The sequence below is a fragment of the Micromonospora sp. NPDC047738 genome, assembly GCF_040642675.1.
Lineage (GTDB): Bacteria > Actinomycetota > Actinomycetes > Mycobacteriales > Micromonosporaceae > Micromonospora.
This window is the reverse complement of record NZ_JBEYSO010000036.1, coordinates 1-54,469: the sequence shown is the minus strand read 5'-3', so window position 1 is coordinate 54,469 and position 54,469 is coordinate 1. Positions and strand designations below refer to the sequence as shown.

The window sequence follows — 54,469 nt, the reverse complement described above, 5'->3', positions numbered from 1 at the left end:
ACGACGGGGCTGGGGGCGAGGGTGACCGGCGCAGGGATCAAGCGTGACCGCCCGGAGCCGGTCACCCTCGCCCCCAGCCCACAACCGCAACCACCTCACAACCAGCCCACCAGAGCAACCAGAGTCGCGGTCAGAACCGCCAGGTCCAGGCGTCGGCGACCCGGGTGCCCGGGCCGAAGAGCTGCTCCAGGGTCTTGCGCAGGGTCTCCGCGTGCGGCGCGTCGTCGGTCAGTGCCACGCAGGAGGCGCCCCAGAACTGGATGTCCCGGGCCGCCTGCCGGCGTTGCTCGTCGCCGACCGCGGCGGGCACCCCCCGCTTCGCGATGTCGGCGAGCAGGGCTGAGGTGGGGCGCTTGTAGGTGCCCATGGCCGCCGAGCCGTCCCGGCCGTACGAGCCGATGAAGAAGCCTTCGGGCATGCCGAACGCCGCGTCGGCGGCGGTGGCCCAGCGCATCGGCCACGGGTCTGCCGGGGTGGCGGCGGGCACCGGGACCAGCACCCCGCCGGGCCGTACGCACTGCCGCCAGTGGCCGGCCGTGACGAACTCGGGCAGCGCCGGCCGGTCGGCGGTGGGCAGCGGTGTGGGGAAGACGGTGAGCAGGGCCGCGCCGACGGCCAGCGGCACCAGCCGCCGGGCCCGGCCGGATGCCGCCAGCGCCCGGTCCATCGCGAGGGTCAGCACGGTCCCGACCAGCGGCAGCACCGCCAGGGCGAACCGCATCGGCAGCGCGCCGTCCACCACGGGCACCCCGGCCAGCAGGGCGTACGGGGCGGGCAGCCCGGTCCGTTCGCCGGCGACGATGACCTCGGGACCGAGCGACAGCGCCCCCATGACCAGCGCGCCGGCGACGCAGGCGACCACCAGCGGGCGCCGGCCCAGCCAGAGCGCGCAGGCGGCGGTGACCAGCAGCAGCGGCCAGCCGAGGAAGGTGTTGTACTCGGCCGGCCCGGTGGTCAGGCGGGACGCGGTCGCGCTGCCCAGCACGGACTGTGGGGAGAGGGTGGACCAGCTGGCCAGGTCGGCCGAGAAGTAGTCCGGGCTGAACATGCCGTCGGCGACGCCCTGCGGCCCGGCGAACTGGTACCACAACGGGTACGCCAGCACGAGGAGCGCCAGACCGGTGGCGACCATCATTCCCCCGCCGAACGTCGGCAGCGCCCGGCGCAGCAGGGCCCGGTCGGTCAGCCCGTATGCCAGCGCCATCACCAGCAGGGTGACCGCGGTGAGGAAGAGCACTTCCTCGCCGATGAAGAGCTGGGCGGTGACCGCCGCGGCCAGCCCGACCGCCGAGCTGGCCAGCCGCCAGCGGTCCGGTCCGGTCGGGCGGCCGGCCGGGTCGGCGGCCCGGAGCAGCCGGATGACCAGCCAGACGATCACCGGAACCAGCCACTGGGCGGTCATGTGCAGGTGCCCGTTGCTCTGCGAGACCATGCCTGGCCCGAAGCCGCACAGTGCGGCGCCGAGTCCGGCGGCGAGCCGGCGGGCCCGCAGCGTCCGGGTGAAGAGCAGGTACCAGGCGACCGCCGTGCCGGCCAGGTTGCCGGCGGCCAGCAGGGCGAAGGTGACCGGTGCCCCGAACGCCCAGGTGACCGGGGCGAGGAGCACCCCGAGCGCGATGACCGTGGTGTTGGCCATCAGGTTGACCCCGTCGGGGGCGTTGAGCCGGTCGGTGAGCAGGCTGAAGTCGCCGAGCAGGGCGCGTGAGTCGACGGCGAGGAACCACTCGTAGAGGGTCTGGTCCGCCGCGTTGAGGGCGAGCACCCGCTGCCCCGGGGCCGGCCACAGCCCGTGGGTGAGCCAGCCGGCGAGCAGGGTGAAGAGCAGCCCGGCGAGCAGGTCCGCGCGGTGCCGGTCCGCGGTGGCCAGCAGGCGGGCCGTCCGGGTCGGGCGGGGGGCTGCCGGGTCGAGGCGGAGCGCCTGGTCGCGGTCGGGTCCGGGCGCGGTGCGGGCGGCGCTGGTCACGGCCTCGACCATAGCGGTGGCGGCCCGCGGGGTACGCCAGGTGGCGCCGTAGCGGCTACGGTGAGATCTGCACCGCCGCGTGTCGGCGCGCCGGTGCCACCTGCCCGGGTGGTGGAACGGCAGACACGGCCGCCTTAAAAGCGGCTGCCGCAAGGCGTGCGGGTTCGAGCCCCGCCCCGGGCACCAGACTCTCAGCTTTCCCACAGCTTCACTCCCGGCGCGGGGGTGCGTGCCACGTTTACCCTGGAGAGGCACGTTCACGTGCATCGACCCCCTGAGGGAGGCCTGAGAAGTGAAGACCTCGAACCCGGTGCTCGCCCGGCTCGGCCAGGCGGCCGAGCGTGAGCGGGCGGCCGGGTACGCCCAGCCCGGGCCGTACGGTCAGCCCGGATACCCGCAGCAGTACCAGCCGCAGCCGCAGCAGTACCCGACCCCCGGGTACGGCTACCCGGCGGCCGCGCCCACCGTGACCCCCATGACCCTGGACGACGTCGTCGTCAAGACGGTCATGCTGCTCGGCATCCTCGGCGTCTCCGCCGCGGCGGCCTGGGCGCTCGTCCCGGACGCCCTGGTCGGCGTCGCCTGGATCGGTGCCGCGGTCGTCGGTCTGGTGCTCGGTATGATCATCTCGTTCTCGCGGATGGCCAACCCGGCGCTGGTGGTGGCCTACTCGATCGTCGAGGGCGTCTTTGTCGGCATGGTCAGCAAGGCGTTCGAGTCGCTCTACAACGGCATCGTGCTCCAGGCCGTGGTGGCGACCTTCGGCGTGTTCTTCCTGATGGCGACGCTCTACAAGGCGCGGGTCATCCGGGCCACCCCGAAGTTCACCCGGATCATGATCGCGGTCATCGGTGGCCTCTTCGCGGTCATGCTGATCAACCTGGTGCTCGCGCTCTTCGGCGTGCACACCGGCCTGCGCGACAGCGGCCCGCTGGGCATCGGCTTCAGCCTGGTCTGCATCGTGGTCGCCTCGTTGAGCTTCGTCCTCAACTTCGCCCAGATCGAAGACGGCGTGCGGATGGGGCTCCCGCAGCGCTACGCCTGGACCGCCGCGTTCGGCATCGTGGTCGGCCTCGTCTGGCTCTACCTGGAGGTGCTGCGCCTGCTCAGCTACTTCCAGGGCGACGACTGACGGTCCCGCCGCCCGACCTGCGACGCCCGCCTGCCGCGACCGCGGCGGCGGGCGTCCTCGTTTTTCCCGCCGCCGCCGGATCACCGGGGGCAGAGTGGGAGCGGGGTACGTCGGCGAGGAGGTCGCGGTGCGGAGTGCCAATCCGGTGCTGACCCGACTGGACGACGTCGGCCGGACCGAGCGCCAGGTGCTCGGTGTCGGGGCCGCCGAGACGATGACCGTGGCCGACGTGGTCAGCCGGACGGTCGGTCTGCTGGTGCTCACCGGCGTCACGGCGGTCGCCGCCTGGGTGGTCGTACCGCCGGCGATCTGGATCTCGGCGGCGCTCGTCGGCAGTTCCCTGGCCAGCCTGGCGCTGGTGCTGGTCATCTCCCTCAGGCAGATCACCAGCCCGCCGGTCATCGCCGCGTACGCGGTGCTCCAGGGGCTGTTGCTCGGGGTGGCGAGCCGGGCCTTCGAGATGGTGTATCCGGGGATCGTGGCCCAAGCGGTGATCGGCACCTTCGGCGTCTTCCTCGGGATGGCCCTGCTCTATCGGGCCCGGGTGATCCGGGCCACCCCACGGCTGGCCCGGCTGGTCGTCGGCACGCTCCTCGGGATCGTGGCGCTCGGGCTGGTCAACCTGGTCGCGTACCTGGTCAGCGGGCGGCAGGCCCTGGCGGCGTACAACCTCACCGGCCAGGTCGGCTGGCTGCCGTGGGTCTTCTCGGTGGTGGCGATCATCGCCGGGGCGTTCAGCTTCATCCTCGACTTCGATCTGGTCGAGCGGTCGGTCCGGGCCGGCCTGCCCCGCCGGTACGCCTGGTTCTGCGCGTTCGGGCTGCTGGTCGGGTTGATCTTCCTGTACTGGCAGATCCTCCGCCTGCTCAGCTACGCCCGGCGCTGACCGTTCGACAACTCCAGCTCGGCTGGCGGCCATAATTCGGCCTTCGCGCCGGAAGGCGGCGCTGCGGCCCGAATGAAGGCCGGTCTGCCGCCGCGCCGCGACCTGGAGCCGTCGTAGACTCGGCCGCGATGAGCGCAGCGGAACTGGACCGGGCGGTGGAGCTGCTGGTCCGACAGGTCGGGCACTGGCAGCAGCCGCGCTGGTCGGCGGTGGCCGCGGGCGGCAACGTGTCGCGGGCCGACCTGGTGCACAAGCTGGTGCAGGAGATCGCCAACCTGGCGGCGGACGCGGAGGGCGAGCCGCGCCGGGAGGTGCCCCGGCTCGGTAACGATCTGGTCCTGCCCGACCAGCTCCGGGTGGTCGCCGCCGACCTGGTGGCGGCCGGTCCACCGGAGTCGGTGCTGGCCGAGGCCGTCGCCGCGGTGGCCGGCACTCGTTCCGCGCTGTAGCCGCGGCAGTGCGGGCTCGGGGCGGGCCAGGAGCCGAAGTGCTCCCGGATCAGCCGGGCGCCCCGTCGCCGCTGCCGTCAGCCGGCCCGCGTCAGCCAGCGCCGGACCTTCCGCCGCCGGGCCCGGTCCCGCGCCCGCAGCAGATCCGGCAGCTCGCGGTCGGCCGCCGCGGCCTGCCGGGCGTGCAGGACGCCGTACGTGAAGGTGTTCTCGCCGGCGGCGTACGCCCGCAGCGCCTGGCGGCGCAGCACCTCGCGGGTGACCGTCGAGTCCTGGTGCGCGCCGAGCAGGTCCTGCAGGTCCTTGAGCCGTGCCACCAGCCGGGCGGCGGGCTTCCCGGCGGCCGGCTCGCGCACCTCGACCGCGTAGCGGGCCGCCTTGGCCGCCTTGCGCGCCTCGTGCAGGGCGATGTCGTCGGTCCCGCCGGCCCGGTGCCCGGCGGCCAGGGCCCGGTCCAGGCGCTCGTCCGCCCGGCGCACCGCGCGGCGGACCCGGCGGGCCACCCAGCGGGCGTCCACCGCCCGGGCGGGCGGCCCCTCCAGCAGCGCGTCCACCCGGCGCAGCAGCTCGGCGTACCGGTCGGAGTCGAGTGCCGTGCGTAGCTCGTCGAGCGCCGTGGCCAGGTCGGCGGCGAACCGCTCGGCGAGCCGCGCCGCGACCGGGCCGAGCACCAGCTCGTCCGGCTCCGCGTGGACGGCGTCGGCGAGCCGGGCGGCCATCACCTGGGTGTCCCGGACCGGCCCGAGCTGCCCGCCCAGCCAGCGCAGCTCGCCGCGCACCAACTCGCTCTCCCGCCGGTCCCACAGCCCGCGGAACGTACGCAGGGTGGAGCGGAGTCGGCGGACGGCGACCCGCATGTCATGCACCGCGTCCTCGTCGCCGCTCCGCGCGCCCGGGTGGTTGCCGATCAGGGCGTCGCGCTGGGCTGCGGCGTAGTCGAGCACCGGCGCGGCGCCGGGATCGGCGGGCGCCGGCCGGGCGGCCGCGAGCCGGTTGGCGAGCGCCCGGTGCGACTTGGACACGGGCACCGGCCGGGCCCCGGCCTCGCGCAGCCGCCCCTCCACCGCGTCGAGCAGGGCCTCGTCGCCGTCGACCAGCTCGACCTCGATCTCGTGCCACGCCTGCCGCTCGCCGCCGACCAGATCGTGGGCCTCGACGCGGTCCTCGGCCACCTCGGCCAAGGTCCGGCCGGCCGGGTCGAGGAGGCGGCGTTCCCGGCGGCGGGTGACGATCCGGGCGGCCGGGGCGACCGGCCGGCCCCGGGACGCGGCCCGGAAGAGCGCGACCAACTCGGGCGGCGGGTCGCATTCATCCGGCCCAGCGGGGAACTGGTACTCGGTCCGGGGGCCGCCGGCGGCCCCGACCTTGAGGTGCCAGCCCGCGTCGTGCCCGCCGGTACGCCGTCGCAGCGCGAAGCCGCTCCGGGCCAGCCGCAGGTCGGTGGTGTCCAGGTAGACGGCGTCCAGGTCGAGGGCGGTGGCGTCGGACATCGCCGTGACGCCACCGCACCCCGTCAGGTCCGGCAGCCGGAATGCCTCGTCCCCGGAGTACTTGCGCTCGCGTTCCACGACGATGGCCATGGCGCCTCCGCTACCCGGGTCCGTCTCCGTCGAATCAGTTCAGCCGTTCGAGCACCATGGCCATGCCCTGGCCGCCGCCGACACACATGGTCTCCAGACCGACGGTCCGGTCGTGCCACTCCAGGGCGTTGAGCAGGGTGCCGGTGATCCGGGCCCCGGTCATGCCGAACGGGTGCCCGACGGCGATCGCGCCGCCCATCACGTTCAGCTTCTCCTCCGGGATGCCGAGCTGCCGGTACGACGGGATTACCTGCGCGGCGAACGCCTCGTTGATCTCGACGAGGTCGACGTCGTCGATGGTCATGCCGGCCCGCTTGAGCGCCTGCTTCGACGCCTCGACCGGGCCGAGTCCCATGATCTCCGGGGAGAGCGCGGTGACGCCGGTGGAGACGATCCGGGCCAGCGGGGTGAGGCCGAGGTCCCGCGCCCGCTGGGCGCTCATCACGATCACGGCGGCGGCGCCGTCGTTGAGCGGGCAGCAGTTGCCGGCGGTGATCCGGCCGTCCGGACGGAAGACCGGCTTCAGACCGGCGACACCGGCCAGGGTCACGCCCGGCCGTGGGCCGTCGTCGGCGCTGACCACGGTGCCGTCCGGGGTGGTCACCGGGGTGATCTCACGGGCCCAGAAGCCGTCCGCGATCGCCTTCTCGGCCAGGTTCTGGCTGCGGACACCGAAGGCGTCCATGTCCTCGCGGGTGATGTCGTAGACCTGGGCGAGGTTCTCCGCGGTCTGCCCCATCGCCAGGTAGATGTCGGGGAGTTGGTCGGCCTCGCGCGGGTCGGTCCACGCCTCGGCGCCGCCCTGGGCGCGGACCGCGGACCGCTCGCGCGCCGCCGCGAAGCGGGGGTTCTCCCAACCGCCGCCGACCAGCGCCCGCGCCTCCGGCGGCAGGGTGTCCGAGTTGCCCCGGGCGTACCGGGAGACGGTCTCGACGCCGGCGGAGATGAAGACGTCGCCCTCGCCGGCCCGGATCGCGTGCATGGCCATCCGGGTGGTCTGCAGCGAGGAGGCGCAGTATCGGGTCAGCGTGGCGCCGGGCAGGCCGTCCAGGCCGAGCAGGGTGGCGACCACCCGGGCCATGTTGAAGCCCTGCTCGCCCCCGGGCAGGCCGCAGCCCAGGTAGAGGTCGTCGATCGTGGTGGGGTCGAGCGCGGGTACCTTGTCGAGGGCGGCCTGGACGATGGTGGCGGCCAGATCGTCCGGGCGGACGTCCCGCAGGGAACCCTTGAACGCGCGACCGATGGGGGACCGGGCGGTGGCGACGATGACGGCGTCGCGGGGCGACTCAATCGGCATGAACCAACGTTAACCCGCGAGTAACTTGCGGCGGAAGCTGGCCGCCGGGCGGGAAATGTCACGCCCGGCGGGCCCGGTCAGTGGTGCCGGGAGGCGACCGCCGCGGCCGCCTCGACCGTGGGGAGCAGGGCGTGCGCCCAGACCCGGTAGCCGTCGGCGGAGGGGTGGAAGGCGTCGTGGCAGAGCGTCCCCGCGTCCGCCCGGAACACCGGGCCGGTCTCGGTGCCCAGGTCGACGACGCTGCCCCCGGCGTCCAGCACGGCCGACAGTTGGGCGCGGGCGAGCCGCCGCCCGGACCAGGCGAGCACCTGCCGGAGCGGGGACGCGACCGCGCGGACCGCGCCGAGGTCGGGGCAGGTGCCCACCACCACCTCGACGTGCGCCTCGCGCAGCCGGCGCACCGCCGAGCTCAGGTACGCGGCCGCGTCCGCCGGGCGGACCATCGCGGTCGCGTCGTTGGCCCCGATCAGGATCACCGCCACGTCGGGGCGTTCACCGAGCAGCGCCCGGGCCACCTGGGTGGCCAGGTCGGTGGAGCGTGACCCGGAGACGCCCACGCTGGACAGGTGCACCCGCCGGCCGGTCGGCCCCTCGGCCAGCAGGTGGGCGAGCTGGCCGCCGATGGTCTCCTCGAAGCGGTCCACCCCGACGCCGAGCGCCGACGAGTCGCCGAGCAGCACCAGCCGCAGCGGCGGCGCGTCCGCCCGGCCGACCGTGGCGCGCAGCGCGAGGCTCAGCTCGGGCTGCGCGTAGTGGCGGCTGCGGGCGGCGATGGCCTGGCCGGCGAGGATCGCCGCCCCACCCACCGTGCCAGCGACCAGGGAGACGGCCGCGGCCCGACCCAGCCGGACCACGAACTCGTTACGCCCCGTCATGACGACACCTCCCCAGGGCCGACGGCGCACAGGCCGGTCGGCTCGCGAGCCGTGCTCATGCCACGCTCGCGTTGTGCCTGATGATGCCCCCACTGGGCCCGCTCACGCCAGCCCTCCGCTTCGCTTCGGGCTGCCATGAGGCACCAGCGCACTACAGTGATGATTCGCTCGCTGACGCTCGCTCATGCCAGTCCCTCCAGGGTCGATGACTCGGCGTGGTCACCGGAGTGCGGCACCGCGCCGACGCCGAAGAAGGCACGCCGCCGAAGCTGCGCCCAGCGCCCCCCGGGCCCGTGGTCGCGGCCCCGGACCTGGGTGCCGCTGACCTCGGTGCCCGCGTGCCGGGCCGCCTCGTGGGCGGCCTCCGGGAGCGACCGTACGCCTTCCCGGCCGGGCAGCGGAGGCCGGCGGTCCTGACCGGCGCCGAGCGCGGAGAGCAGGGTGGGCAGCATCGCCGCCGCGGCGACCGCGTACCCCTCAGCGGACGGATGGAACCGGTCCCAGGCGAACATCCGGGCCGGCTCGGCGGCGAACCGGGGACCGAGCAGGTCGCCGAGGGAGACCGTTCGGCCGCCGGCCTCGACCACCGCCACCGTCTGCGCGGCGGCGAGCTGGCGGCTCCAGCGGCGGGCCAGCCAGCGCAGCGGCGGCTGGATCGGCTGGATCGCCCCCAGGTCGGGGCAGGTGCCGACGACCACCTCGCAGCCGGCCGCGCGCAGCGTGCGGACCGCGTCGACCAGGTAACGCACCGCCACCGACGGCGGAGTGCGATTGGTGACGTCGTTGCCGCCGATCAGGATGACCGCGATGTCCGGCTCGACCTCCAGGGCCGACTCGACCTGCGGCTTCAGCCCGGCCGACAGGGCGCCCACCACGGCGAACCGGTGCAGCCGGACCGGCCGGTGCAGCCGGCGGGACAGCCCGGTGGCCAGCAGCGCACCCGGGGTCTCCCGGCGGCGGTGCACGCCGTAGCCGGCGGCCGAGGAGTCGCCCAGGATCACCATGGTGACGGGCGGGCCGGGAAGCTTCGCGCCGTAGACCCCGTCGCAGCGGGGCGGGGGTGCCTCGGCCATCGGGATGGTGCGCCGGGCCTGCCGGGCCTGGCCGAGCAGCACCCCGCCCGTCGCGACGGTGGCCGCCACGGTGGCGCCCGTGCCGATCGCCGCCAGGCGGGCGATCTGCCGGGCTCGCCGCCAGCCGGCTGGTACGGCGGAACCAGCTTCCCCCATGAAACGACACTATCGCGCCGTTTCGACACCCGCTCTTCGCGATCGTGCGGCTGACAAAGCGCGGTTCCGGGTACCTGTTTCCGGGCGGGTGGCGGCGCTCTTGCGCCGGGGCCGCACTCTGGTCGGGCGAGCGGAAAGGGGCGACACACATGGGCAGGACGTTGAAGCGGAGCGCGGCCTTCGCCGCGTTGGCCCGGGCGCTGGCGAGCGGGGCGCGGGGCGGTCCCGCGCTCGGTGCCCGGCTGGCGGCGCTGCCCCGGATGATCCGGGCCACCGCCAAGGGGGAGTACGACGGCGGCCTGCGGCTGGCCCTGATGGCCGCGGCCACGGCGTACGTGGTCTCGCCGATCGACCTGCTGCCGGAGATCCCGCTGGCGGTGCTCGGCCTGGCCGACGACGCGGTGATGGTCACCTGGCTGGCCGGCAGCGTGCTCGCCGAGACCGAGCGGTTCCTGGAGTGGGAGGCGCGGCGAAGCTCCGTCATCCCGGGACGTGTGGTGCCCTGACGGCACGTACCCTGGGCGACGAATGAACGTCTGCTAGGACGCCGACGCCGGCGCCGCAACGAAGGGCACAACGAGGTGCAGTACTACGACAACGTCGTCGACCTGATCGGCAACACCCCGCTGGTCCGCCTGCGCAACGTCACCGAGGGCATCCAGGCGACCGTGCTCGCGAAGGTGGAGTACGTCAACCCGGGCGGCTCGGTCAAGGACCGGATCGCGCTGCGGATGGTGGAGGATGCCGAGCAGGCGGGGCTGCTCAAGCCCGGGGGCACCATCGTCGAGCCGACCAGCGGCAACACCGGCGTCGGGCTGGCCCTGGTGGCCCAGCTCAAGGGTTACAAGTGCGTGTTCGTCTGCCCGGACAAGGTCAGCCAGGACAAGCAGGACGTGCTGCGCGCGTACGGTGCCGAGGTGGTGGTATGCCCGACCGCGGTGGCGCCGGAGGACCCGCGCTCCTACTACAACGTCTCCGATCGGCTGGCCCGGGAGATCCCCGGCGCGTGGAAGCCCAACCAGTACAGCAACCCGGCCAACCCCCGCTCGCACTACGAGACCACCGGCCCGGAGATCTGGCAGCAGACCGAGGGACGGATCACCCACTTCGTCGCGGGCGTCGGCACCGGCGGCACCATCTCCGGCATCGGCCGCTACCTCAAGGAGGCATCCGAGGGGCGGGTCAAGGTCGTCGGCGCGGACCCGGAGGGTTCGGTCTACTCCGGCGGCACCGGCCGGCCGTACCTGGTCGAGGGCGTCGGTGAGGACTTCTGGCCGGAGACGTACGACCGGACCATCGCCGACGAGATCGTCGAGGTCTCCGACAAGGAATCCTTCGAGATGACCCGGCGGCTGGCTCGCGAGGAGGGCCTGCTGGTCGGCGGCTCCTGCGGCATGGCTGTGGTGGGTGCCCTGGAGGTGGCCCGCAAGGCCGGCCCGGGCGACGTGGTCGTGGTGCTGCTGCCGGACGGCGGCCGGGGCTACCTGTCGAAGATCTTCAACGACAACTGGATGGCCCGGTACGGCTTCCTGGACAACTCCGGCGCCGAGCCGACGGTTGCCGACGCGCTCGCCAGCAAGCCGGGCGGGCTGCCCGAACTGGTGCACGTCCACCCGACCGAGACGGTCCGCGACGCCATCGACTACATGCGCGAGTACGGCGTCTCCCAGCTCCCGGTGCTCAAGGCCGAGCCGCCGGTGGTCACCGGCGAGGTGGCCGGCTCGATCGCCGAGAAGGACCTGCTCGACGCGCTCTTCACCGGCCAGGCCCACCTGCACGACACGATCGAGCGGCACATGGCCGCGCCGCTGCCGATGATCGGCGGCGGGCAGCCGGTGAGCGAGGCGGTCGGGCTGCTGGAGAAGGCCGACGCCGCCCTGGTGCTGGTCGACGGCAAGCCCAAGGGCGTGCTGACCCGGCAGGACCTGCTCGCCCACCTCGGCGCGCGCTGAGTCCATCGACGAGGGCCGTTCCCGCCGGGGAGCGGCCCTCGTCGCGTCAGCGGCTCAGCTCCGTCGGCACCGCCACCACGTCGACGAGGGCGCCCCGGCGCAGCACGGTGACCGGCAGCCGGGCGCCGATGGCCGGGCCGAGCATCAGCCGCTGCAGGCCCTGTCCGTCCTGCACGGGCCGGCCGCCGGCGGCGAGGATCACGTCGCCCAGGTAGATCCCGGCCATCCCGGCCGGGCTGCCCGGCACCACCTCCACCACGCGCAGCCCGCGTCGCTGCCCGGTCCGTGCGACGACCTCCGGCGGCAGCGGAACCGGCACGCCGGCGACCCCCAGCCAGGCTCGGCGTACCCGGCCGTCGGCGGTCAGGTCGGTGATGATCTGCCGGGTGGTGGCGTTGATCGGCACGGCGAGGCCGAGGCCGTACCCGGCGACTGCCGTGTTCACCCCGACCACCCGGCCGCTGGAGTCGGCCAGCGCCCCGCCGGAGTTTCCCGGGTTCAGCGCCGCGTCGGTCTGGATGACGTCCTCGATCAGCCGGGTGACCCGCCCGTCCCGGGCCGGCAGCGACCGGCCCAGCCCGGAGACCACCCCGGCGGTGACCGAGCCGGCCAGCCCCAGCGGGTTGCCGACTGCGACCACGAGCTGGCCGATCCGCAGGCGATCCGCGTCGCCCAGCTCCACCGGCGGCACGGTCGTCTCCTCCGCCCGCAGCACGGCCAGGTCGGACAGCGGGTCGGCGCCGACCACCCGGAACCCGGTTTCGACGCCGTCGCCGAAGGCGGCCGAGCCGTTCCGGGCGCCCTGCACCACGTGCGCGCTGGTGAGCAGCAGTCCGTCCGGGCCGATCACCACGGCGGAGCCGGCGCCCGCGCCGCGCGCGGTCCGCACCGACAGGGCGGCCACGCTGGGCAGCACCCGCGCGGCCACGCCGGTCACCACCCGGGAGTACGCGTCGAGCGCGGCGTCCTCCGCCCGCTCGGTGTGCTCGGTGTCCATGCCGGTGCCAACGCGCCCGCGCCGACGCCCATGCCCCGATCCGCTCAGAGCGAACGGCGTGCCGCTGATCGGGAAGAGGTCTTCCTGGGCCGTTTGCGGTGACGGGACCCTCAGATTTCGCGTGCGTAGCGGAGCTGGGAAACGGTTGCGGGGCCGATCCGATCGTCGCGGCGGGCGCCGGTGGCGGTCCAGCCGCCGCGCTCGTAGAACCGACGGGCGGTCGTGTTCCGCTCCAGCACCCAGAGCACGGCCCGGACCCAGCCGCGCGCCCGCATCGCGCCGAGGGCGTCGACCATCAGCGCCCGCCCGGTGCCGCGGCCCCGCTCGTCGGGCTCGAGGTGGATCGCGTTGAGCAGTCCGGTGGCGGGATCGCCCTCGTCGTCGGGGCCCAGGTAGCTGAAGCCGACGCGTCGGCCGTCGCGCTCGGCGACCGTCATCCGGTGGTCGTCCCGCTCCCACTGCCAGCGCTCGACCCAGTACCGGCCCATCGCCTCCGGCGTCGGCTCGGCCAGCGCCGCCGCCGGTAGAAACGACCCGTATGCCGCCACCCGGGAGCGCTGGTGCAGGGCGCCGACCGCCATCAGGTCGGCCTCGGTGGCGGGGCGCAGGGCGACAGTCACCCGGCCGAGGCTACCCGCCGGGGCGGCACCGGCACGGTCATCAGGTCCTCGGCGATCACCAGCTCCCCGGTGAAGTACGCGCGGGCCTCGTCGGCGAACCGGCGGGGATCGGCGTACCGCTGGGAGAAGTGGGTGAGCACGAGGGTGCGTACCCCGGACTCGGCCGCCACCCGTGCGGCCTGCGCCGCGGTCAGGTGGCCGGCCTCGGCGGCGAGGGCGGCCTCCGATTCCAGGAACGTCGCCTCGATGACCAGCAGGTCGGCGTGCTCGGCCAGGGCCCACACCCCGTCGCAGAGCCCGGTGTCCATCACGAAGGCGAACCGCTGGCCGGGGCGGGTCACGCTCACCTCGTCCCGGGTGACGCGGCGTCCGGCCAGGTCCAGGTGGCCGACGCGGATCAGCTCGCCGACCGCCGGGCCGGCGACGCCGTACGCGGCCAGCTTCTCCGGCAGCATCCGGCAGCCGTCCGGCTCGATGAGCCGGTAGCCGTACGTCTCGATCGGGTGCTGCAGCCGGCGGGCCTCCAGCGTGCCGATGCCCAGGCTGATCCGCTGCCCGTCGACCTCGATCGGCTCCACGGTCAGCTCGGCCGCCTCGTAGAAGCTCGACGCGTGGTGCAGCCGGTGGAAGTACTCGATGCCACCGGCCGGGAAGGTCACGGCCACCGGGTGCGGCACCCGGTCCAGGGAGAGCCGCTGGATCACGCCGGGCAGGCCCAGGCAGTGGTCGCCGTGGAAGTGGGTGACGCAGATCCGGGTGAGGTCGGTGGCCGAGATCCCGGTGTGCAGCAGCTGCCGTTGGCTGCCCTCGCCCGGGTCGAAGAGGAGCACCTCGTCGTCCCAGCGCAGCAGGTAGCCGTTGTGGTTGCGCTGTCGGGTGGGGGCCTGGCTGGCCGTACCGAGCACCACCAGCTCGCGCATGGACACCGCAACCCCCTGGAGCATGAAGCGACCCCCGGGGCTTCCGCGCTCGCGCGCGGGCCGGCTGGACTGGGCCGGCACCCCGGGGGTCGGGTGGCTGTCGTGGATTCGCCGCACCGCTGCCACACGGTCTCGACGATGGTGCCTGTGCCCGCCTCGCGGCGGACGGGATTACTGTCGAGGACAGCGGCTAGCGGACAGCCACCTCACGAGTCCGATTGCTATACAAAGCTGGACCACCTCCTTTCCCGTGTACCGCCACGCTATCCACTTCCCGGCGGCCCCGGCAACGGATTTCGATCACAGACCCGCCCGAAGCCCGAACCACGCCCAGCGGCTGTCGACGGGCGATCGCGTTCGGGGCGCTACGAACTTGATGACGTAGGTGGATCAGGGCGTGCGGCGATGATCCCGGCGATGCCGTCGAGGATGCACCGCAGGCCGAACTGGAATCCGTCGTTGTCGCTCGGACCGAATGCTCCGTTTTCGGCCGCTTCGACCAGTGCCGGGTAAGCGGTGGCGTGGCTCCGCAGCAGCTGGGTCAGCCCGGTGGCCAGCTGGGCCCCGCCTTCGGCGGCGATGCCGGTCTCGGCCTGCACCTGGTTGCGGACGTGTCCGATGACCACCAGGGCGGCGTCGACCCGTTCCGGGCCGCTCAGGCCGGTGCCGGCCAGGGCGGCCACCGCCCGCTCCAACCAGCTCAGCTCCCGAGGGCCGATGGCACGCACCTGCGTGGTCGCCGCGGCGAGCCAGGGATGGCGCCGGAACACGGTGTGGAGCCGATGCGCCCAGCCTTGCAGCCCGGCTTGCCAGCCGGCTGAGGTGTCGACGGGCGGGGCCTGACCCATCGCTGTGTCGATCATGAGGGCGACCAGTTCCGCGCGACCGGGTACGTGCCGGTACAGCGACATCGCGGTGAAGCCGAACCGGTCCGCCACCCGCTTCATGGTGACAGCCGCCAGCCCTTCGGTGTCGGCGATCTCGATCGCCGCGTCGGTGATCTCCGCCGGGTTGAGCGCTGGCCGAGGCCCCCGGCTGCGTCGCCCGCCGTCCCCCCAGAGCAGCTCCATCGCACTCGCCTCGACGTTCACCCGGCCTCCTCGTGCCCGTCCTCCGGGCTTGACGCCCGCTTCCGGCACTGTGTATAACATAAACAGAACTGCTTAGGCGATAAACAGTTAAGGATGGGGACGTGGCAGCATTGATGGGCAGGACGGCGTTGGTCACTGGCGGGTCGCGGGGCATCGGCCGGGGCATCTGTGCGCGGCTCGGCGCCGAGGGCGCGCTGGTCGCCGTGCACTACGCCAGCAACGACGCCGCCGCCAAGGAGACCGTCGCAGCGATCGAGGCGGCCGGCGGGCGGGCGTTCCTGATCAAGGCCGAGCTGGGCGTTGACGGCGACGCCGACACCGTGATCGCGGCACTCGAGGCGGGGCTGCGGGAGAGGACCGGGCAGGCCCGGTTGGACATCCTGGTCAACAACGCCGGTGTCAACGACTCCGGCGGCGGCATCGACAGCGAGACCCCGCAGGCGTTCGACCGGCTGTTCGCGGTCAACGTGCGCGCGCCGTTCTTCCTCATCCAGAAGGCGCTGCCGCTGATGGGCGACGGCGGGCGGATCATCAACATCGGATCCGGCGTCACGCGGATTGCCCTCCCCGGCGAGCTGGCCTACGCGATGACCAAGGCCGCGATCGAAACCCTGACCCGCAACGTGGCGAACCAGCTCGGTTCGCGCGGCATCACCGTCAACACCGTGGCCCCGGGGCCGACGCGTACCGACAAGACGGCGTTCTTCCTCGACCGTCCCGAGGCCCAGGCCGCGGTCGCGGCGTCTCAGGCCATCGAGCGCGTGGGCACGCCCGCCGACATCGCCAATGTGGTCGCGTTCCTCGCCAGCGAGGACAGCGCCTGGCTTACCGCCAACCTCATCGACGCCACAGGCGGCAGCTACCTCGGGCCCAAGAGACTCGGCTGAGGCCCGATTTTGGTGGTGGTCGAGGCGCCGGTCCGAGGTTCGACCACCACCACGTCGGCCCCTCGTGCGGCAACCCGCGCGGACTGGCCGGATCGGTGCGTCACAGCAGGGGTCGGCCGGCGTGACGGCGGGTGAGTCGTTCACGTCATCAAGTTCGTAGCCATCCGAGCCGTCCTCGTCCCGGGAGCCCGGAGCCCGCAGTCAGTCCAGGCCGATCGGGCCCTCGCGGGGGCCTTCCTCCGAGGCCGGCTGGACGGCCAGCGACGGGAAGTCGGCCAGGTCGCCCTCCGGCTCGGCGTCCCACTCGGGGAAGACCAGTGGGCTCTGCAGGTAGAGGCAGAGCAGCTGAGTCAGGTGACGCAGCCCGTCGAGGTGGGTGCGCTCGTGCCCGTGCGTGGCGTCCACGCCGAAGCCGAGCAGCGCCACGCGGGCGTGCGCGCCGGCCTCGACCGCGGCCGCCACGTCCGACCGGTAGTAGTCGAAGACGTCCCGGACCAGGTCGACGCCGTGCTCCCAGGCGATCGACGCCAGGTTGCGGGTGAGGTGGTAGTCGAACGGACCCACCCCGTCGCCCATGGCCAGGGTGGCCGCGTCCTCCCGGGACTGCTGCCCCGGGGCGACCACCGCCGCGTCCACCGAGACGATCTCCGCCACGTCCGGGTCGAGGCCGTGGCTGGCCCCGTGCCCGATCTCCTCGGTGACCGTGACCAGCAGGTGCGCGGTCACCGCCGGGGTGACGCCCGCGTCGACCATCGCCTTGAACGCGGTCAGCACCGCGGCCACACCGGCCTTGTCGTCCAGGTGCCGGGACTTGACGTACCCGCTCGGGGTGATCGTCGGGTGGGCCAGCAGCGCGACGAAGTCGCCCGCGTCGACGCCGAGGGCCCGCAGGCCGGCGGCGTCGGCGACCGGCTCGTCGACCCGCACCTCGACCAGTTCCCAGCCGACGCCCTGCAGGTCGACCGCCTCGTTGTAGCGGTGCCCGCTGGCCTTCAGCGGCAGCACCTGGCCGGTGATCACCCGGTCCAGGTCGTCGGTGAAGATCCGGACCTGGGCGCCCTCGGCGAACCGGGCACTGTGCGTGCCGATCGGCTTCAGCTCCAGCCGGCCGTTCTCCTTGAGCCCCTTCACCATGCCGCCGATGGTGTCGGTGTGCACCACGATCGCCCGGTCGGCGCCGGTGGCCCGGGGGCCGGGGAGGCTGGCGCTGAGCGCCCCGCGCCGCGTCAGCGTGGAACTGATGCCGAGCGCGGACAGCCGTTCCCCGACGTACTGCTGGATGTGGTCGGTACGCCCCGACGGGCTGGGGATCTCCAGCAACTCGACCAGCACCTGGCGCAGGTAGTCGAGGTCCAGCTCCAGGGGCTTCGGGTTCACGCGGCGCCTCCGGTCCCGGCCGGGGACCAGAGCCGCTGCGGCGCCCGGGTGCCGGGGAAGAGCAGGTCGACGAAGCGCTCGGCGGTCGGCTGCGGCTCGTGGTTGGCCAGGCCCGGCCGCTCGTTCGCCTCGATGAACACGTGCTCCGGCCGGTCCGGCGCGGGCACCAGCAGGTCCAGCCCGGTCACCGGGATGTCCAGCGCCCGGCTGGCCGCCACGCACGCCTCGGCGATCTCCGGGTGCAGCTCCGCGGTGACGTCGTGGATGGTGCCGCCGGTGTGCAGGTTGGCGGTCCGGCGTACGGCGAGCACCTGCCCCTCGGGAAGCACGTCGTGCATCCGGTGACCCGCCTCGGCCACCACCTCACGGGTCATGTCGTCGATCGGGATCCGCGACTCGCCCCCGGTGGCGGCGGCCCGCCGCCGGCTCTGCCGCTCGATCAGCTCGGTGACGTCGTGCAGCCCGTCGCCGGTGATCTGGGCGGGCCGGCGTACGGCGGCGGCCACCACCTCGTGGTCGATGACGATCACCCGCAGGTCGTCACCCTCGCGCAGCTCCTCGATCAGCACGTCCGGGCAGAACCGCCGGGCCAGCGTGACCGCCGCGGCCAGCGCCTCGGGCGTACGCACCCCGACGGTGATGCCGTTGCCCTGCTCGCCCCGGGCCGGCTTGACCACCACCGGGCCGACGTCCGCCAGGAAGGCCAGGTCGTCGGCGTCGCCGGTGGCGGTCCGGCCACGTGGCACGGAGAGCCCCGCCTGGGTGAGGATCCGGCGGGTCACCCGCTTGTCGTCGCAGCGGCTCATCGCCACCGCCGAGGTCAGCTCGGACAGCGACTCCCGGGTGTGTACGGTCCGGCCGCCGCTGGTCAGCCTCAGCTCACCCCAGTGCGGGTCGGTGACCTCCACCCGGATGCCGCGCCGCATCGCCTCGTCGGCGACGATCTTCGCGTACGGGTTGAGCCCGTCGTACCCCTCCGGGGTGGCGGGCAGGAAGAGCCGCTCGTTGATCGGGTTCTTCCGCTTCACGCAGAGCGTCCCCGTGCGGTGGAAGCCCAGCCGCTCGTAGAGCCGGATCGCCCCGGAGTTCTCGGCCAGCACCGAGAGGTCCACGAATGCCCGGCCCCGCTCGTCGAGCCGGTCGGCCAGCGCGGTGAGCAGGGCCTGCCCGGTGCCGGGCGGCGCGGTGTTGAAGTCCACGGTCAGGCACCAGAGGCTGGCCCCCCGCTCCGGGTCGGCGAAGACCGCGACGTGGTCCACCCCGGTGATGGTGCCGACCACCTCGCCGGTGGCCGCCTCGGCGACGAGGTGCAGGAACCGGTCGCTGGCGGCGTTGTCGACCAGCACCTCGACCGGGGCGGTGACCATGCCGTTGCGGGCGTAGATGCGGTTCACCGCGTCGGCGTCGTCGGCGTCGCGCAGTGGCCGGATGGTCAGGCCGGAGACCTCACCGGCCGCGGTGGCGGCCGGCCGGCGCTCGCCCAGCGGCAGCCGGTAGGTCAGCGACGGGTCGATGAACAGCTCGTCCGGCAGCCGGGAGACCAGCACGTGCGGATCCCGCAGGTAGATGCAGATGTCCCGGGCGCCGACGGCCTCGGAGCGCAGCACGTCGGCAACGGCAACCTGCTCGCCGAACGTCTGCCCGAAGACCAGCCGGCCCCAGCCGCAGTCCAGCACCACCCCGTCCGAGTTGGCGTCGCGACGTGGCTCGGGTGCGCCGGGGGCGACCGGGTCGCCGCCCGGGCCGACGCGTTCCCGGCGGCGACCCAGCATCCGTTCCCGGTCGGTACGGGCCGTGCCGGTGGCGAGGGTGTCGGTCACGGTCAGTCGATTCCGTGGCTCTGGAGCCACATTTCCAGGAGTCCGAGTTGCCACAGCTTGTTTCCGTTCAACGGGGTCAGTTCGGCGTTCGGGTCGGCGAGCAGTGCGTCGACGTACTCCGCGCGGAACAGGTCGCGGCGGCGGGCCTCCGGGGCGGTGAGGGCATCGCGTACCCGGTCGAGGAGCTTGCCCTCGAGATGGGTGAGGCCCGGCACCGGGAAGTAGCCCTTCGGCCGGTCGATGACCGCGTGGGGGAGGAGCCGCCGGCCGATCTCCTTGAGTACGCCCTTGCCGCCCTGGGCCAGCTTCAGCTCCGGTGGGCAGCTCGCGGCGAGCGCCACGAACTCGTGGTCGAGGAACGGCACCCGGGCCTCCAACCCGTGCGCCATGGTCATGTTGTCCACCCGCTTCACCGGGTCGTCGGTCAGCATGACCTGGGTGTCGATCCGCAGGCCGGCGTCCACCGCGGTCTGCGCGCCGGGCCGGGTCAGGTGCGCGGCGACGAACTCGCGCGCCGGGTCGCCGCCGAGCAGCCACGCCGGGTTGAGCACCCGGGCCAGGCCGGCCGCGTCGCGGTCGAAGAACGCCTTCGCGTACGTATCGAGTGCCCGCTCGCGGTCGACCCCGGCGAGCGGCGGGTACCAGTGGTAGCCACCCAGAATCTCGTCCGCGCCCTGGCCGGACTGGACCACCTTGACATGCCGGGCCACCTCCTGGCTGAGCAGCCAGAACGCCACGCAGTCGTGGCTGACCATGGGCTCGCTCATCGCCGCGACGGCGGCCTCCAGCGGCGGCAGCAGGTCGCCGGTGGGCACCCGGATCTGGTGGTGGTCGGTGGCGAAGGTCTTGGCGACCAGGTCGGAGTAGACGAACTCGTCGCCCTCCCGGCCGCCGACCGCGTCGAAGCCGATCGAGAAGGTGGCCAGGCCGGACTGCCCCTCCCCGGCCAGGAGCGCGACGACCAGGCTGGAGTCCAGGCCGCCGGAGAGCAGCACGCCCACCGGCACGTCGGCCACCATCCGCCGGCGGACGGCGGTGGTGAGCGACTCCAGCAGCGCGTCCTGCCAGTCCCGTGCGGACCAGCCGGCCCGCTCGGCGGCCCGGGTGAAGGACGGATCCCAGTAGACCCGCTCGTGGCGGGAGCCGTCCGGCTCGTACACCCGGACGGTGGCCGGGGGAAGCTTGGTGACGCCGCGCAGGATGGTCCGCGGCGGTGGCACGATGCTGTGAAAGCTCAGGTAGTGGGCCAGCGCCACCGGGTCGATCGAGGTGTCGACGCCGCCGCCGGCCAGCAACGCCGGCAGGGTGCTGGCGAAGCGGACCAGGCCCGGCGCCTCGGTCAGGTAGAGCGGCTTGATGCCGAGGCGGTCCCGGGCCAGGATCAGCCGTCCGGTGTCCCGCTCGCTGATCGCCACCGCGAACATGCCGATCAGGTGGTCGACGAAGTCGAGCCCCCACTCGGCGTACGCCTTGACCACGACCTCGCTGTCGCCGGAGGAGAAGAAGCGGTGCCCCTTGGCCTGCAGCTCCGCGCGCAGCTCTCGGTAGTTGTAGATGCAGCCGTTGAAGACGCCGGTGAGACCGGCGGCGGAGTCGACCAGGGGCTGGCCGCTCGCGGCGGAGAGGTCGATGATCTTCAGGCGCCGGTGTCCCAGGGCGATGGGGCCCTGTGACCACACCCCGCTGTCGTCCGGTCCTCGGTCACTCATGGTGGCCGCCATCCGCTCCACCGCCGTCACATCGGCGCGTGAACCGTCATGGCGGAACTCCCCAGCCAGTCCGCACATGCCGGCCCATGCTGCCAGAGGACGTTGCGATCCGCCGGTTGAGCTGATGACGGCCGGGCGACGCATTGCTACTATGCGCGCCCGCGCCTTCTGCCCCCGTTGGCGGTTGCTGAACGTGACGCGGGCAGTTGGCTTCTGCGTCGGTGCTACCGGTATGGCAGGATTCGCCGGGCTGGCTTCTGTGACGAATGTCCCAGTAGTGGAAACGGTTGGCGGCGTGGACGGCGATCGATGCCACCCTGGCCGCCGACCGGCCGCCACGCCGTGACGGCCGGTGGCACGACGGGACGAGTCAGCCGGCCGTGCGGGCCACGCCCACCGGACAGCTCAGCCCGTTCGGGCCGTGGTTGCAGTACCCGTTCGGGTTCTTGGTCGGCGCCAGGTACTGCTGGTGGTAGTCCTCGGCGAAGTAGTAGTCGCCGAGCCGGGCGATCTCCGTGGTGATCTCGCCCTTGCCGGCCCGCGCCACGATCGGCGCGAACGCGTCCCGGGACGCCTGCGCGGTGGCGAGCTGGTCGTCGGTGGAGGCGTAGATCGCCGAGCGGTACTGCGTACCGACGTCGTTGCCCTGGCGCATGCCCTGGGTCGGGTCGTGGTTCTCCCAGAAGACCTTGAGCAGGTCCTCGTAGCTGATCCGGCTGGGGTCGTAGACCACCTGGACCACCTCCGCGTGCCCGGTCATCCCCGAGCAGACCTCCTCGTACGTCGGGTTCGGCGTGTAGCCGCCCGCGTAACCGGCCGACGTGGTGATCACGCCCGGCAGAGTCCAGAACAGCCGCTCGGCACCCCAGAAACAACCCATCCCGAACACGGCGACCTGCGCGCCCTCAGGGAAGGGCCCCTTCAACGAGGACGGCAGCACCTCGTGCCGGTCGGCGATCGGCATCGCGATCGCGCGGCCCGGCAGGGCCTGGTCGGGAGAGATCATCTCGGCCTTCATGCGGCGAAGGAACACGGTGGGACTCCTCTCTTGGCTTTCCCAGCCTGTGCAACACCGCCGGTCCCCGCTTCCTTACCCGCCCGGGGCGAGGTCAGGCCAGCGCGGCGGCGATCCGATCGGCGTACCCCCGGGCCTCCGCGTCGTCCGTGTAGCGGGTCCGCGGCCAGAAGAAACCGCGCAGCCCGTCGCCCTTCGTCCGGGGCACCACATGGGTGTGCAGGTGCGGAACGGACTGGGACACCTTGTTGTTGACCGCCACGAACGTCCCACCGGAGGCCAGACCGGCCTCCACTGCCACGATGAGCCGCTGCACCAGCCGGAAGTAGCCCGGGATCGCCTCGGCCGGCAACGTGTCGAGGGTGACCAGATGAGTGCGCGGCACCACCAGCACGTGGCCCTTGAAGACGGGCCGGGTGTCCAGGAAGGCCACCCCGTCCGGCTCGTCGGCCACGGTGAACGCCGGCACCTCGCCCGCCACGATTCCGCAGAACACGCACCCGCTCACCGGGCCAGGTTATGTGCTCGATAGCGCCGCCGCCCACCGGGACGCCGCGCCAGTCCCAGGCCTCCCGGTCGTGCGAGGGCGGCGAAGTCGGCGGGCGTCAACGGTGGTCAGGCGCTACAGGCGATCCAGATAGGCCTCCCACTCGCTGTCTCGAATGCCGGTAGGGCCGGTCTCGCCGCTGGCCAGCCGCGTCCTGATGTCGGATTCCCACTGCAGCGCCCAATTGCGCAGCTCGTCGACTTGTTCGGCCTCAAGGCCGTACGAGCGGAAGGTGCGGGTGTCCCGTTCCTCGATGCCGCCCAACCGATCGGCCAGCTCTTCCAGGGAGAAACCCGCCGTGTGGCGGGCACCGAGGTTTTCCAACTCGCTCCAGCTCAGTTGCCCGTTCGCGGCGTGCACATCGATGAAGTCTCGATGCGCGGCCCGATCGTGCAGGGCCCGCACCTTGAGCCCGACCGCGTCCTCGAAGGCGAGGACGGGCCCGATCTTCATTCGGGCGGGCGGCATCAGGGCCTCCTTGAGGAGATCGACCTCGCAGGACACCGTGCCGTCCGTGACGAGCATGCGGGCCATCCGTGGCGTGGTTTCGATGATCTGTACGGCGAATCGGGCGGCGACGTACGCGTCGGCGAGTCGCGCGACGACAGCCGGGAGTGGCAAGGCTGTGGCCGTCGCGAAGTCGATGTCCTGGGAGGGGCGGTTCACCAGTTCGTGAGCGCACATGGCGTAGCCACCGGCGAGCACCAGACCCAGGTCGTCGCCGGCCGCGAAGCCGACCTCGAGGAGCCGGCGGTGCAGCGCGTCCATTCAGCCGGCGCAGAGCTCGGGGAGCCTGCGCTCCCACAGCGCCGTCAGGCGACGCGCCGTCAGGCGCTTGATCCGCGGCCAGTCGCGGCGGAGCAGGGTGGGGTTGACGTACCGGACGATGTCGTCCCGCTGACCGCAGTCGAGCAGGAGGCAGTAGAGCGTCAGCCGTTCGTGCGGGTCGCCGACGTCGTAGTCGGCCGGCCCGGACCAAGCGAGCTGCACCGGGAGACGCACGGTCCCCTGGTCAGGGCCTGTCAGGAGTCGGAGTGAGGGCGGGATCCGGTCGGCTGCCCCGGCCAGCCGGGACGGCAGCGGTGCATTCGACGTCACGGAGTCAGTATGGCCTGTTCCACCGACACCACGACCGGTGCGACCCGCGGCGGGGTTCCACGCACTGGGACGGGGCGGCGGACTAACGTCTCGGGCATGAGTCACGGCTTCGAGACGCTCGCCATCCATGCCGGCCAGGACCCGGAGGCCCGCACCGGCGCGGTGATCCCACCGATCTACCAGACCAGCACCTACGCCCAGGACGCCGTCGGCGCGCCCCGGCAGGGATACGAATACAGCCGATCCGGTAATCCCACCCGGGACGCGCTCCAGGAGTGCCTGGCCGCGCTGGAGGGCGGGCCGGTCGGGCTCGCGTTCGCCAGCGGCCTGGCCGCCGAGGACACCCTGCTGCGCACGGTCTGCAAGCCGGGCGACCACGTGGTGATCCCGGACGACGCGTACGGCGGCACGTACCGGCTCTTCGCCCGCGTCGCCGAGCGCTGGGGCCTCAGCTACACCCCGGCGAAGGTCTCCGACCCGGTCGCCGTGCGGGCCGCCATCCGTCCCGGCGCTACGAAGATCGTCTGGGTGGAGACGCCGACCAACCCGCTGCTCGGCATCGCCGACATCGCCGCCCTGGCCGCCGTCGCGCACGACGCGGAGGCGCTGCTGGTGGTCGACAACACCTTCGCGTCGCCGTACCTCCAGCAGCCGATCGCGCACGGCGCCGACGTGGTGGTCCACTCCACCACCAAGTACATCGGGGGACACTCCGACGTGGTCGGTGGCGCGCTGGTCGTCGCCGACACCGGGCTCGGCGACGAGCTGCGCTACCACCAGAACGCGATGGGCGCGGTCAACGGGCCGTTCGACGCCTGGCTCACCCTGCGCGGCATCAAGACCCTCGGGGTACGGATGGACCGGCACTGCGACAACGCCGAGCGGATCGCGGCCTACCTGGACGGTCACGCCAAGGTCGGCGAGGTCCTCTACCCGGGTCTGCCCGCGCACCCCGGCCACGAGGTGGCCGCCAAGCAGATGCGCCGGTTCGGCGGCATGATCTCCTTCCGCGCCGCGGGCGGCGAGGAGCACGCCGTGGCGATCTGCAACCGGGCCAAGCTCTTCGTGCTCGCCGAGTCGCTCGGCGGCGTCGAGTCCCTGATCGAACACCCGGGACGGATGACACACGCAAGCGCTGCCGGCTCGCCGCTTGAAGTTCCCGGCGATCTCGTGCGACTGTCTGTCGGCATCGAGACGGTCGACGACCTGCTCGCCGATCTGGAGCAGGCACTGGGCTGACCGCTGGCTGGGGAGGATGGCCGTGCCGGACATCATGCCGACGACCTGGGTGGGGGCGACCGCCAAGCAGATCGCCCGGGGCGTACGCCGGGGTGACGTCTCCGCCACCCAGGTCGTGGCCGACCACCTGGATCACATCGCCCGCGCCGACGCCCACCTCGCCGCGTTCCGCACGGTACGCGGCGGGGAGGCGATCACCGAGGCGGAGAAGGTCGATGAGCAGGAGGACCTGGCCAACCTCCCGCTGGCCGGGGTGCCGGTCGCGGTCAAGGAGAACACCCCGGTCGCCGGTCTGCCGACCTGGAACGGCTCGGCCGCCGCGCGTACCCCGGTCGCGGAGGCCGACCACGAGATGGTCCGGCGGCTGCGCGGCGCCGGCGCGGTGATCCTCGGGGTGACCCGGATGCCGGAACTCGGCCTCTGGGCGCTCACCGACGACGAGACGGCGGTGACCCGCAACCCGTGGGACCTGCGGCGCACCCCCGGTGGTTCGTCCGGCGGCGCCGCCGCCGCGGTCGCCGCCGGCCTGGTGCCGATGGCGCACGGCAACGACGGCCTCGGCTCGATCCGCATCCCAGCCGCGTGCTGCGGCCTCGTCGGGCTCAAGCCCGGCCGGGGTGTAATCCCCTACCAGCTCGGCGCGGACGACTGGTTCGGTCTCGCCGAGCACGGCATGCTGGCCACCACGGTCGCCGACGCGGCGGTCGCCTTCTCCGTGCTGGCCGGCCGTCGCCCCGACAAGCTGGTGCCTCCGCAGCGGCTGCGGGTGGGCGTGTCGCTGCGCTCGCCGGTCCGTGGCGTCTCGCCGGACGCACCCAACCGGGACGCCGTGGCCGCCGCCGGCCGGCTGCTCGCCGCCGCCGGGCACGACGCCGTCCCTGCCGAGCCGGTCTATCCGACCGCGCTCGGCCTCAAGGGTCTCGCCACCTGGTTCGCCGCGGCCGCCGCCGACGCGCAGGCCGCCGGGCTCCAGCGGGGCGGGCTCCAGCGGCGCAGCCGCCGGCACATCGCGTTGGGCGAGTGGGCGCAGCGCCGGGGGTACGTCCGCGAGGCGGACCGGGCGGCCTGGCGCGAACGCTCGGTGAACTTCTTCGCCGACCACTCGATCGACCTGCTGCTCACCCCGGCGCTGGCCGGCCCCCCGCCGGCGGCCGACGGCTGGTCCGGCCGGTCCTGGCTGGCCAACATGAAGGCCAACATCCGGTACGCCCCATACGCCGGCCCGTGGAACATGGCCGGGCTGCCGGCGATCGTGGTGCCGGTCGGCCGCCGCCCGGACGGCCTGCCGGTCGCCGTGCAGTTCGTCGGCCCGCCTGGCTCGGAGCTGCTGCTGCTCGGCGTGGCCGGGCAGTTCGAGATGCAGGCGCCGTGGCAGCGGCACGCCCCCGACTACCCCCGGATCGGCACGGGGTCGCCGGCCCACGCTTGATCGTCTAGCGTGTGCGCACCCACGCACCCCTGGACGGTCATCCATGCGCTGCCACACCTGCGGGGACGAGACGTCTCCCACCGACAACGAGTGTCAGAACTGCCACACCCCGCACGGCCAGCCCGCCGTCACCCCGGGCGTACCGACGTACTCGGTGCGGGGCATCGGCCTGGCGGCCTCGGTCGCGGTCGGTGCGACCGCGCTGCTCTATCTGGCGGTTGCGCTCTTTCCGCTGGTCGGTGCCGTGCTGGCCGGGAGCGCGAGGGAGAGCCAGGACCCGGACGTGCTGCTCGGCGCGGTGCTGGTCGAGGTGGTGCTCTCGCTGCCGTTCCTGCTGGCGTACGTGACCGCCGCCGTGCTGGTGATCGTGTGGACCTGGCGGGCCCGGAAGAACCTGGACGCCTTCCCGGGCGCGCTGCCCCACCTCGGCGCCGGCTGGGCGATCGCCGGCTGGCTGGTGCCGTTCGCCAACTTCGTGGTGCCCGCCCGGGTGGTCGCCAACCTCGCCCGGGACAGCCTCTGGAAGCGGTTCACCCCGGGGCTGGTCTTCGTCTGGTGGGGGGCGTGGCTGGCCTTCAGCCTGGGGGAGCGCTTCGTCAGCCGGCGCGACGACCAGGCGTACGCCCGCCTGCCCGAGGACCCCGCCTCGGACCCCGAGTTCCAGCGGTACGTCGACTACTACCAGGGTTTGCTCGGGTGGCACCTGCTCCCGCTGATCGCCTGCCTGGTCGCCGCGGGGTCGCTGATCGTGCTGATCCGGCGGATCTCTACCGCCCAGGAGCAGCGGATCGCCCTCGGCCGGCCGGCCTGGCCCGCCCACCCCGACTGGCCGACGCCCGGCGCGCCGCAGGGCCACCCCTACCCGGCGCAGCCCGTCACCGGGCCGCCTCCAGGGGTGACCGATTCGACGGTGGCGTCGCCGCAGGTTCCGCCGGGGGCGGGTGGCACGATCGGGGCATGACGGAACTGGTCGGTCTCGCCGACGTACGGGCCGCGCGGGAGCTGCTCGCCGGCGTCACCCGCACCACCCCGCTGGAGCCCTCCCGGCCGCTCAGCGCGGCGTTAGGCGGGCCGGCGTGGCTGAAGTGCGAGAACGTGCAACGTGCCGGGTCGTACAAGGTGCGCGGGGCGTACGTGCGGATCTCCCGGCTCTCGGCGGAGGAGCGGGCCCGCGGCGTGGTCGCGGCGAGCGCCGGCAACCACGCGCAGGGGGTGGCGCTCGCCGCCGGCCTGGTCGGCACCCATGCCACCGTCTTCATGCCGGTGAACGCGCCGCTGCCGAAGGTGGCCGCCACCAAGGGGTACGGCGCCACGGTCGAGCTGGTCGGCAACACGGTGGACGAGTCGCTGGTGGCGGCGCAGACCTTCGCCGAGCGGACCGGAGCGGTGTTCATCCACCCGTTCGACCACCCGGATGTCATCGCCGGTCAGGGCACGGTGGCGCTGGAGGTCCTCGAACAGTGCCCGGACGTGAAGACCATCGTGACCGGGGTGGGCGGCGGCGGTCTGATCTCCGGGATGGCGGTGGCGGCCAAGGCGCTGCGCCCCGACGTACGGGTGATCGGGGTCCAGGCGGCCACCGCCGCGGCCTTCCCGCCCTCGCTCAAGGCCGGCGAGCCGGTCCGCCTGTCGTCGTTCTCCACGATCGCCGACGGCATCGCGGTCGGCCGTCCCGGCGAGCTGACCTTCACCCACGTCCGCAAGCTGGTCGACGACATCGTCACCGTCTCCGAGGAGGACATCTCCCGGGCCCTGCTGATGCTGCTGGAACGCGGCAAGCAGGTCGTGGAGCCGGCCGGCGCGGTCGGTGTGGCCGCGCTGCTGGCCGGGACCGTCCAGGTGGAGGCGCCGGTGGTGGCGGTGCTCTCCGGCGGCAACATCGACCCGCTGCTCATGCTCCGGGTGATCGAGCACGGCCTGGCCGCGGCCGGCCGCTACCTGCGGTTCACCGTGCGCTGCACGGACCGCCCGGGTCAGCTCGCCTCGCTGCTGCACGAGATCGCCGAGCACCGGGCCAACGTGGTCGACGTGGAACACCAGCGGGCCAACCCGCACCTGCGCCTCGGCGAGGTGGAGGTGGCGTTGTCGGTGGAGACCCGCGGCGTGGAGCACTCCGACACCCTGATCAGCGCCCTGCGGGCCAGCGGTTACCAGGTGGTGTTCGCCGGCGAGTCGTGATCCCGTTGCGGGCTAACGACAGCGCGACCGGCCCGGCCCGACGATCCGGGGCCCGCGAATGCGAAACCGCCCCGGCCGGGAGGCCGGGGCGGTTTGGTGTGGCTCGGGTCCGAGGAGCCTGTCAGCCTCGGTCGGGTCGGACCCGAGCCATCCGGCGCGGGTCCGGTTGGCGGTTAGCCGGAGAACGGCTCGAACTTGACGACCGTCACCTTGATGTCGGCGCCGCTGGGCGCCGTGTAGGTGCAGGTCTGGCCCGCCTTGCCGCCCAGGATCGCCTTGCCGAGCGCGGACTCGGGGCTGTAGACGGTCAGGTCGGTGGTGGAGGCGATCTCCCGGGAGCCGAGCAGGAAGGTTTCCGTGTCGTCGGCGTCGTCGTCGAAGTAGATGGTGACGACCATGCCGGGCGATACCGCGTCGGCGGTCGGCGCCTCGCCGACCTTGGCGGTGCGGAGCAGCTCCTTCAGATAGAGGATGCGGCCCTCGGCCTTGCCCTGCTCTTCGCGGGCGGCGTGGTAGCCACCGTTCTCCCGCAGGTCGCCCTCCTCCCGCCGGGCGTTGATCTCGGCGGCGATGACCGGCCGGTTGGCGATCAGTTCGTCGAGCTCGGCCTGGAGGCGGTCGTACGCGTCCTGGGACAGCCAGGTGGCGGGCGCCTCGTTGCCATTGGTGGACACAGGCGGTCTCCTCGGTTGTGCGGACTGGCTGACAGGTGAACTATCAAGTTACCAGTGCCGGCCCAGTCGGGGTGTCGCCGATCACCACGGGTGCCGGTGCCGGGACCCGTCGTGAGGTGTTCGAGCAGGTGGGACGGTCGGCTCAGCCGGCCGGCCGGCAGCGCACGACCTCGCCGATGAACGGGCGGGCGGTGGTGGGCACCTCGTGCCGGGCGGTGACGTGCCGCTCACCGGGGCCGGCGGTCACGGTGGCCTCGGCGCGGCCCACCTCGGCACCGTCGTGCGTGCGGGCCCGCAGCGCGCACGTCGCCGAGCCGCCCGGGGGCACGGTGACCCGGAAGTCGACCACCACCCGCGAGTCGGTGATCCCGGTGTAGGTGATCACCTGGGCCCGGTACTCGGGGTCGCCGTACTGGGTGTAGAGCCTGGTGGCGACCAGCCCCAGCATCGCCAGCAGGACGGCCGCCGACAGCGCCAGCAGGAGCGGACGGCGGCGCCCCGGCTCCCGGCGACGGCCGTACCGGCCGGGCGGGAAGACCGGCGCACCCGGTGCGGTTGTGGCGTGCGTCTCGCTCACCGGCGGGTATCTCCTGGCGTTGTTGTCGTGGGCATCGGCAAGAATGGCAGAGTCCATCTTCCCAGCCCGGGCATTACCAAGGATGGCAGGTCGGCGGCGGCGCCGACCGGCCGGCACGGGGTTTCCGCGGGCCCGGGGGGAGATTCCGGCAGGTCAGCCGGTCGGCCCGAGCGGGGCCCGGCCGGCCGGCACAGACGAGGAGTGCCGAAGGTGGCAGAGCAACTGCGTCTCATGGCGGTGCACGCCCATCCCGACGACGAGTCGAGCAAGGGCGCCGCGACCATGGCGAAATACGTCGCCGAGGGGGTGGATGTCCTGGTCGTGACCTGCACCGGCGGCGAGCGGGGCAGCGTGCTCAACCCCAAGATGGACCGGCCGGACGTCTGGGCCAACATCGGCGAGATCCGCCGCGCCGAGATGGACGCGGCCCGGGCGATCCTGGGCGTCGAGCAGGCCTGGCTCGGCTTCGTCGACTCCGGGCTGCCCGAGGGCGATCCGCTGCCGCCGCTGCCCGAGGGCTGCTTCGGCCTCCAGGACGTGGACGTGGCCGCCGCGCCGCTGGTGCGGCTGATGCGCCAGTTCCGTCCGCACGTCGTCACCACGTACGACGAGGAGGGCGGCTACCCGCACCCCGACCACATCATGACCCACAAGGTGACCGTCGCCGCGTTCGAGGCGGCCGGTGACCCGGAGCGCCACCCGGAGCTGGGTGAGCCCTGGCAGCCGCTGAAGCTCTACTACGACATCGGCTTCTCCAAGGGCAAGATCATGGCCCTGCACGAGGCGATGCTCGCCGCCGGGCTCGAGTCGCCGTACGAGGAGTGGCTCAAGCGCTGGGAGGACCGTCCCGACAAGGGGCCGCGGATCACCACCCGGGTGGAGTGCGCCGAATACTTCCCGGTCCGCGACGACGCCCTGCGCGCCCACGCGACCCAGATCGACCCGGACGGCTTCTGGTTCCACGTGCCCATGGAGCTCCAGCGGCGCGCCTGGCCCACCGAGGACTTCCAGCTCGCCCGCTCGCTGGTGGACAGCCCGCTGCCCGAGTCCGACCTGTTCGCCGGGGTCCGCGAGACGTGCGATGCCCACTGATCAGCCAGGGGGCTACGCTGGTCGGCAACCGCACATCGGAGGAACACCATGCTGACCACCGCCCAGGTGCTCGCGGAGAACAACTTCGGTGACACCCGTACCGGTGGCCTGGCCGGTCCGATGGGCCTCTTCCTCATCGTGCTGCTGGCCATCGTCACCATCCTGCTGATCCGCAACATGAACGCCCGGCTGCGCCGGCTGCCCGACCGCTTCCCGCAGCAGGCCGGTCCGGCCGAGCGGGACCGGGTCGACTCGACCGTCGCCGATCCGACAGACGGGATCGTCGCGCAGGATTCACCCACGAACGCTCCCAACGGCTCCGAGCAGCGCCGGAACGGGTAGCAAGCACGTGAATCACGTCGAAGCCGGTGCTCGCCCCCTGTTGCGACCACCGGCTTTGGCTTAGCCTTCCGCCGGGGGGACCGAAAGGCCCCAGCCGTGCGCGGAAGGGGGGCGCCGATGTCCGTGGCAGCAGTGGCCGCCAGCCGTGCCCTCGGACCGCCGGCGGACGGGGTGGGCCCGTGACCTCCGGCAGCGACGGTCACCCTCCGGATCGGCTGGGCCTGCGCGGCACCCCGCCCGGGGTGCTCCTGCTGACCGGTGCCGTGGCGCTCACCGCCCTACTGGCCGCCGTGCTCGGCCTCACCGTGCCCGCGTCCCTCCCGCCGGGCAACCCGCTGCCGGCGCCCGCAGGGTTCGGCATCGCGGTGGCCGCGTTCGCCGTAGCGCAGCTCGCCCGCCTGCGGTTCCGCACCGCCGCCGGAATGGTCAGCATCACCTGGGGCGAGGCGGCCCTCATCGTCTGTCTCTACCTCGTACCGGCCGGGTGGCTGCCGGCCGCGGCCCTGCTCGGCACCGGGGCCGCCTGGACCGCGATGTCCCTGCTCGCCGACCGTCGGCCAGCGCTGGAACTGGTCCGGATCGCCGGTTCGCTGACCGCCGCCACCGCGCTCGCCGCGGCGGTGGCCAGCGCACTCGGCCAGCCGCTGCTCGCCCCTCCTACCCCCGAGCTCGCCGTCGCGCTGATCGCCGGCTCGGTCACCTACCTGCTCACCACCGCCTGGTTCGGCGGGGCCACCCTCGCGCTGCGGCACGGGGTGCCGATCGGGCCGCCATTGCTCGCGGCGCTCCGGGGCAAGCTGCTCATGTTCGTCGGCAACGTGGCCGTCGGCCTGGTGGTGGTCGCGCTGCTGGAGATCGACGCCCGCTGGCTGCTGCTCCTGCCCCCGCCGCTCTGGCTGCTCCAGCAGACCTACCGCCACCGGCTGCGGGCCGACCAGGAACGGCGCACCTGGCGGGCGTTCGCCGAGGCCACCGCCGCGCTCAACCAGCTCGACGAGCGGGGTGTGGCGACCGCCGCCGTGACCGGGGCGCTCACCCTCTTCGGTGCCGAGCTGGTCGAGGTGGACGTCGCGCGGGGCGACGGCCGGTGGCGGCGCTACCGGGCGGACACCGGCGGCCAGGTACGCGACCGCGAGGTGCAGCCCTCGGCGCGTACCGAGTCGAGCGACCACGAGCTGATCCGGCCGCTGACCGTGGGCAGTGCGGCGGTGGGGCAGTTGCGGGTCCACTTTCCCCGGTCGGCCCCGCCCAGCGCGCGGGAGCGGGACGCCGTCGCCGCGTTCGGCGACGCCCTGGCCGCTGCCCTGCACGACGCGGCGACCCACCGCGAGCTGCGGCTGGTCACCGCCCGTTCGTCGTACGAGGCGGTGCACGACCAGCTCACCGGATTGCTCAACCGGGCCGCCATGCTCACCAAGGGTGACCAGGCGCTGCGGCAGCTCGCCCACGACCACCCGGTGGCGCTGCTGCTGCTCGACGTCAACCAGTTCAAGGAGGTCAACGACACGCTCGGGCACGCGGCCGGGGACCAGCTGCTGCGGCTGACCGCGAACCGGCTGGCCGCCCTGGCCCGCCCCGGTGACCTGCTCGGCCGGCTCGGCGGCGACGAGTTCGCCCTGCTGCTGACCGAGGTGCCGGTGGTCGACGACCGGACCGCTCCACTGGCGTACGCGCTGCGTCAGGCCCGGGAGATCGCCGAGCGGATCGCCGCACCGACCGAGGTGGCGGGCGTACGCATGTCCGTCGAGGTGGCCGTCGGGGTGGTGGTCGCCGACGCGGGCACCGCGGACCTGACCGAGCTGCTGCGCCGGGCGGACATCGCCATGTACCAGGCGAAGGAGGGCGGTGGCAGCGTCGCCGCGTACGACAGCTCCCGGGACGCGGCGAGCACCGACCACCTGGCGCTCCTCGCCGAGTTGCGGGAGGCCCTGGAGGCCGACGACCAGCTGGTGCTGGCGTTGCAGCCGGCGGTCGACCTGGCGACCGGTGCCCCGACCGGGGTGGAGGCGTTGATCCGCTGGCGGCACCCGCGGCGGGGCTGGCTCGGGCCGGCCGACTTCATCCGACCGGTGGAGAACAGCGAGCAGCTCGGCACCTTCACCCGGTACGTGCTGGACAAGGCGCTGGGGGTGGCGGCCGAGTGGGCCCGTGCCGGGCTGGACGTGCCGATCTCGGTCAACCTGTCGGCGCGCAGCCTGCTCGACCCGCGGCTGCCGGCGGAGATCGGCGAGGCGTTGCGCCGGCACCAGGTACCGCCGCACCGCCTGGTCCTGGAGATCACCGAGACGGTGGTGATGAGCGAGCTGGAGGTCATCGACGAGGTGCTCGCCACCCTGCGGTCGATGGGGGTGCAGCTCGCCGTCGACGACTTCGGCACCGGGTTCTCCTCGTTGACCTTCCTGACCCGGATCGCCGTCGACGAGCTGAAGGTCGACCGCTCCTTCGTGATCCGGATGGCCGACTCGCCGGAGGCGGCGGCGATCGTCCGGACCACCGTCGGGCTCGCCCACGAGCTGGGCCTGCGGGTGGTTGCCGAGGGGGTGGAGACGGCCGAGCAGCGGACCGCCCTGGCCGAGCTGGGCTGCACCGCAGCCCAGGGCTACCACTTCTTCAAGCCGATGCCGGCCGAGAAGATCGGGGCGGTGCTCGGCTCGCTGCTCGACAGCGCCCGCGGCAACGTCTTCCCGCTGCGCGCCGACGGCGCCTCCTGACCGCTCGCCGGCTGTCGACCGGCGGCACCTCGGGCGCGCGGTCCGCGCCGCCGGGACGCGCTCGATATGGTCGTCGGGTGAACCGACTCGCCAACGCCACGTCGCCGTACCTGCTCCAGCACGCCGACAACCCGGTCGACTGGTGGCCCTGGTGCGACGAGGCGTTCGCCGAGGCGAAGCGGCGGGACGTCCCGGTGATCATCTCGGTCGGGTACGCGGCCTGCCACTGGTGCCATGTCATGGCGCACGAGTCGTTCGAGAACGAGGCGGTCGCCCGGCTCATGAACGAGGACTTCGTCTCGATCAAGGTGGACCGGGAGGAACGTCCCGACGTCGACGCCGTCTACATGACCGCCACCCAGGCGATGACCGGCCAGGGCGGCTGGCCCATGACGGTCTTCGCCGCTCCGGACGGCACGCCGTTCTTCTGCGGCACGTACTTCCCGCGGCCGAACTTCATCCGCCTCCTCGGCTCCGTCGCCGCTGCCTGGCGGGACCAGCGGGAGGACGTCCTGCGCCAGGGCGCCGCCGTGGTGGAGGCGATCGGTGGCGCCCAGGCCGTGGGTGGCCTGACCGCCCCGCTCACCGCCGAGCTGCTGGACGCCGCCGCAGACCAGCTCGCCCGGGAGTACGACGAGACGAACGGCGGGTTCGGCGGGGCACCCAAGTTCCCGCCGCACATGAACCTGCTCTTCCTGCTCCGGCACCACCAGCGCACCGGCTCGGCCCGGAGCCTGGAGATCGTCCGGCACACCGCCGAGGCGATGGCTCGGGGCGGCATCTACGACCAGCTCGCCGGCGGCTTCGCCCGCTACTCCGTGGACGGCCACTGGACCGTGCCGCACTTCGAGAAGATGCTCTACGACAACGCCCTCCTGCTGCGGTGCTACACCCAGCTCTGGCGGCTCACCGGCGACCCGCTGGCCCGCCGGGTGGCCCGGGACACCGCGCGGTTCCTCGCCGACGAACTGCACCGGCCCGGCGAGGGCTTCGCCTCCGCGCTGGACGCGGACACCCAGGGCGTGGAGGGCCTCACCTACGTCTGGACCCCGGCCCAACTGGTCGAGGTGCTGGGGGAGGAGGACGGCCGCTGGGCCGCCGACCTGTTCGGGGTGACCGAGTCAGGCACCTTTGAGCACGGCACGAGCGTGCTGCGGCTGGCCCGGGACGTGGACGCCGCCGACCCGGAGATCCGGGCCCGCTGGCAGGACGTGGTGGCGCGGCTGCTCGCCGCCCGGGACACCCGACCCCAGCCGGCCCGGGACGACAAGGTGGTGGCCGCCTGGAACGGGCTGGCGATCACCGCGATCGCCGAGTTCCAGCAGGTCGCCGCGCTCTACGCGTCCCCCGAGGACGAGGACGCGAACCTGATGGAGGGCGTCACCATCGTGTCCGACGGCGCGATGCGCGACGCGGCCGAGCACTTGGCGACCGTGCACGTCGTGGACGGTCGGCTGCGCCGGGTGTCGCGGGACAAGGTCGTCGGTGAGCCGGCCGGTGTGCTGGAGGACTACGGCTGCGTGGCCGAGGCGTTCTGCGCGATGCACCAGCTCACCGGCGAGGGGCGCTGGCTGGCGCTGGCCGGCCAGCTCCTCGACGTGGCGCTGGCCCGGTTCGCCGCCCCGGACGGGGGCTTCTACGACACGGCCGACGACGCGGAGCGGCTGGTCACCCGGCCGGCCGACCCCACCGACAACGCCACCCCGTCCGGCCGGTCGGCGATCGTCGCGGCGCTGGTCGCGTACGCGGCGTTGACCGGTGAGACCCGATACCGGGAGGCCGCCGAAGCCACCCTGTCGACGGTCGCGCCGGTTGTCGGCCGGCACGCCCGGTTCACCGGGTACGCGGCCACTGTCGGGGAGGCGCTGCTGTCCGGGCCGTACGAGATCGCGGTGGTGACCGACGACCCGGCGGGCGACCCGCTGGTGGCCGCTGCCTGCCGGCACGCCCCGCCCGGGGCCGTGGTGGTGGCCGGTCGGGCCGACCAGCCGGGGGTGCCGCTGCTGGCCGAGCGGCCAGCGCTGGATGGGCGCTCCACCGCGTACGTCTGCCGGGGGTTCGTCTGCGACCGGCCGGTCACCTCGGTCGACGACCTGGTCGCCCAGCTCGCCGGCTGACTCACCCCGGCGGCCGGCCCAGGTTCGTCGGCCGGCCAGCGGGGCGTTGAGCCCGTCGACTCCAACGTGACGATGGGGTGGTGTCCGGGATCAAGCGGACACCACCGCGTCGATGAGGCGGCATGGGCCGCCCTCCGGGGTGGGTCGGGTGTCCGCCCGGATAGGCTGGCGGCGCTATGGATTCCCGTACCGGACTGCCTGTCGTCGGCATGGTGGGCGGTGGCCAGCTGGCCCGGATGACCCACCAGGCCGCCATCGCCCTCGGCCAGTCGCTGCACGTGCTGGCCCTCGCCCCGGACGACGGCGCGGCCCTGGTCGCGGCCGACGTCCAGTACGGCGACCACACCGACCTCGCCGCCCTGCGGACGTTCGCCAAGAGTTGCGACGTGGTCACCTTCGACCACGAGCACGTGCCCACCGGGCACATCCGCACCCTCGCCGAGGAGGGGGTGAAGCTCTTCCCGCCGGCCGAGGCGCTGGTGCACGCGCAGGACAAACGGGTGATGCGCGAGCGGCTCGGCGAGCTGGGCGCGCCGAACCCGGCCTGGCGCCCGGTCGAGGAGCCCGCCGATCTGATCGCCTTCGGTGCGGCCACCGGCTGGCCGGTGGTGCTGAAGGCGGCCCGCGGCGGTTACGACGGCCGGGGCGTCTGGCTGGTGGACGATGCCGCCCAGGCCGCCGAGCTGCCCGCGACCCTGCTCGCCGGGGGCACCCGGCTGATCGTGGAGGAGCGGGTCGCGCTGCGCCGGGAGTTGGCGGTGCAGGTGGCCCGTTCGCCGTTCGGGCAGGTCGCCGTCTACCCCGTGGTGGAGACCGTGCAGCGGGACGGGATCTGCGTCGAGGTGCTCGCCCCGGCGCCCGACCTGCCCGAGGAGTTGGCGGTCGCCGCCCAGCAGCTGGCCATCGACCTGGCCACCGCGCTCGGCGTGGTCGGCCTGCTCGCCGTGGAGCTGTTCGAGACGCCCGCCGGCCTGGTGGTGAACGAGCTGGCCATGCGCCCGCACAACTCCGGGCACTGGACCATCGAGGGGGCCCGGACCTCCCAGTTCGAGCAGCACCTGCGTGCCGTGCTCGACTACCCGATGGGGGACACCTCGCTCACCGCGCCGGTTGTGGTGATGGCGAATGTGCTCGGCGGCGAGCCGGGCGGGATGCCCATCGACGAGCGGCTGCACCACCTCTTCGCCGCCGAGCCCGGGGCCAAGGTCCACCTGTACGGCAAGCAGGTCCGGCCCGGCCGCAAGATCGGGCACGTCACCGTGCTGGGGAACGACCTGGACGACGTACGAGCCCGGGCCGCGCGAGCCGCCCGCTGGCTGCGGGAGGGGAAACAGTGAGCACCGTCGGGCTGATCATGGGCAGCGACTCGGACTGGCCGACCATGGAGGCCGCCGCCGAGGCGCTCGCCGAGTTCGAGGTGCCGTACGAGGTCGGCGTGGTGTCGGCGCACCGCACCCCGGCCAAGATGATCGAGTACGGCCGGACCGCCGCCGACCGGGGGCTCAAGGTGATCATCGCCGGGGCCGGCGGGGCGGCTCACCTGCCCGGCATGGTCGCCTCGGTCACGCCGCTGCCGGTGATCGGCGTGCCGGTGCCCCTCAAGTACCTCGACGGGATGGACTCGTTGCTGTCCATCGTGCAGATGCCGGCCGGCGTGCCGGTCGCCACGGTGTCGATCGGCAACGCGCGAAACGCCGGGTTGCTCGCCGTGCGGATCCTGGCCGCGTCGGACCCGGTGCTGCGCGAGCGGATGGCCGCGTACCAGGCGAGCCTGGAGGAGTTGGTCGCCGAGAAAGAGGCGAACCTCCGCGCCACGCTCGCCTGATCGGCGGTGCCGGGCCTCCCGCACCAGGCCCGCGTGGGCCCGGCGCGCTGAGCCTGCCCCCGATGCCAGCCCCTCCGATTCATCGCATGCCGCGCAGGGCGGTCTGCAGCCGCTCCTGGGCCCGGCGGCGGCGCTCGTTGCTCGCGCCGAGCACCAGCAGGAGGATGCCGACCGGGATCAGCACCAGCCAAGGGCCGAGACTGATCAACGCGTGCACCGCGGTCACCGCGGTCACCGTGGCACCCACGATCACCGGCGCCTGCTGCCGGCTGGTCGACCCGAAGATCAGCACCGCCACGGCGCCGAGCAGCAGCAGGACCTGCCGCAGCATGCTGGTGTCGGTGGCCAGCACGATCGCCAGGGTCGGCAGGAACGCGGCGACCAGCGCCGGCCCGTACGCCACCCAGCTCGACAGGTCGGGCCGGTGGCGCAGTTCCAGCACCCCGACCAGCAGGGCGAGCAGGGCGAACGGCAGGGTGTACGCCTCGGGCAGCGCCACGTCGGCCACCCGCATGAGGATCCACCAGGCGGTGATCTCGCAGGCGACCACCGACCAGAACAGGATCCGCCGCTCCACCGGCCGGCGGCCCGGACGTCCGGCCGCCACCCCGAGGACGGCACCCCAAGCGGCCAGCAGCGCGGCGATGTGCCGGGGCGAGTCGTACGCCAGCGCCAGCGCGATGAGTGCGGCCGCGTACCCGCTCCACTCCACCGTGGCCGACTCCCGGTACGCCTCGGGACGGCGCAGCCGGGGCAGGGTGGCGGCGAAGACCTGGAGCGCCGCCCCGACCGCCAGCACCCCGAACGCCGACCAGACCGCCGCGAGCCCGGCGACCAGGCCGAGGGTGAGCACGAACAGCTCGGCCATCAGTGAGGCGAACAGCCAGCCGAGGATGCGGGCCCGCTGGGTGGTGCCGAAGAGCGCGGCGACCACGCCCACGCCGACCGCCCCGCCCAGCGTGAAGAGGGTCAGCTCCCGGGTGGCGAGGCTGCCGGCCAGCCCGGCGCCCCCGGCGGCCAGGCCGATCGCGAACACCAGCACCCGGGCGATCCGCAGCGAGCGGGCCGGCTCGACCAGCGGCGGGGGTGGGGTCAGCGCCAGGCCGAGCATGGCGATGGTGAAGACCGCCAACCCGGCCAGCGCGGTCTGCGGCCAGCCCTGGCCGAGCGCCACCGGCGTGATCAGCAGGGTGACCGCCGCGCCGGGCAGCACCACCGGCACGGCCCGGGAGCGTCGGCCGCCGCTGAACCCGGTGGCGGCCAGCGCCGCCGTCGCGGTGAGCAGCAGGGCGGTCAGCACGTGCCTCGGGTCCACCGCCGACGCGGGCGGGGTGAGCAGTTCGGGCGGCGCCCCCTGCCAGATCCGTGGCAGCACCCGGAACGGCTCGACCAGGGCCACCAGCAGCGGCGGCGCCAGGGTCACCAGGGCCAGCGCGGTGGGCGGCACCGCCGCCGCGAGGGCCCCGGCGGCCGGGCTCACCCGCCAGCGCAGCTCGGTGCCGTCGTCGGGCAGCCGGCGCATCGCCCCGTCCAGCAGTACCGACCAGCGGCGTACCGGCCGGGCCGACCCGACCGGCGGGGTGGTGGCGGCGCGGACCAGTTCGGCGAGCACGCCGAGCAGCGCCGCCGCGGCGGCGTACACGCCGGAGGGCAGGCGGGTGATCACGGCGGCCACCGCGCTGATCGTCGCAGCGCCCACCACCGCCACGCTCACGTACGGCAGGTACTGCGGGATCTGCCGGCGGGCCGCCGCCACGGCGGCCAGGCCGATGCTGGACGCGGCCAGCGCGGCGGTGAGCACCACCTGCGGGGGGCGGCCGAACTCGGCGGCCAGGGCGGCCACCGCCCCGGGCAGGGCGAGCATGGCGGCACCCGCCGCCGCGCCGCCCACCTGCACCAGGTGCGGCGGCATCCCCTCGGTGCGGACGTCCTCGACGAGCGACGGCGCGAGCACCCGGGCCAGGATGGCCACCACCACGCCGATCAGCACGATGCTGCCGAGTGCCAGCGCGGTGGTCCACGGGCGGACCAGGCCGGCGCCGGCGGCGTGCAGGGCGACCACCCCCGCTGCGGTGGCCCGGGACAGCGCGGCCCGGGGGTCCAGCGAGGCGACCGCCGCCATCCCGAAGACCGTCGCGACCATGGCGCCGACCAGCACCGGCGACCACCAGGGCAGGTTGAACGCGGCCGGGGCACCGATGGTGGCGAGCACGACGGCCGCCCCGGCGACGTCGTACTTCCAGGGCGGCGGCAGCAGGATGCCGGCGGCGACCGCCAGCAGGGCCAGCGCGACGGGCGCCTGGCCGGCCGACCCGCCCGTCGGCGCGGCCGGCCAGCCGCTCAGGTCGCCGGACCAGATCGGGCCGGGCGTGGCCAGCACCCCGACCCCGCCGCGCAGCGCGCTCCAGCCGGCGATCAGACCAATCAGCGTGCCGCCGACCGCGATGCCGAGGATCGGCCCGCGCCGCCACTCCTCGGGCATGGCCCGGGCGGCGACGGCGACCACCAGCACCAGCCCGGCCGCCACCACCAGCTGACCGCCGGGCGCGAGCACGGCGGCGATCCGGACCAGGGTGGCGATCAGCGCCGCCGTGGTGGCCGCCAGGGCCAGGTCCGACCCGTCCAGGGTCAGGTCGGAGCGGCGGCCGGCGTCGATCCGGGGGGCCAGTGCCAGCAGCGCGGCGGCGAGCAGCAGGAGCCCGCCGACCCAGGCGTCGGCGGTGGTGGCGCCGGGTGCCCCGAACCCGGCGGCGGCGACCGCCACCGCGCCCAGCACGGTGCCGATCGCGTGCGGCGCACTCAGGTGCCGCTGCGCGACCTGGACGAGGGCGGCGTAGCCGAGGCTGACACAGACGCCGAGGAAACTCGCCGCCAGGATCGGGACGGTCACCTCGCGCAGGCTCGCCGGGGTGGGCGCCGGGCCGGCCGGCACGGTGGCGGCGACGAACGCGGCCACCGCCCCCGGCAGCGCGAACGCCGCCCCGCCGGCCGCCCAGCCGCAGACCGTGTCCGCCGCGGCAGCGGCGATCCGGACCCGGGGAGCCAGCGACACCAGCGCGCCGGCCAGGCAGAGGGTGGTCAGCGCGGCGGCGGTGAGCGCCGGCCGGGCGAGCGCGGCACCGGCGCCGATCACGCCCAGCGCGGCGGCGGTGACGGCGTGCACCACGGCCGAGCGCTCGGAGCCGGCGGCCAGCCCCAGGACGCCGATGCCCACCGCGGTCAGCACCATCGGCCAGCAGGCGGCCGCCCAGCCCAGCCCGAGGGAGGCGGGTACGGCGAGGGCGGTCAGCGCCGCCCCGACCACCGCGAAGTCACGCCGGATCTCCGGCGGCAGGGCGACCACCGCGGCGACCGTGAGCAGCAGGGCGCTCGCGGCGAGCTGCCAGCCGGTCGGCCCGACCGCCGCCGCCAGTTCGGCGTGCCACTGGCTCAGGTCCGCCGACCAGGCGGGCAGCGCCGCGCGTACCGGCGCCAGCCCGGCGCGTAGCGCGCCCCCGGCCACCACCAGGCCGCTGACGGTCAGCGCCACCGCCGAGGCGAGCTGCGGGCCGCGCCGGGCCTGTTCCGGTACGCCGCGGACGGCGAACCCGGTCAGCGCGATCACCGCGGCGATGAGCAGCAGCGACCGGCCGGGGTAGGCGACCGAGGCGACCCGACCCAGTGCGCCGATCACCGCGAGGGTGACGATGCCCGCGCCCAGGTCCGGCAACGGCGGCCGGCGCAGCACGAGCGTCCCGGCCAGCCCGACCAGCGCGGCGAACAGCAGCACGGCGCCCGCGCCGGCGGCCACCGGTACGGTGGCGGCCCGCAGCAGCGCGGTGACCGCGTACGCCAAGGCGACGGCGACCGTCCCGCCGTGCAGCAGCCAGGTCAGCTCCCGCAGCCAGGGCACCGGGCGGGCCGGCGTGGCGGCGCCCTCGTCGGCCGGCTCCGCGCCGAGCACCTCGGCCGACTCCTCCGGGTCCGTCTCCGGGCGGTCGTCGGCACTGCGCTGCCGGGGCGGGGTGGGCGTCGGCGCCGGGGTGGGCAGGTCCCGCCGGACCGGCCGTTCGAGGACCACCGCCGAGCGGGCCAGCGCGAGGTCGACGACGGCCACCACGGCCAGCACCAGGGCCCAGCCGGCCGGCCCGGTGATCCGCTCGTATGCCAGCAGCGGCAGCACCGGTTGGGCGGCCAGGACGGTGGCGAAGCGGGGCGCGCGCAGGCCGGTCCAGTGCGCGTACCCGAACGCGATGAGGGTGGTGACCAGGAAGATCGACCCGGCGAAGGTCGAGCCGGAGGTGCCGCCGATCCGGTCGACGGCCCAGAGTGCGTACCCGGCCAGCGGCAGCAGCAGCAGGCCGACCGAGGCGATCGTCTCGGCGGTGGAGGTGAGCCCTCGGCGGGCCAGCACCGGCGGGGCGAGCAGCATCAGCACGGTCGCCACCAGCAGCACGCCGAGCCGGGCCAGCGCGTCCAGCGAGCTGGTGGCGACCGCGGCGAAGACCACCGCGGCGACGCCGAGGAGCAGCGCGCCGAGCCCGAGGGGGATGTTCTGCACCTCCCGGGAGGACGCCTCCGGCGGATGCTCGGGGTTGTCCGCGTCGAGCCAGTGCGGTCTGGCGCGGGGCGGGAGGTCGTCCGGGCCGGGCGGCGGGGTGCCCTGGCGGGGCACCCGGGGCGGGGCGCCCGTGGTGGCGGTGGGCGGGCGGCGGCCGGGCCGGCGGCGCAGCACCCGGCGGGGCCGGGTGGACTGCCGGACCCGTTCCTCGCCGGCGTGGGCGAGGATGTCCCGTTGGAAGAGGGCGGCCTGCAGCTTGGCGGCGATCTGCCGCTGTTCGCGGGCGATCTCGGCGTCGCGGGCCTTCATCTCCGCGATCGAGCGTTCGATGTCGGCCAGGTGTTCGGCCCACTGTGGCTGGTCCGCGCCGCAGTGCGGGCAGACCACGGCCGGCTTGATCTCCCGTCCGCACGAGGCGCACCTGAAGGACTGCACGACACCCCTCCGTCCGGCCGGCCCGCACTGTGGACCTCCACTGTCGCAGCATGCCTTGACCGGGCGCGGATTTCGACCGTTGCCGGCGCGTTCGGCGCAACAAAAGACCGCCGGGCCGGTCGACCCTGCCGGGTCGCGGCCCGGCGGCGCACGTGCGGAGCCGGGAGGGGTACCGGTCGACCGTTCCGGGTCGGGGCGTGGCCGCGCCGAGCCGGAACGGTCCGTGGGTCAGGGTCGACCCATGCCGCGGTACTCCCAGCCCGCCTGCGTCCACAGTGTGGAGTCGAGGCAGTTGCGACCGTCGACCACCTTGCGGCCGTTGACCAGCTCACCCAGGGCGACCGGGTCGGCGTTGCGGAACTCGGCCCATTCGGTGAGCACGCAGACCAGGTCGGCGTCGCGCACGGCCTCGGTCATGCTCGTCTCGTAGGTCAGCTCGGGTACCGCCCGGCGCGCGTTCTCGATGCCCTGCGGGTCGAACACGTGCACGTCGGCGCCGGCCTTGCCGAGCAGCGAGGCGACCGCCAGCGCCGGGGCGTCCCGGACGTCGTCGGTGTTCGGCTTGAAGGTGGCGCCGAGCACCGCGATCCGGGTGCCGGAGAGGTCCGGGCCGGCCGGGCCCGACCGGCGGCCGAGCAGCTCGGCGGCGAGCTGCACCACCCGGGTCCGCCGGCGCAGGTTGATCAGGTCTACCTCGTGCAGGAAGCGCAGCGCCTCGCCGGCGCCGAGCTCCTGGGCGCGGGCCTGGAAGGCCCGGATGTCCTTGGGCAGGCAGGCGCCGCCGAAGCCGAGCCCGGCCTGGAGGAACCGGTTGCCGATGCGGGGGTCGTACCCGATCGAGCGGGCCAGCTGGGTGACGTCGCCGCCGGCGGCCTCGCAGACCTCGGCCATCGCGTTGATGAAGGAGATCTTGGTGGCGAGGAAGGCGTTCGCGGCGACCTTGACCAGCTCGGCGGTGGCGAAGTCGGTGACCACCAGCGGCACCTCGCGGTCCTCGGTGGCGGCCAGGTCGAAGACGCCCTTGTGGGCGGCGTAGAGCATCCCGTTGGCCCACTCGCTCTTGACGCCGACCACGATCCGGTTGGGCCGCAGCACGTCGTCGACGGCGAAGCCCTCCTGGAGGAACTCGGGGCTCCACGCCACCTCGACGCCCAGGTCGGCCGGGGTGTGCTTGCCGACCAGCTGCTCCACCCACTCGGCGGTGCCCACCGGGACGGTGGACTTGCCGACGATCAGCGCCTTGCGGGTCAGGTGCTGGGCGAGGCTGGTCACCGAGGCCTCGACGTACGACAGGTCGGCGCCCATGCCGTCTGCCCGCTGCGGGGTGCCCACGCAGATGAAGTGCACGTCGCCGAAGTCGGCGGTCTCCTGGATGTCGGTGCTGAACCGGAGCCGGCCGGCGGCCAGGTTGCGCCGGAGCAGCTCGTCCAGGCCGGGCTCGTGGATCGGGACCTCGCCGGCGTTCAGCTTGGCGATCTTGTCGGCGTCGACGTCGAAGCCGAGCACCTCGTAGCCGAGCTCGGCGTAACAGATGGCGTACGTCGCACCGAGGTAGCCGGTGCCGAGGAAGGTCACCCGGGGTCGAGCGGCACCCGAGGGCGGGGTCACCGCGGCGATGGCCGGCACCGGCTGGGTGTTCGGGTAGGGGATCGTCACGCCTGTCTCTCCGCTCGCACTGGCGGCGCTTCCTTGCGTCGCATTCTGCTGCGGCGCCTGGCCGGGCGCCGGTGGGGGGACTTCCTGTGGTGCTGTGGTCATCGCTCGGCTTCGACGCCCATCATGCACGAGCCTACGCGTCGGTAAGGAGCCCCGAATCCTCGGTCGCTATCCTTCACTCTGTGCGGTCGGCGGCACTCAAAGCGCTCGGCTTGCGCATCTTAGCGGTGAAGGGGAGGGGCCACATGGCCGCGGAGCAGTCGTTCGACGTCTACCGATTGCCGGAGGAGCACGAGGCGATCCGGGAGGCGGTGCGGGAGGTCTGTGCGGCGAAGGTGGCCCCGCAGGCCGCCGAGGCGGATGAGACGGGTGAGTTCCCCAAGGCGTCGTACGACGCGCTGCGGGCGGCCGACTTCCACGCCCCGCACATCCCCGTCGAGTACGGCGGTGCCGGCGCGGACGCGCTGGCCACGGCCATCGTGATCGAGGAGGTGGCCCGTGCCTGCGCCGCGTCCTCGCTGATCCCGGCGGTGAACAAGCTGGGCACCATGCCGCTGATCCTGGCCGGCTCCGAGGAGCTCAAGCGGAAGTACCTGACCCCGGTCGCGGCCGGCGACGTGATGTTCTCGTACTGCCTCTCCGAGCCGGAGGCGGGCAGCGACGCCGCCTCGATGACCACCAAGGCGGTCCGGGACGGCGACCACTGGGTGCTCAACGGCGTGAAGCGGTGGATCACCAACGCCGGGGTCTCCGAGTACTACACCGTCTTCGCTGTGACGGATCCCACAGCCCGGTCGAAGGGCATCTCCGCCTTCGTGGTGGAGAAGTCCGACCCCGGGGTCAGCTTCGGCGCGCCGGAGAAGAAGCTCGGCATCAAGGGCTCGCCCACCCGTGAGGTCTACTTCGACAGCGTGCGGATCCCGGCGGACCGCATGATCGGCGCGGAGGGCACCGGCTTCGCCACCGCCATGCGGACCCTGGACCACACCCGGGTCACCATCGCCGCTCAGGCGGTCGGCATCGCCCAGGGCGCGCTGGACTACGCCAAGGGGTACGCCCAGGAGCGCAAGCAGTTCGGCAAGCCCGTCGCCGACTTCCAGGGCATCCAGTTCATGCTCGCCGACATGGGCATGAAGCTGGAGGCCGCCCGGCAGCTCACCTACGCCGCCGCCGGCAAGTCCGAGCGGGGCGACGCGGACCTCACCTACTTCGGCGCCGCCGCGAAGTGCTTCGCCTCCGACGCCGCCATGGAGATCACCACCGACGCCGTGCAGTTGCTCGGCGGGTACGGCTACACCCGCGACTACCCCGTCGAGCGGATGATGCGGGATGCCAAGATCACCCAGATCTACGAGGGCACCAACCAGGTGCAGCGCATCGTCATGGCCCGCCAGCTGATGAAGTAGGCGTTGACCTGCGGAAACCCCGTCTCCCGTTCGCGGGAGGCGGGGTTCGCTGTCTTCGAGGAGGTCACTGCGGCGCCACAGTTCAGGCCGCGCATCAACCAGTCGGTGGATTTTCTGGTCAGCAGGATCCCCGGCTGAGCATGGCTGGCAGATCGATTCGCCCCGGAGACAGGCAAAAGATGCTTGAGCCATGGCAGTCATCGAAGTCAACGACCTCCGCAAGGGGTACGCGGACCTGACCGTTCTGGACGGGGTGTCGTTCTCGGTGGAGGAGGGCGAGATCTTCGGCATCCTCGGGCCGAACGGCGCCGGCAAGACCACCACCGTGGAGTGCGTGGAGGGGCTGAGGCGGCCCGACGGCGGGTCGATCAGGGTGCTCGGCCTCGACCCGGCGAAGGACGGGCGCAAGGTACGCGAACAGATCGGGGTGCAGCTCCAGCACACGCAGTTGCCGGAGAACATCCTGGTGTGGGAGGTGCTCGACCTGTACGCCTCCTTCTATGCCAAACCCCGGGACTGGCGTGAGCTGCTGGAGAAGTGGGCGCTGACGGAGAAGCGCAACGCCCGCTTCGGGAAGCTGTCCGGTGGCCAGAAACAACGGCTGTTCATTGCGCTGGCGCTGGTGGGCAATCCGCAGGTGGCGTTTCTCGATGAGTTGACCACGGGGCTGGACCCGCAGGCGCGCCGCACCACCTGGGAGCTGATCAAGCGGGTCCGGGCGAGCGGCGTGACGGTGGTGCTGGTCAGCCACTTCATGGACGAGGTGGAGGAGCTCTGCGACCGCGTCGCCGTCTTCGACGGCGGCAGGATCGTCGCGATGGACACCCCGTCCGGCTTGGTCGACGGGATCGATGCCGAGCACCAGATGCGGTTCACGGTGATGGCTGGGGACATGGTCGAGCTGGGCGGGCTGCCCGGGGTGACCGGCGTGACCCGGGCGGGAAACCGGGTGGTCGTGACCGGCAGGGGTGACTTCGCCACGGCGGTCACCGCCCAACTCGCCCGCCACCACGTCCTGGTCAGCGATCTGCGCATCGACAAGCGCACCCTCGACGACGCGTTTGTCGCCCTGACCGGCCGCTCGTTCGACGCCACCCACTGACGGAGGAAGACCATGACCAGGCTCGCCATCGTCGAACTGAAGCTGCTGACCAGGGAACCTGGGGCGATGTTCGCGCTGCTCATCCCGCTCTTCATCCTGGTGGTCTTCGGCAGCTCCATCGAGCGGGGTGACACCGTGCTCCTGCCGATGGCGCTGGCGATCGCCGTCGGGCTCGTGGGTCTGTACCTGCTGCCGACCACCATGGCGACCTATCGCGAGCGGGGCATCCTGCGCAGGCTCTCCACCACGCCGGTCCGCCCCGGAAACCTGCTGGTGGTGCAGCTGCTCCTGCAGTTCGTCCTCGCCCTGACCGCGTGCGCCCTGCTGCTGGCGGTGGCGGGTACCGTCCTGGGCGCCCGCCTGCCCACCCGGGTGCTGCCCGGTGTGCTGGCCTTCCTGCTCGGTACGGCGGCCATGTTCGCGGTCGGCCTGCTCATCGCGGCGGTGGCGCCGAACGGCCGGGCGGCCAACGGGATCGGTGTCCTGCTGTACTTCCCGATGGCCTACCTCGCCGGGCTCATGCAGCCCACGGATCAGATGCCCGCTATCGTGGCCCGGATCGGGGAGTACACCCCGCTGGGCGCATTCCGGCAGTGCCTGCGGGACGTCTGGGCGGACGCCGCTCCCAGTCCCCTGCTGCTCGGTGTGCTGGCCGCGTACGCACTGGTCGTCAGCATCGCTGCGGCGAAGTACTTCCGCTGGGAGTGAGCGATGACCAGGCGGCTCGACCGGTGGGAGCGGCTGCTGGAGCGGCAGCTGGCGGCGGCGCCGTACGTCCTGCTGGCGACCTCCACGGTGCTCGCCCTGCTGACGGCCGGCAGGTCGGGGGCGACGCTCGGCCTGGCCGCGTTCGCCGCCGCCTGGATCTGGCTGGTGCCGCGCGGCGCGGTCTACGTGGCCGGGCTCGTGGTGCTGATCGGAGTGCTCTGCACACGAGAGATATGGTTTGCGAGCTTCTTCGGTTTCGTCGGATACCTCCACTCCTGGCAGTACCTGAAGGGATATTGGCGGTTCGTCGGGGTGACCGCCACGGCGACGATCAGCGTCGCGGCCTACGGTGGCGGTCTGCCCGATCCGACCCCGTCCGGAATCCTCACCTACCTGTTCTTCATCGCCGCCATCGTGGCGTTGGTCGGCCTGTTCAGCTTCGTCGGCGAGGTCACGGCCGAGCGGAGCGCCGAACGCAAGCGCATGGTGGCGCAGCTCGAGGAGGCGCTGCGGGAGAACGCGGGACTGCACGCCCAACTGCTGGTCCAGGCACGCGAGGGGGGCGTGCTCGACGAACGGCAGCGCATGGCGGCGGAGATCCACGACACCCTCGCCCAGGGACTGACCGGCATCATCACCCAGCTCCAGGCGGCGCAGCAGGCCGAGGACTGGCGGCGTCATGTGGACAACGCGGTACGGCTGGCACGGGAGAGCCTGGCCGAGGCCCGGCGCTCGGTGCACGCGGTCGGACCGGGCCAGCTGGCGGCGGCGCCGCTGCCCGAGGCGCTGCGCGACATCGTCACCCGGTGGGGCGAGCTCAACGGCGTACGGGTGGATTTCGCCACCACTGGTACGGTCCGGCCCATGCATCCCGAGGTTGAGGAGACGCTGCTGCGCACCGCGCAGGAGGCCCTGGCCAACGCGGCCAAGCACGCCGGCGCGTCCCGGGTCGGGCTGACCCTGTCGTACATGGAGGACGTGGTCACCCTGGACGTGCGCGACGACGGCGCCGGGTTCGATCCCGAGCGGGTCCGGGACGGCGGCGGCTTCGGTCTGGCCTCGATGCGCAAGCGGGTCAGCCGGCTGGCCGGCACGCTGGCGATCGAGTCGGAACCCGGCGTCGGCACGGCGATCTCCGCGAGCGTTCCGGCGGTGGCCCGTGGCTGAGCCGCTGATCCGGCTGCTGATCGTCGACGACCATCCGGTCGTGCGCGACGGCATCCGCGGCATGTTCGCCGGCGACCCGGGATTCGAGGTGCTCGGCGAGGCCGGAGACGGTGCCGAGGCCGTCGCCCTCGCGCGGGCGCTGAACCCCGACGTGATCCTCATGGACCTGCGGATGCCCAGGATGGACGGCGTCGCCGCGATCAAGGAACTCGCCAGGCTCGGCATCGCGGCCCGCGTCCTCGTCCTCACCACCTACGACACCGACCGGGACGTCGTGCCCGCCATCGAGGCCGGGGCCACCGGCTACGTCCTCAAGGACACCGGCCGCGACGAGCTCGTCCGTGCCGTCCGTACGGCGGCGCGGGGCGAAGCCGTGCTCTCCCCGTCGGTGGCCACCCGCCTCCTCGGCCAGGTCCGCACGCCCGCCGACCCGCTGAGCGCCCGGGAGTTGGAGGTCCTCCGCCTCATCGCCGAGGGCGCCACCAACCGCGAAGCCGCCGCGCGCCTGTTCATCAGCGAGGCCACGGTGAAGAGCCACGTGCTGCACATCTACACGAAGCTCGGCGTCAACGACCGAGCCGCTGCCGTCGCCGCCGCCTTCCGCCGCGGCCTGCTCACCCTGGAGAACGGCTGACCAGGCCGGCCGCGGTGATCGGGCGGGCGGGCCGGGACCCCGGCCCGCCCGCGGTGCTCAACGGGTCTCGGTGGTGCCCTCCGGTCGGCCGGTCGCCCGCGGCGGCGCGGACCACGGCGACTCGCCGGCGGTGCGGCGGGGCAGGGGCTCGGTGGGGGTGGCGTCGGGGTAACCCAGCGTCGGCGGGGCGGTGTCCGTCGTGTCGGCCGGGGGCCAGCTGAACGACTGGGTCTGCTCGATCGGCTTGTCGGCCGGGGTCAGCTCCGCCTCGGCCGCCGGCCGCCCGGGCCACTGCCGCCAGCGCTGCCCGCTGAGCACGGCCATCAGCAGCAGCATGCCGATCAGGAACAGTGTGCCGTTCTCCACCGGCTGACGCAGTGGCAGCGGGTCCCCGAGCATCTTCCAGCCCTCGGGGATCCGGTCCCGGACGGTGAATGGCGCGACGAACAGCCCGAGGTACGGGATGACCAGCAGCAGCCCGGCCACGAGCGGACCGAGCGGCGAGAAACGCAGGGTGCCGAGCAGGCCGAGCAGGATGCCGGCGACGCCGAGGTACACGGCCGGCTCGATCAGGTTGGGCGTGCTGTAGGTGCCGATCTCCACCCAGCGGTGCACGGTGCCTGCAGACCCGTCCTGACCGAGGGTGACGAGCACCCAGGTGACGGGCGCCACCACCAACCCGGCGAGGAAGCTCCAGAGATGTCGCATCCGCGCACCGTACCGTTTCCGGCATGACAGATCACCCCTCCACCGGGCCGGTGGGCAAGCCGACCTCGTATTCGCGGGTCACGCTCAGCCGGATCATGACCGCAGTCGATGTCAATCTGTACGGGACCGTGCACGGTGGGGTACTGATGAAGTTCGTCGACGACGTGGCCGGGGCCGCCGCGGCCCGGCACAGCGGTGGCACCGCGGTCACCGCCTCGATCGACGAGATCGTCTTCTCGGAGCCGGTCCGGGTGGGCGACCTGGTGCACGCGCACGCCCAGGTCAACTGGACCGGGCACACCTCGATGGAAGTCGGGGTGAAGGTGGTCGCCGAGCGCTGGGACTCGGCCGAGGACGAGCCGGTCCCGGTCGCCACGGCGTACCTGGTCTTCGTCGGGGTGGACGTGGGCGGCGCACCGCGCCCGGTCCGGCCGGTGCTGCCGGAGACCCCGGAGGACGAGCGCCGCTACCGGGAGGCGGAGATCCGCCGCGCCCACCGGCTGGCCCGCCGCCGGGCGATCCAGGCCCACCGGGCCGGCTGAGGAGGCACCGGGCATCCCGCCACCGCGCGCGGCGTTGGCGGGACGCCTCCCCGCCCAGCCACACTGTTGGACGGGCGGAGATGTGGGGCGGGCACGCCCCCCGACCGGCACCCGGTGCGGAGAATGGCGACGCTGGGTAGGGCAAGATGGCGCCACGGCCCATGCACAGTGTCGTGACGGGCCTCAGGGAGGGTGGAGCAGTGGGTGACGTGCTGTGGACGCCGCCGGCTGACGTGCGCGAGCGGTCCCGGATCGGCGACTACCTGCGCTGGCTGGCCGAGCACCGGGGGCTGGAGTTCGCCGACTACGACGCGCTGTGGCGCTGGTCGGTGACGGACCTCGACGCCTTCTGGCGGTCGATCTGGGACTACTTCGAGGTGGTGGCGCACACCCCGCCGACCGCCACGCTCACCGGCCCGGCCATGCCGGGCGCCCGCTGGTTCCCCGGCGTGACGCTCAACTACGCGGAGAACGTGCTGCGGATGCCGGGCCGGGGGGACGACGACCCGGTGGTGATCGCGCACGGGCAGACCCGCGCGCCGGAGACGCTGACCGCCGCGGAGCTGCGCGAGCGGGTCCGCCGGGTGGCGGCCGGGCTGCGCCGGCTCGGCGTCGGCCAGGGTGACCGGGTGGCGGCGTACGCGCCGAACATCCCGGAGACCTTCGTGCTGCTGCTCGCCACCGCCAGCCTGGGCGCGATCTTCTCCTCCTGCGCGCCCGAGTTCGGCACCCGCAGCGTCACCGACCGGTGGCAGCAGATCGAGCCGAAGGTCCTGGTCGCCGTGGACGGCTACCGGTACGGCGACAAGCCGGTGGACCGGCGGGGCGAGGTGGCCGCCATCCGGGCCGCGCTGCCGTCGCTGGAGCACACCGTCGGCATCGCCTACCTCGACCCGGCCGGCACGCCACCTGAGGGTGGGATCTCCTGGGCGGAGCTGGCGGCGGAGACCGACGAGCCGTTGACGTTCACCCCGGTGCCCTTCGACCACCCGCTCTACGTGCTCTACTCCTCCGGCACCACCGGCCTGCCGAAGCCGATCGTGCACGGCCACGGCGGCATCCTGCTGGAGCATCTGAAGATGCTGGCCCTGCACCACGACCTGGGCCCCGCGGACCGGTTCTTCTGGTTCACCACCACCGGCTGGATGATGTGGAACTTCCTGGTCTCCGGTCCGGCGGTGGGCGCGACCATCGTGCTGTTCGACGGCAACCCGGGCCACCCGGACCTGGGCGCGCTCTGGCGGCTGGCGGAGCAGACCGGCACCACCTACTTCGGCACCTCCGCGCCGTTCCTGCTGGCCTGCCGCAAGGCCGGCCTGGTCCCGAAGGAAATCGCCGACCTCGCCGCGCTGCGCGGTCTCGGCTCGACCGGCGCGCCGCTGCCCGCCGAGGGCTTCACCTGGGTGTACGAGACCGTCGGCGACCGGCTCCAGCTCCAGTCGCTGTCCGGCGGCACGGACGTCTGCACCGGCTTCGTCGGGGGCGTGCCGCTGCTGCCGGTACACGCCGGGGAGATCGCCTGCCGGGCGCTCGGCGCGAAGGTCGAGGCCCGCTCCGCGGACGGCACCCCGGTCATCGGGGAGCTGGGCGAGCTGGTCATCACCGCGCCGATGCCGAGCATGCCGGTGGGCTTCTGGAACGACCCGGAGGGCACCCGCTACCGGGAGGCGTACTTCGAGGTCTACCCGGGCGTCTGGCGGCACGGCGACTGGATCACCGTCAACGAGCGGGGCGGCTGCGTGATCACCGGGCGCTCGGACGCCACCCTGAACCGGGGCGGCGTACGCCTCGGCACCGCCGAGTTCTACTCGGTGGTCGAGGGGCTGGACGAGGTGGTCGACTCGGTGGTGGTTCACCTCGAGGACGACCAGGGTGGGGCGGGTGAGCTGCTGCTCTTCGTGGTGCTGGACCAGGGGCTGGAGCTGGACGACGAGCTGCGGAAGAAGATCTGCCGCGAGCTGCGGAGCGCCCTGTCGCCCCGGCACGTTCCGGACGAGATCCACCAGGTCCGGGCGGTCCCGCGCACGCTCTCGGCGAAGAAGCTGGAGGTGCCGGTCAAGAAGATCCTCACCGGCACCCCGGTCGACCACGCCGCGGCCAAGGGCGCCCTGGCCAACCCGGAGTCGCTGACCGCGTTCGCGGCCTTCGCCCAGCGCCGCGCCCACACCGACGAGTCCGCTCCCGCCTGACGGTGCGTGCCGGCCGGGGAGCGCCCCGGGCGGCACCCGCTCAGGCGAGGCTCACCGATTTGATTATCGATGATCAGTGATCATAGATTGGCCTGTGTGGAACGTTTTCGGCTTTCCAGGGCCGGGAAGCGTGTCGGTGTTCACCCCGTGGCGCATCACGTTTGGGTTGGCTCGGGGAGGGTTCTGGTGGTGTGGGTCGGCGGTAGGGCCGGTTTTGTGGATCGGTGTTGAGGCGTTGAGTCGGTGAGCGGGAAGCTGCGGCTGGCCGAGGGTGAGGCCGCCCGCACCGCGTGTGCCCGCGCCTTGCTGCGCACCGGCGTGGACGAGGAGACCGGCGAGGCGTTGTCTCAGGCGGTGCTGGCGCAGCGGGTCGGTTGGTGTGCCGATCTGGTGGCGGGCATGGTGGCCGCGCTGATCGGCGAGCACTGGAACACCGTGGATGTGCAGGTGCTGGCGGCCGGGGTGGATGCGGGTGGACGGCGGTTGCCGTCGCACGCGTGGATGGCGCTGCGGCGCCTGGGTTGGGCGGTCGCCCCGCCTGGGGGTGTGAGGGTCAATGACCGGGTCGTGCGGATGGCGCAGGAGCAGGCGGGACGTGCGCTACGGTCGGTGAAGTGGCGCGCTGACGTGACCGCCGGGGTCCTGGCGGCGTGGCCGGCTGATCCGCGCCAGCGCACCCCTGCGGAGTGGGATCAGGTTCGGTCCTCGATCCCCGGCGGCGAGTATCTGCCATCCAATGTCATCAAGGGCCGCACCCGGCAGGCCGCCACGTTCGCCAAGGTCAACGGTCGGCTGCCGGTGGATGTGTTCGAACTCGAAGGCGTCCCGAGAATCGGGCGGATGTTGCTGCTGGCCGCGTGTGATCGGCAGCAGGCCACGATCGAGCGCAGCGACACCGACCCGGCGAAAGCACTGCTGCGCTTGCAACTGCCCACACGTCCGGATCCGCGGACGTATCGGGACTGGACGTGGGTCGAGTGTCCGATCAGGCTGCCGTCCACGGTTCCCGCCTCGGCGGTGCTGCACCTGCCGGCCCTGCGCATCACCGACGGGACGGTGCGTGCCGACATGGCGTACACGCATGCCGTGCCGAAGGCCCGGGCCACCGGTCACACGGTGGCGGTCGGTGTGGATTGGGGCCTCAACACGCTCCTCAGCGCCGGAGCCCTGCGACTGGGAAAGGACGGGCGGATCACGGCGTTGGGGGCTGGTGGACAATTCCGGGCCGCCGGGGTCCTGGCCAAGCAGCACCGCCTCCGGCGCCTGTCAGAACGGCTGCACGCGAAGGCCGACCACTACCAGCGGCTGCTCGGCGGCCGCCCCGACGAGCAGCTGAGCGCGAAACACGAGGTGCTGGCCGGCGAGATCCGCCACGTCTCCGCCCGCCGTTCGAACTTGAACGACGCGCTGGCGTGGGCTGCCGCCCGCTGGACGGTGGACCAGGCGATCGCCGCGCGGGCGTCCGTCATCTACCTGGAAGACCTGCGCTCGATGGAAGCCAAGGGCATGGGGCACAGCCTGAACACGCGCCTGTCCCAGCAGGTCCGCGGAAAGATCACCGACCGGATGCGGCACCTCGCCGCCGAGCACGGTATCGCCGTGGTCACCGTCCCCGCCCACAACACGTCCAAACACTGCCCCCAATGTTTGACCCCGCTACAGCACCGCAAAGCCCCCGACCGGCCCACCACACCCGGGTGGAAGTGGGCCATCTGCCCCAACCAGTCCTGCCGCTGGCAGGGCGACCGCGACCA

The 54,469-nt window shown here is 73.3% G+C and carries 45 protein-coding genes and 1 tRNA gene; 25 read left to right on the top strand and 21 right to left on the bottom strand.

Annotation, left to right across the window (positions count from 1 at the left end; genetic code table 11):
* Positions 1-130: 130 nt before the first annotated feature.
* Entirely contained in the window at positions 131-1,963 is a 1,833-nt protein-coding gene (locus ABZ783_RS32725) for a hypothetical protein (protein WP_357445385.1), read from the bottom strand.
* A gap of 102 nt (positions 1,964-2,065) precedes the next feature.
* On the opposite strand from ABZ783_RS32725, the gene ABZ783_RS32720 reads away from it, so the two are divergent.
* The 4 genes from ABZ783_RS32720 to ABZ783_RS32705 all read left to right on the top strand — a co-directional run bounded on the left by ABZ783_RS32720 (position 2,066) and on the right by ABZ783_RS32705 (position 4,430).
* Positions 2,066-2,149: transfer RNA gene (locus ABZ783_RS32720), tRNA-Leu, on the top strand.
* Between the two features lie 106 nt (positions 2,150-2,255).
* On the top strand, positions 2,256-3,095 hold the full coding sequence (locus ABZ783_RS32715) for a Bax inhibitor-1/YccA family protein (protein WP_357445382.1): 840 nt from the start codon (positions 2,256-2,258) through the stop codon (positions 3,093-3,095).
* Positions 3,096-3,222: 127 nt separating this feature from the next.
* Positions 3,223-3,981 (top strand): Bax inhibitor-1/YccA family protein, encoded by a 759-nt coding sequence (locus tag ABZ783_RS32710; protein ID WP_357445379.1) that lies wholly within the window; start codon positions 3,223-3,225, stop codon positions 3,979-3,981.
* Positions 3,982-4,109: 128 nt separating this feature from the next.
* Complete coding sequence (locus ABZ783_RS32705) at positions 4,110-4,430, top strand: hypothetical protein (protein ID WP_073832879.1); 321 nt, start codon at positions 4,110-4,112, stop codon at positions 4,428-4,430.
* Positions 4,431-4,507: 77 nt separating this feature from the next.
* Here ABZ783_RS32705 and ABZ783_RS32700 read toward each other — a convergent pair whose 3' ends face one another.
* From ABZ783_RS32700 to ABZ783_RS32685, 4 genes are all read right to left on the bottom strand, one after another.
* On the bottom strand, positions 4,508-6,010 hold the full coding sequence (locus ABZ783_RS32700; protein WP_357445376.1) for a CYTH and CHAD domain-containing protein: 1,503 nt from the start codon (positions 6,008-6,010) through the stop codon (positions 4,508-4,510).
* A 34-nt stretch (positions 6,011-6,044) separates the two neighbouring features.
* Positions 6,045-7,307: an acetyl-CoA C-acetyltransferase gene (locus tag ABZ783_RS32695; protein WP_357445373.1), complete on the bottom strand. Its 1,263-nt coding sequence runs from the start codon at positions 7,305-7,307 to the stop codon at positions 6,045-6,047.
* A gap of 77 nt (positions 7,308-7,384) precedes the next feature.
* Positions 7,385-8,182, bottom strand: coding sequence for an SGNH/GDSL hydrolase family protein (locus tag ABZ783_RS32690; RefSeq protein ID WP_357445370.1), 798 nt, complete (start codon positions 8,180-8,182; stop codon positions 7,385-7,387).
* A gap of 182 nt (positions 8,183-8,364) precedes the next feature.
* Positions 8,365-9,411 (bottom strand): SGNH/GDSL hydrolase family protein, encoded by a 1,047-nt coding sequence (locus ABZ783_RS32685; RefSeq protein ID WP_357445367.1) that lies wholly within the window; start codon positions 9,409-9,411, stop codon positions 8,365-8,367.
* A gap of 149 nt (positions 9,412-9,560) precedes the next feature.
* On the opposite strand from ABZ783_RS32685, the gene ABZ783_RS32680 reads away from it, so the two are divergent.
* Both ABZ783_RS32680 and ABZ783_RS32675 read left to right on the top strand, forming a co-directional pair.
* Positions 9,561-9,917: a YkvA family protein gene (locus ABZ783_RS32680; RefSeq protein ID WP_357445364.1), complete on the top strand. Its 357-nt coding sequence runs from the start codon at positions 9,561-9,563 to the stop codon at positions 9,915-9,917.
* 75 nt (positions 9,918-9,992) lie between these two features.
* The gene (locus ABZ783_RS32675; protein WP_357445361.1) at positions 9,993-11,363 is read left to right on the top strand and encodes a cystathionine beta-synthase; all 1,371 of its coding nucleotides are present in this window, start codon (positions 9,993-9,995) and stop codon (positions 11,361-11,363) included.
* Between the two features lie 46 nt (positions 11,364-11,409).
* On the opposite strand, the gene ABZ783_RS32670 is transcribed toward ABZ783_RS32675, so the two are convergent.
* The 4 genes from ABZ783_RS32670 to ABZ783_RS32655 all read right to left on the bottom strand — a co-directional run bounded on the left by ABZ783_RS32670 (position 11,410) and on the right by ABZ783_RS32655 (position 14,991).
* Positions 11,410-12,360, bottom strand: coding sequence for a trypsin-like peptidase domain-containing protein (locus tag ABZ783_RS32670; RefSeq protein WP_357445358.1), 951 nt, complete (start codon positions 12,358-12,360; stop codon positions 11,410-11,412).
* 110 nt (positions 12,361-12,470) lie between these two features.
* Positions 12,471-12,980: a GNAT family N-acetyltransferase gene (locus ABZ783_RS32665; protein WP_357445355.1), complete on the bottom strand. Its 510-nt coding sequence runs from the start codon at positions 12,978-12,980 to the stop codon at positions 12,471-12,473.
* Complete coding sequence (locus ABZ783_RS32660; protein ID WP_357445392.1) at positions 12,977-13,906, bottom strand: ribonuclease Z; 930 nt, start codon at positions 13,904-13,906, stop codon at positions 12,977-12,979. Before ABZ783_RS32660 ends, ABZ783_RS32665 begins: the two co-directional genes overlap by 4 nt.
* Before the next feature lie 359 nt (positions 13,907-14,265).
* Complete coding sequence (locus ABZ783_RS32655) at positions 14,266-14,991, bottom strand: TetR/AcrR family transcriptional regulator (RefSeq protein WP_357445352.1); 726 nt, start codon at positions 14,989-14,991, stop codon at positions 14,266-14,268.
* A 101-nt stretch (positions 14,992-15,092) separates the two neighbouring features.
* Here ABZ783_RS32655 and ABZ783_RS32650 point away from each other — a divergent pair, with 101 nt between their 5' ends.
* Positions 15,093-15,878 carry an SDR family oxidoreductase gene (locus ABZ783_RS32650; RefSeq protein WP_357445350.1) on the top strand — a complete coding sequence of 262 codons (786 nt, stop codon included), beginning with the start codon at positions 15,093-15,095 and terminating at the stop codon, positions 15,876-15,878.
* A gap of 201 nt (positions 15,879-16,079) precedes the next feature.
* Here the strand turns inward: ABZ783_RS32650 and ABZ783_RS32645 are convergent, their stop codons facing one another.
* From ABZ783_RS32645 to ABZ783_RS32615, 7 genes are all read right to left on the bottom strand, one after another.
* On the bottom strand, positions 16,080-17,255 hold the full coding sequence (locus ABZ783_RS32645; protein WP_357445347.1) for an osmoprotectant NAGGN system M42 family peptidase: 1,176 nt from the start codon (positions 17,253-17,255) through the stop codon (positions 16,080-16,082).
* Complete coding sequence (gene ngg, locus ABZ783_RS32640) at positions 17,252-19,075, bottom strand: N-acetylglutaminylglutamine synthetase (RefSeq protein ID WP_357445344.1); 1,824 nt, start codon at positions 19,073-19,075, stop codon at positions 17,252-17,254. The genes ABZ783_RS32645 and ngg overlap by 4 nt, the downstream gene beginning before the upstream one ends.
* A 2-nt stretch (positions 19,076-19,077) precedes the next feature.
* A complete protein-coding gene (locus ABZ783_RS32635) occupies positions 19,078-20,862 on the bottom strand; it encodes an N-acetylglutaminylglutamine amidotransferase (RefSeq protein WP_357445341.1) in 1,785 nt (594 codons plus the stop codon).
* A 292-nt stretch (positions 20,863-21,154) separates the two neighbouring features.
* On the bottom strand, positions 21,155-21,817 hold the full coding sequence (msrA, locus tag ABZ783_RS32630) for a peptide-methionine (S)-S-oxide reductase MsrA (RefSeq protein ID WP_357445338.1): 663 nt from the start codon (positions 21,815-21,817) through the stop codon (positions 21,155-21,157).
* A 76-nt stretch (positions 21,818-21,893) separates the two neighbouring features.
* Positions 21,894-22,307: an HIT family protein gene (locus ABZ783_RS32625; protein WP_357445335.1), complete on the bottom strand. Its 414-nt coding sequence runs from the start codon at positions 22,305-22,307 to the stop codon at positions 21,894-21,896.
* Between the two features lie 114 nt (positions 22,308-22,421).
* Positions 22,422-23,114 (bottom strand): nucleotidyl transferase AbiEii/AbiGii toxin family protein, encoded by a 693-nt coding sequence (locus tag ABZ783_RS32620; protein ID WP_357445332.1) that lies wholly within the window; start codon positions 23,112-23,114, stop codon positions 22,422-22,424.
* A complete protein-coding gene (locus ABZ783_RS32615; RefSeq protein ID WP_357445329.1) occupies positions 23,115-23,336 on the bottom strand; it encodes a hypothetical protein in 222 nt (73 codons plus the stop codon).
* A 204-nt stretch (positions 23,337-23,540) separates the two neighbouring features.
* On the opposite strand from ABZ783_RS32615, the gene ABZ783_RS32610 reads away from it, so the two are divergent.
* Genes ABZ783_RS32610 through ilvA form a run of 4 tightly spaced genes read left to right on the top strand, consistent with a single transcriptional unit; the run spans position 23,541 to position 28,290 of the window.
* Positions 23,541-24,683, top strand: a complete 1,143-nt coding sequence (locus ABZ783_RS32610; protein ID WP_357445328.1) for a cystathionine gamma-synthase — start codon at positions 23,541-23,543, stop codon at positions 24,681-24,683.
* Positions 24,684-24,699: 16 nt separating this feature from the next.
* On the top strand, positions 24,700-26,112 hold the full coding sequence (locus ABZ783_RS32605; protein ID WP_357445325.1) for an amidase family protein: 1,413 nt from the start codon (positions 24,700-24,702) through the stop codon (positions 26,110-26,112).
* Between the two features lie 43 nt (positions 26,113-26,155).
* Positions 26,156-27,073 carry a DUF4328 domain-containing protein gene (locus ABZ783_RS32600; protein WP_357445322.1) on the top strand — a complete coding sequence of 306 codons (918 nt, stop codon included), beginning with the start codon at positions 26,156-26,158 and terminating at the stop codon, positions 27,071-27,073.
* Positions 27,070-28,290, top strand: a complete 1,221-nt coding sequence (gene ilvA, locus ABZ783_RS32595) for a threonine ammonia-lyase (RefSeq protein WP_357445319.1) — start codon at positions 27,070-27,072, stop codon at positions 28,288-28,290. Before ABZ783_RS32600 ends, ilvA begins: the two co-directional genes overlap by 4 nt.
* Before the next feature lie 173 nt (positions 28,291-28,463).
* Here ilvA and greA read toward each other — a convergent pair whose 3' ends face one another.
* Complete coding sequence (greA, locus tag ABZ783_RS32590; protein WP_073832860.1) at positions 28,464-28,964, bottom strand: transcription elongation factor GreA; 501 nt, start codon at positions 28,962-28,964, stop codon at positions 28,464-28,466.
* Positions 28,965-29,106: 142 nt separating this feature from the next.
* The gene (locus tag ABZ783_RS32585; RefSeq protein ID WP_357445314.1) at positions 29,107-29,541 is read right to left on the bottom strand and encodes a DUF4307 domain-containing protein; all 435 of its coding nucleotides are present in this window, start codon (positions 29,539-29,541) and stop codon (positions 29,107-29,109) included.
* 210 nt (positions 29,542-29,751) lie between these two features.
* Between ABZ783_RS32585 and mca the strand changes: the two genes are divergently transcribed.
* The 6 genes from mca (at position 29,752) to purE (ending at position 37,628) form a co-directional block, all read left to right on the top strand.
* Positions 29,752-30,633 (top strand): mycothiol conjugate amidase Mca, encoded by an 882-nt coding sequence (gene mca / locus ABZ783_RS32580; RefSeq protein ID WP_357445311.1) that lies wholly within the window; start codon positions 29,752-29,754, stop codon positions 30,631-30,633.
* A 48-nt stretch (positions 30,634-30,681) separates the two neighbouring features.
* Positions 30,682-30,975, top strand: coding sequence for a hypothetical protein (locus ABZ783_RS32575; protein WP_357445307.1), 294 nt, complete (start codon positions 30,682-30,684; stop codon positions 30,973-30,975).
* Between the two features lie 215 nt (positions 30,976-31,190).
* The gene (locus ABZ783_RS32570) at positions 31,191-33,686 is read left to right on the top strand and encodes a bifunctional diguanylate cyclase/phosphodiesterase (RefSeq protein ID WP_357445388.1); all 2,496 of its coding nucleotides are present in this window, start codon (positions 31,191-31,193) and stop codon (positions 33,684-33,686) included.
* Positions 33,687-33,763: 77 nt separating this feature from the next.
* The gene (locus tag ABZ783_RS32565) at positions 33,764-35,803 is read left to right on the top strand and encodes a thioredoxin domain-containing protein (protein ID WP_357445304.1); all 2,040 of its coding nucleotides are present in this window, start codon (positions 33,764-33,766) and stop codon (positions 35,801-35,803) included.
* A gap of 176 nt (positions 35,804-35,979) precedes the next feature.
* On the top strand, positions 35,980-37,140 hold the full coding sequence (locus ABZ783_RS32560) for a 5-(carboxyamino)imidazole ribonucleotide synthase (RefSeq protein ID WP_357445301.1): 1,161 nt from the start codon (positions 35,980-35,982) through the stop codon (positions 37,138-37,140).
* On the top strand, positions 37,137-37,628 hold the full coding sequence (gene purE, locus ABZ783_RS32555; RefSeq protein ID WP_357445298.1) for a 5-(carboxyamino)imidazole ribonucleotide mutase: 492 nt from the start codon (positions 37,137-37,139) through the stop codon (positions 37,626-37,628). Before ABZ783_RS32560 ends, purE begins: the two co-directional genes overlap by 4 nt.
* 79 nt (positions 37,629-37,707) lie before the next feature.
* Here the strand turns inward: purE and ABZ783_RS32550 are convergent, their stop codons facing one another.
* Together ABZ783_RS32550 and ABZ783_RS32545 are read right to left on the bottom strand one after the other, a co-directional pair.
* Entirely contained in the window at positions 37,708-42,603 is a 4,896-nt protein-coding gene (locus ABZ783_RS32550) for a permease (protein ID WP_357445295.1), read from the bottom strand.
* Positions 42,604-42,831: 228 nt separating this feature from the next.
* Positions 42,832-44,259: a UDP-glucose/GDP-mannose dehydrogenase family protein gene (locus tag ABZ783_RS32545; protein ID WP_357445292.1), complete on the bottom strand. Its 1,428-nt coding sequence runs from the start codon at positions 44,257-44,259 to the stop codon at positions 42,832-42,834.
* 245 nt (positions 44,260-44,504) lie between these two features.
* Here ABZ783_RS32545 and ABZ783_RS32540 point away from each other — a divergent pair, with 245 nt between their 5' ends.
* The 5 genes from ABZ783_RS32540 (at position 44,505) to ABZ783_RS32520 (ending at position 49,276) form a co-directional block, all read left to right on the top strand.
* Positions 44,505-45,665, top strand: a complete 1,161-nt coding sequence (locus ABZ783_RS32540) for an acyl-CoA dehydrogenase family protein (RefSeq protein ID WP_357445289.1) — start codon at positions 44,505-44,507, stop codon at positions 45,663-45,665.
* Between the two features lie 190 nt (positions 45,666-45,855).
* Complete coding sequence (locus ABZ783_RS32535) at positions 45,856-46,767, top strand: ABC transporter ATP-binding protein (protein WP_357445286.1); 912 nt, start codon at positions 45,856-45,858, stop codon at positions 46,765-46,767.
* Positions 46,768-46,779: 12 nt separating this feature from the next.
* Complete coding sequence (locus ABZ783_RS32530) at positions 46,780-47,475, top strand: ABC transporter permease (RefSeq protein ID WP_357445283.1); 696 nt, start codon at positions 46,780-46,782, stop codon at positions 47,473-47,475.
* A 3-nt stretch (positions 47,476-47,478) separates the two neighbouring features.
* The gene (locus tag ABZ783_RS32525; RefSeq protein WP_357445280.1) at positions 47,479-48,642 is read left to right on the top strand and encodes a sensor histidine kinase; all 1,164 of its coding nucleotides are present in this window, start codon (positions 47,479-47,481) and stop codon (positions 48,640-48,642) included.
* A complete protein-coding gene (locus ABZ783_RS32520; protein WP_357445277.1) occupies positions 48,635-49,276 on the top strand; it encodes a response regulator transcription factor in 642 nt (213 codons plus the stop codon). The genes ABZ783_RS32525 and ABZ783_RS32520 overlap by 8 nt, the downstream gene beginning before the upstream one ends.
* A gap of 57 nt (positions 49,277-49,333) precedes the next feature.
* Here ABZ783_RS32520 and ABZ783_RS32515 read toward each other — a convergent pair whose 3' ends face one another.
* On the bottom strand, positions 49,334-49,984 hold the full coding sequence (locus ABZ783_RS32515; RefSeq protein WP_357445274.1) for a hypothetical protein: 651 nt from the start codon (positions 49,982-49,984) through the stop codon (positions 49,334-49,336).
* A 23-nt stretch (positions 49,985-50,007) separates the two neighbouring features.
* On the opposite strand from ABZ783_RS32515, the gene ABZ783_RS32510 reads away from it, so the two are divergent.
* The 3 genes from ABZ783_RS32510 to ABZ783_RS32500 form a co-directional block, all read left to right on the top strand.
* Complete coding sequence (locus ABZ783_RS32510; protein WP_073832844.1) at positions 50,008-50,526, top strand: acyl-CoA thioesterase; 519 nt, start codon at positions 50,008-50,010, stop codon at positions 50,524-50,526.
* A 200-nt stretch (positions 50,527-50,726) separates the two neighbouring features.
* Positions 50,727-52,715: an acetoacetate--CoA ligase gene (locus tag ABZ783_RS32505; RefSeq protein ID WP_357445271.1), complete on the top strand. Its 1,989-nt coding sequence runs from the start codon at positions 50,727-50,729 to the stop codon at positions 52,713-52,715.
* Positions 52,716-52,958: 243 nt separating this feature from the next.
* A partial coding sequence (locus ABZ783_RS32500) for a zinc ribbon domain-containing protein (RefSeq protein ID WP_357445268.1) occupies positions 52,959-54,469 on the top strand: 1,511 nt, incomplete at its 3' end.

Excerpts from the sequence above, each read along its gene's own strand:
- ABZ783_RS32705 (WP_073832879.1), top strand. The coding sequence starts at position 4,110 with ATGAGCGCAGCGGAACTGGACCGGGCGGTGGAGCTGCTGGTCCGACAG.
- ABZ783_RS32700 (WP_357445376.1), bottom strand. The coding sequence starts at position 6,010 with ATGGCCATCGTCGTGGAACGCGAGCGCAAGTACTCCGGGGACGAGGCA.
- ABZ783_RS32695 (WP_357445373.1), bottom strand. The coding sequence starts at position 7,307 with ATGCCGATTGAGTCGCCCCGCGACGCCGTCATCGTCGCCACCGCCCGG.
- ABZ783_RS32690 (WP_357445370.1), bottom strand. The coding sequence starts at position 8,182 with ATGACGGGGCGTAACGAGTTCGTGGTCCGGCTGGGTCGGGCCGCGGCC.
- ABZ783_RS32685 (WP_357445367.1), bottom strand. The coding sequence starts at position 9,411 with ATGGGGGAAGCTGGTTCCGCCGTACCAGCCGGCTGGCGGCGAGCCCGG.
- ABZ783_RS32680 (WP_357445364.1), top strand. The coding sequence starts at position 9,561 with ATGGGCAGGACGTTGAAGCGGAGCGCGGCCTTCGCCGCGTTGGCCCGG.
- ABZ783_RS32670 (WP_357445358.1), bottom strand. The coding sequence starts at position 12,360 with ATGGACACCGAGCACACCGAGCGGGCGGAGGACGCCGCGCTCGACGCG.
- ABZ783_RS32635 (WP_357445341.1), bottom strand. The coding sequence starts at position 20,862 with ATGTGCGGACTGGCTGGGGAGTTCCGCCATGACGGTTCACGCGCCGAT.
- ABZ783_RS32620 (WP_357445332.1), bottom strand. The coding sequence starts at position 23,114 with ATGGACGCGCTGCACCGCCGGCTCCTCGAGGTCGGCTTCGCGGCCGGC.
- ABZ783_RS32610 (WP_357445328.1), top strand. The coding sequence starts at position 23,541 with ATGAGTCACGGCTTCGAGACGCTCGCCATCCATGCCGGCCAGGACCCG.
- ABZ783_RS32605 (WP_357445325.1), top strand. The coding sequence starts at position 24,700 with ATGGCCGTGCCGGACATCATGCCGACGACCTGGGTGGGGGCGACCGCC.
- ABZ783_RS32600 (WP_357445322.1), top strand. The coding sequence starts at position 26,156 with ATGCGCTGCCACACCTGCGGGGACGAGACGTCTCCCACCGACAACGAG.
- ilvA (WP_357445319.1), top strand. The coding sequence starts at position 27,070 with ATGACGGAACTGGTCGGTCTCGCCGACGTACGGGCCGCGCGGGAGCTG.
- ABZ783_RS32575 (WP_357445307.1), top strand. The coding sequence starts at position 30,682 with ATGCTGACCACCGCCCAGGTGCTCGCGGAGAACAACTTCGGTGACACC.
- ABZ783_RS32560 (WP_357445301.1), top strand. The coding sequence starts at position 35,980 with ATGGATTCCCGTACCGGACTGCCTGTCGTCGGCATGGTGGGCGGTGGC.
- ABZ783_RS32540 (WP_357445289.1), top strand. The coding sequence starts at position 44,505 with ATGGCCGCGGAGCAGTCGTTCGACGTCTACCGATTGCCGGAGGAGCAC.
- ABZ783_RS32535 (WP_357445286.1), top strand. The coding sequence starts at position 45,856 with ATGGCAGTCATCGAAGTCAACGACCTCCGCAAGGGGTACGCGGACCTG.
- ABZ783_RS32530 (WP_357445283.1), top strand. The coding sequence starts at position 46,780 with ATGACCAGGCTCGCCATCGTCGAACTGAAGCTGCTGACCAGGGAACCT.
- ABZ783_RS32525 (WP_357445280.1), top strand. The coding sequence starts at position 47,479 with ATGACCAGGCGGCTCGACCGGTGGGAGCGGCTGCTGGAGCGGCAGCTG.
- ABZ783_RS32515 (WP_357445274.1), bottom strand. The coding sequence starts at position 49,984 with ATGCGACATCTCTGGAGCTTCCTCGCCGGGTTGGTGGTGGCGCCCGTC.
- ABZ783_RS32510 (WP_073832844.1), top strand. The coding sequence starts at position 50,008 with ATGACAGATCACCCCTCCACCGGGCCGGTGGGCAAGCCGACCTCGTAT.